The sequence below is a fragment of the Streptomyces sp. NPDC054883 genome (genome assembly GCF_053610645.1).
The window spans coordinates 171,174-221,387 of sequence record NZ_JBSGYT010000005.1 but is presented as its reverse complement, the minus strand read 5'-3'; the positions used below and the strand labels follow the sequence as shown (position 1 = coordinate 221,387).

General features: G+C 69.8%; 44 protein-coding genes, 2 tRNA genes and 2 pseudogenes (1 of these 48 cut by a window edge). 13 read left to right on the top strand and 35 right to left on the bottom strand.

Features of this window, described 5'->3' with window-relative positions; translation table 11 throughout:
- From ACWGH1_RS06655 to ACWGH1_RS06645, 3 genes and pseudogenes are all read right to left on the bottom strand, one after another.
- Positions 1 to 704, bottom strand: a pseudogene (locus ACWGH1_RS06655) (ribonuclease E/G); the annotation flags it as partial.
- Positions 705 to 936: 232 nt separating this feature from the next.
- Complete coding sequence (locus tag ACWGH1_RS06650) at positions 937 to 1,716, bottom strand: TIGR03936 family radical SAM-associated protein (RefSeq protein ID WP_453354829.1); 780 nt, start codon at positions 1,714 to 1,716, stop codon at positions 937 to 939.
- A 120-nt stretch (positions 1,717 to 1,836) separates the two neighbouring features.
- Entirely contained in the window at positions 1,837 to 2,589 is a 753-nt protein-coding gene (locus tag ACWGH1_RS06645; RefSeq protein WP_453354828.1) for a hypothetical protein, read from the bottom strand.
- Between the two features lie 139 nt (positions 2,590 to 2,728).
- Between ACWGH1_RS06645 and ACWGH1_RS06640 the strand changes: the two genes are divergently transcribed.
- A complete protein-coding gene (locus ACWGH1_RS06640; RefSeq protein WP_453354827.1) occupies positions 2,729 to 4,303 on the top strand; it encodes a recombinase family protein in 1,575 nt (524 codons plus the stop codon).
- A gap of 401 nt (positions 4,304 to 4,704) precedes the next feature.
- Here the strand turns inward: ACWGH1_RS06640 and ACWGH1_RS06635 are convergent, their stop codons facing one another.
- The 10 genes from ACWGH1_RS06635 to folC all read right to left on the bottom strand — a co-directional run bounded on the left by ACWGH1_RS06635 (position 4,705) and on the right by folC (position 17,309).
- A complete protein-coding gene (locus tag ACWGH1_RS06635; RefSeq protein ID WP_453354826.1) occupies positions 4,705 to 6,630 on the bottom strand; it encodes a TIGR03960 family B12-binding radical SAM protein in 1,926 nt (641 codons plus the stop codon).
- Positions 6,631 to 6,703: 73 nt separating this feature from the next.
- Positions 6,704 to 8,224 carry a CYTH and CHAD domain-containing protein gene (locus ACWGH1_RS06630; RefSeq protein WP_453408479.1) on the bottom strand — a complete coding sequence of 507 codons (1,521 nt, stop codon included), beginning with the start codon at positions 8,222 to 8,224 and terminating at the stop codon, positions 6,704 to 6,706.
- A gap of 98 nt (positions 8,225 to 8,322) precedes the next feature.
- The gene (gene rodA, locus ACWGH1_RS06625) at positions 8,323 to 9,525 is read right to left on the bottom strand and encodes a rod shape-determining protein RodA (RefSeq protein WP_453352537.1); all 1,203 of its coding nucleotides are present in this window, start codon (positions 9,523 to 9,525) and stop codon (positions 8,323 to 8,325) included.
- 6 nt (positions 9,526 to 9,531) lie between these two features.
- Positions 9,532 to 11,706: a penicillin-binding protein 2 gene (mrdA, locus tag ACWGH1_RS06620; RefSeq protein ID WP_453352538.1), complete on the bottom strand. Its 2,175-nt coding sequence runs from the start codon at positions 11,704 to 11,706 to the stop codon at positions 9,532 to 9,534.
- Positions 11,707 to 11,719: 13 nt separating this feature from the next.
- Positions 11,720 to 12,424, bottom strand: coding sequence for a rod shape-determining protein MreD (mreD, locus tag ACWGH1_RS06615; protein WP_453352539.1), 705 nt, complete (start codon positions 12,422 to 12,424; stop codon positions 11,720 to 11,722).
- Between the two features lie 13 nt (positions 12,425 to 12,437).
- A complete protein-coding gene (gene mreC / locus ACWGH1_RS06610; protein WP_453352540.1) occupies positions 12,438 to 13,382 on the bottom strand; it encodes a rod shape-determining protein MreC in 945 nt (314 codons plus the stop codon).
- A gap of 168 nt (positions 13,383 to 13,550) precedes the next feature.
- Complete coding sequence (locus ACWGH1_RS06605; RefSeq protein WP_069923827.1) at positions 13,551 to 14,570, bottom strand: rod shape-determining protein; 1,020 nt, start codon at positions 14,568 to 14,570, stop codon at positions 13,551 to 13,553.
- Between the two features lie 373 nt (positions 14,571 to 14,943).
- A complete protein-coding gene (gene ndk, locus ACWGH1_RS06600; RefSeq protein WP_453352541.1) occupies positions 14,944 to 15,354 on the bottom strand; it encodes a nucleoside-diphosphate kinase in 411 nt (136 codons plus the stop codon).
- Positions 15,355 to 15,416: 62 nt separating this feature from the next.
- The gene (locus tag ACWGH1_RS06595) at positions 15,417 to 15,767 is read right to left on the bottom strand and encodes a DUF4233 domain-containing protein (RefSeq protein WP_453352542.1); all 351 of its coding nucleotides are present in this window, start codon (positions 15,765 to 15,767) and stop codon (positions 15,417 to 15,419) included.
- A 3-nt stretch (positions 15,768 to 15,770) separates the two neighbouring features.
- A complete protein-coding gene (gene folC / locus ACWGH1_RS06590; RefSeq protein WP_453352543.1) occupies positions 15,771 to 17,309 on the bottom strand; it encodes a bifunctional tetrahydrofolate synthase/dihydrofolate synthase in 1,539 nt (512 codons plus the stop codon).
- Positions 17,310 to 17,426: 117 nt separating this feature from the next.
- Here folC and ACWGH1_RS06585 point away from each other — a divergent pair, with 117 nt between their 5' ends.
- Positions 17,427 to 18,476 carry a rod shape-determining protein gene (locus ACWGH1_RS06585; RefSeq protein ID WP_453352548.1) on the top strand — a complete coding sequence of 350 codons (1,050 nt, stop codon included), beginning with the start codon at positions 17,427 to 17,429 and terminating at the stop codon, positions 18,474 to 18,476.
- A 10-nt stretch (positions 18,477 to 18,486) separates the two neighbouring features.
- On the opposite strand, the gene ACWGH1_RS06580 is transcribed toward ACWGH1_RS06585, so the two are convergent.
- Both ACWGH1_RS06580 and ACWGH1_RS06575 read right to left on the bottom strand, forming a co-directional pair.
- Complete coding sequence (locus tag ACWGH1_RS06580) at positions 18,487 to 19,635, bottom strand: sensor histidine kinase (RefSeq protein ID WP_453352544.1); 1,149 nt, start codon at positions 19,633 to 19,635, stop codon at positions 18,487 to 18,489.
- 143 nt (positions 19,636 to 19,778) lie between these two features.
- On the bottom strand, positions 19,779 to 22,400 hold the full coding sequence (locus ACWGH1_RS06575; protein ID WP_453352545.1) for a valine--tRNA ligase: 2,622 nt from the start codon (positions 22,398 to 22,400) through the stop codon (positions 19,779 to 19,781).
- Positions 22,401 to 22,497: 97 nt separating this feature from the next.
- Here ACWGH1_RS06575 and ACWGH1_RS06570 point away from each other — a divergent pair, with 97 nt between their 5' ends.
- Both ACWGH1_RS06570 and ACWGH1_RS06565 read left to right on the top strand, forming a co-directional pair.
- On the top strand, positions 22,498 to 23,139 hold the full coding sequence (locus ACWGH1_RS06570; RefSeq protein WP_453352546.1) for a hypothetical protein: 642 nt from the start codon (positions 22,498 to 22,500) through the stop codon (positions 23,137 to 23,139).
- A gap of 93 nt (positions 23,140 to 23,232) precedes the next feature.
- On the top strand, positions 23,233 to 24,168 hold the full coding sequence (locus ACWGH1_RS06565) for a hypothetical protein (RefSeq protein ID WP_453352547.1): 936 nt from the start codon (positions 23,233 to 23,235) through the stop codon (positions 24,166 to 24,168).
- A 50-nt stretch (positions 24,169 to 24,218) separates the two neighbouring features.
- Here the strand turns inward: ACWGH1_RS06565 and ACWGH1_RS06560 are convergent, their stop codons facing one another.
- The 6 genes from ACWGH1_RS06560 to ACWGH1_RS06535 form a co-directional block, all read right to left on the bottom strand.
- A complete protein-coding gene (locus ACWGH1_RS06560) occupies positions 24,219 to 24,494 on the bottom strand; it encodes a hypothetical protein (RefSeq protein WP_453408478.1) in 276 nt (91 codons plus the stop codon).
- Between the two features lie 168 nt (positions 24,495 to 24,662).
- Positions 24,663 to 25,949: an ATP-dependent Clp protease ATP-binding subunit ClpX gene (gene clpX, locus ACWGH1_RS06555; protein WP_361310959.1), complete on the bottom strand. Its 1,287-nt coding sequence runs from the start codon at positions 25,947 to 25,949 to the stop codon at positions 24,663 to 24,665.
- A gap of 154 nt (positions 25,950 to 26,103) precedes the next feature.
- Positions 26,104 to 26,778 (bottom strand): ATP-dependent Clp protease proteolytic subunit, encoded by a 675-nt coding sequence (locus ACWGH1_RS06550; RefSeq protein ID WP_361310962.1) that lies wholly within the window; start codon positions 26,776 to 26,778, stop codon positions 26,104 to 26,106.
- A 48-nt stretch (positions 26,779 to 26,826) separates the two neighbouring features.
- On the bottom strand, positions 26,827 to 27,444 hold the full coding sequence (locus ACWGH1_RS06545) for an ATP-dependent Clp protease proteolytic subunit (protein ID WP_136216948.1): 618 nt from the start codon (positions 27,442 to 27,444) through the stop codon (positions 26,827 to 26,829).
- A gap of 287 nt (positions 27,445 to 27,731) precedes the next feature.
- Positions 27,732 to 29,126 carry a trigger factor gene (tig, locus tag ACWGH1_RS06540; protein WP_453353763.1) on the bottom strand — a complete coding sequence of 465 codons (1,395 nt, stop codon included), beginning with the start codon at positions 29,124 to 29,126 and terminating at the stop codon, positions 27,732 to 27,734.
- 220 nt (positions 29,127 to 29,346) lie between these two features.
- Positions 29,347 to 29,423: transfer RNA gene (locus tag ACWGH1_RS06535), tRNA-Pro, on the bottom strand.
- 178 nt (positions 29,424 to 29,601) lie between these two features.
- Between ACWGH1_RS06535 and ACWGH1_RS06530 the strand changes: the two genes are divergently transcribed.
- Positions 29,602 to 29,672 (top strand) — tRNA-Gly (locus ACWGH1_RS06530).
- 70 nt (positions 29,673 to 29,742) lie between these two features.
- Here the strand turns inward: ACWGH1_RS06530 and ACWGH1_RS06525 are convergent.
- Positions 29,743 to 30,357 carry a site-specific integrase gene (locus tag ACWGH1_RS06525; RefSeq protein ID WP_453353764.1) on the bottom strand — a complete coding sequence of 205 codons (615 nt, stop codon included), beginning with the start codon at positions 30,355 to 30,357 and terminating at the stop codon, positions 29,743 to 29,745.
- Between the two features lie 218 nt (positions 30,358 to 30,575).
- Between ACWGH1_RS06525 and ACWGH1_RS06520 the strand changes: the two are divergent.
- Positions 30,576 to 30,929: pseudogene (locus ACWGH1_RS06520) on the top strand (NUDIX hydrolase).
- Entirely contained in the window at positions 30,926 to 31,135 is a 210-nt protein-coding gene (locus tag ACWGH1_RS06515; protein ID WP_453353765.1) for an e9imm peptide, read from the top strand. Before ACWGH1_RS06520 ends, ACWGH1_RS06515 begins: the two are co-directional and overlap by 4 nt.
- Before the next feature lie 647 nt (positions 31,136 to 31,782).
- On the opposite strand, the gene ACWGH1_RS06510 is transcribed toward ACWGH1_RS06515, so the two are convergent.
- The 5 genes from ACWGH1_RS06510 to ACWGH1_RS06490 all read right to left on the bottom strand — a co-directional run bounded on the left by ACWGH1_RS06510 (position 31,783) and on the right by ACWGH1_RS06490 (position 36,560).
- Positions 31,783 to 33,234: an SIR2 family protein gene (locus ACWGH1_RS06510; RefSeq protein WP_453353766.1), complete on the bottom strand. Its 1,452-nt coding sequence runs from the start codon at positions 33,232 to 33,234 to the stop codon at positions 31,783 to 31,785.
- Positions 33,235 to 34,581: 1,347 nt separating this feature from the next.
- Positions 34,582 to 34,920, bottom strand: a complete 339-nt coding sequence (locus tag ACWGH1_RS06505) for a hypothetical protein (RefSeq protein ID WP_453353767.1) — start codon at positions 34,918 to 34,920, stop codon at positions 34,582 to 34,584.
- Positions 34,917 to 35,648: a GntR family transcriptional regulator gene (locus ACWGH1_RS06500; protein ID WP_453353771.1), complete on the bottom strand. Its 732-nt coding sequence runs from the start codon at positions 35,646 to 35,648 to the stop codon at positions 34,917 to 34,919. The genes ACWGH1_RS06505 and ACWGH1_RS06500 overlap by 4 nt, the downstream gene beginning before the upstream one ends.
- A gap of 8 nt (positions 35,649 to 35,656) precedes the next feature.
- Positions 35,657 to 35,881, bottom strand: coding sequence for a hypothetical protein (locus ACWGH1_RS06495; RefSeq protein ID WP_453353768.1), 225 nt, complete (start codon positions 35,879 to 35,881; stop codon positions 35,657 to 35,659).
- A 400-nt stretch (positions 35,882 to 36,281) separates the two neighbouring features.
- Positions 36,282 to 36,560 (bottom strand): hypothetical protein, encoded by a 279-nt coding sequence (locus tag ACWGH1_RS06490; RefSeq protein WP_329195238.1) that lies wholly within the window; start codon positions 36,558 to 36,560, stop codon positions 36,282 to 36,284.
- Between the two features lie 78 nt (positions 36,561 to 36,638).
- Between ACWGH1_RS06490 and ACWGH1_RS06485 the strand changes: the two genes are divergently transcribed.
- Positions 36,639 to 37,394, top strand: a complete 756-nt coding sequence (locus tag ACWGH1_RS06485) for a GntR family transcriptional regulator (RefSeq protein ID WP_453408477.1) — start codon at positions 36,639 to 36,641, stop codon at positions 37,392 to 37,394.
- Between the two features lie 72 nt (positions 37,395 to 37,466).
- On the top strand, positions 37,467 to 38,189 hold the full coding sequence (locus ACWGH1_RS06480; protein WP_453353770.1) for a hypothetical protein: 723 nt from the start codon (positions 37,467 to 37,469) through the stop codon (positions 38,187 to 38,189).
- Between the two features lie 272 nt (positions 38,190 to 38,461).
- Here ACWGH1_RS06480 and ACWGH1_RS06475 read toward each other — a convergent pair whose 3' ends face one another.
- The 4 genes from ACWGH1_RS06475 to ACWGH1_RS06460 all read right to left on the bottom strand — a co-directional run bounded on the left by ACWGH1_RS06475 (position 38,462) and on the right by ACWGH1_RS06460 (position 41,991).
- Complete coding sequence (locus ACWGH1_RS06475; RefSeq protein ID WP_136216973.1) at positions 38,462 to 38,656, bottom strand: hypothetical protein; 195 nt, start codon at positions 38,654 to 38,656, stop codon at positions 38,462 to 38,464.
- Between the two features lie 136 nt (positions 38,657 to 38,792).
- Positions 38,793 to 39,248 (bottom strand): HD domain-containing protein, encoded by a 456-nt coding sequence (locus ACWGH1_RS06470; protein ID WP_453357462.1) that lies wholly within the window; start codon positions 39,246 to 39,248, stop codon positions 38,793 to 38,795.
- Positions 39,245 to 40,594, bottom strand: a complete 1,350-nt coding sequence (locus ACWGH1_RS06465) for a pyridoxal phosphate-dependent decarboxylase family protein (RefSeq protein WP_453408476.1) — start codon at positions 40,592 to 40,594, stop codon at positions 39,245 to 39,247. Before ACWGH1_RS06465 ends, ACWGH1_RS06470 begins: the two co-directional genes overlap by 4 nt.
- A gap of 254 nt (positions 40,595 to 40,848) precedes the next feature.
- Positions 40,849 to 41,991, bottom strand: coding sequence for a PP2C family protein-serine/threonine phosphatase (locus tag ACWGH1_RS06460; RefSeq protein WP_453408475.1), 1,143 nt, complete (start codon positions 41,989 to 41,991; stop codon positions 40,849 to 40,851).
- Positions 41,992 to 42,108: 117 nt separating this feature from the next.
- Between ACWGH1_RS06460 and ACWGH1_RS06455 the strand changes: the two genes are divergently transcribed.
- A complete protein-coding gene (locus ACWGH1_RS06455) occupies positions 42,109 to 43,344 on the top strand; it encodes a GNAT family N-acetyltransferase (RefSeq protein WP_453357026.1) in 1,236 nt (411 codons plus the stop codon).
- A 7-nt stretch (positions 43,345 to 43,351) separates the two neighbouring features.
- Here the strand turns inward: ACWGH1_RS06455 and ACWGH1_RS06450 are convergent, their stop codons facing one another.
- Both ACWGH1_RS06450 and ACWGH1_RS06445 read right to left on the bottom strand, forming a co-directional pair.
- Positions 43,352 to 44,158 carry an Fpg/Nei family DNA glycosylase gene (locus ACWGH1_RS06450; protein ID WP_453357028.1) on the bottom strand — a complete coding sequence of 269 codons (807 nt, stop codon included), beginning with the start codon at positions 44,156 to 44,158 and terminating at the stop codon, positions 43,352 to 43,354.
- Positions 44,159 to 44,275: 117 nt separating this feature from the next.
- Positions 44,276 to 44,761: a ribose-5-phosphate isomerase gene (locus tag ACWGH1_RS06445; RefSeq protein WP_361311040.1), complete on the bottom strand. Its 486-nt coding sequence runs from the start codon at positions 44,759 to 44,761 to the stop codon at positions 44,276 to 44,278.
- Positions 44,762 to 44,991: 230 nt separating this feature from the next.
- On the opposite strand from ACWGH1_RS06445, the gene ACWGH1_RS06440 reads away from it, so the two are divergent.
- Complete coding sequence (locus tag ACWGH1_RS06440) at positions 44,992 to 46,425, top strand: amino acid permease (protein ID WP_453357457.1); 1,434 nt, start codon at positions 44,992 to 44,994, stop codon at positions 46,423 to 46,425.
- 88 nt (positions 46,426 to 46,513) lie between these two features.
- On the opposite strand, the gene ACWGH1_RS06435 is transcribed toward ACWGH1_RS06440, so the two are convergent.
- A complete protein-coding gene (locus ACWGH1_RS06435; RefSeq protein WP_453356112.1) occupies positions 46,514 to 47,095 on the bottom strand; it encodes a biotin transporter BioY in 582 nt (193 codons plus the stop codon).
- Between the two features lie 287 nt (positions 47,096 to 47,382).
- Here ACWGH1_RS06435 and ACWGH1_RS06430 point away from each other — a divergent pair, with 287 nt between their 5' ends.
- Positions 47,383 to 48,780: an amino acid permease gene (locus tag ACWGH1_RS06430; RefSeq protein WP_453356113.1), complete on the top strand. Its 1,398-nt coding sequence runs from the start codon at positions 47,383 to 47,385 to the stop codon at positions 48,778 to 48,780.
- A gap of 54 nt (positions 48,781 to 48,834) precedes the next feature.
- Here the strand turns inward: ACWGH1_RS06430 and ACWGH1_RS06425 are convergent, their stop codons facing one another.
- Positions 48,835 to 49,617, bottom strand: a complete 783-nt coding sequence (locus ACWGH1_RS06425; RefSeq protein WP_453356114.1) for an SDR family NAD(P)-dependent oxidoreductase — start codon at positions 49,615 to 49,617, stop codon at positions 48,835 to 48,837.
- Positions 49,618 to 49,789: 172 nt separating this feature from the next.
- On the opposite strand from ACWGH1_RS06425, the gene ACWGH1_RS06420 reads away from it, so the two are divergent.
- A protein-coding gene (locus tag ACWGH1_RS06420; RefSeq protein WP_453356115.1) for an amino acid permease crosses the window boundary here: on the top strand, positions 49,790 to 50,214 show its 5' end (the start). The gene runs 985 nt beyond the window's last position; only the first 425 of its 1,410 coding nucleotides appear in the window; it begins with the start codon at positions 49,790 to 49,792; the stop codon falls past the right edge of the window.

Sequence of the window (50,214 nt, the reverse complement as noted above, 5' to 3'; positions counted from 1 at the left end):
GCCACGGGCTGCGCGGGCGCCGCCGGCGCGGTGGAGCGGGTCGCGCGGCGGCGGCCGCCGCGCTTAGGGGAGTCGACGGCGTCGGCGACGGTGACGGTGGCCTTGGCGGCGACCGGCTCCTCGACGGCGGGCGCGGCCGCGGCGCCCTCAGCGGCCTCGGCGGCCGGGGCCTCCGGGGCGGACACGGCGCGGGTGGCACGGCGCCGGGCGCGGGCCGGGGCGGCGGACTCCGTCACGGCGGGAGCGGCCTCGGCGGGCTCCGCCACGGGCTCCTCCACCACGGGCACGGCCTCGGCGGCCGGGGCCTCGGAAGCCGTCACGGCGCGGGTGGCACGGCGCCGGGCCCGCGGCGCGGGAGCGGCGGGCTCCGCCACCGCGGGAGCGGCCTCGGCGGCCGGAGCGGCGGTCACGGCCGGTGCCTCCACCACCACCTCGGCGACGGTCTCGGCGGCCGGAGCGGCCACGGCGCGGGTCGCGCGGCGGCGGGTCCGGGCCGGGGCGGCGGCCGGAGCGGCCTCCTCCGCGGGGGCTTCGACGGGCGCGGCGGCGGCCGGAGCGGCCTCGGCGGCAGTGGCACCGGGCGGCCCGGCGGGCCGGGACGCGGCGCGACGGCGCCTGCGCGGCGGCAGGCTGTCGCTCGGGGTCCCGCTGTCGGCGTTGCCAGCGGCGGTGGGGTTGGTGTTCTCGGTTTCGTTGTCGAGCATGCGGGCGGTTCTCCCGTCACGCTCCCGGGCGCCGCGGCTGACATCCGGTCCGGCACGGCTTCGCGCTGGGCGCGGAGCCGGCCTCCGGGGCGCGTTCGCCACACGGGAGCTCAGTTCGTGGCCGCCGGTTCCGTACGCGTTGATCGGTACGGCCTGGCGGAAGTCTTCAGGTCTGTGCGCTGCCCGACCCGGTTGGCTCCCGGGTGCCAGGGCGGCGCGACGACGGCGATCCTTACGCGGCGGGACCTTCCAGAGCCTTCGCGTCGGCTGCTACGGCGGCCGTGGGTGGGGCGGCCGTGACAGCCTCGCGGTCGGGCGCGAGCGGGTCGGTCACCGTGCCGGACTCCTCGTCGAAGAGCCCCTGCGCCAGCCTGGTCACCGCTGCGGGGACCGGCGGCGCCAGGTCGGCCACAGCTCGGAGACCGGACAGGACGTCGTCGGGTCGCACGGCAGGTGTCAGATGCCGAACAACCAGCCGCAGTATCGCACAGGCATTGTCCAGTGGCCTATCAGCCGGAGCGGGATCCGCTTCGAGGCTGACGACCGCACTTCGGGTGTCGAAGGTCCGCATGCCGTTCTTGGTACGGCGCTGGACCTCGACGGTTTCGGCGGCGAGGAAGGCGGTCACGGCCCGTTCGGCGTCCGCGGGGTCCACGCCGTCCAGGCGCAGCTCCCACACGGAGGCCGTGAGCCGCTCGGCCAGCCCGGAGGTCCGGGCCTCGACGGCGTCGACGATGTCGAGCCCGACCGGCATCGACTCGTCCAGCAGCTCGCGGAGCGTCGCGGGGTCGCGGGGCTCGGCGAGGGCGATCTCCAGGTACTCCGCCTCACTGCCGGTGCCGGTGGGCGCGGCGTTCGCGTACGAGACCCGGGGGTGCGGGGTGAAGCCGGCCGAGTACGCCATGGGTACCTCGGAGCGGCGCAGGGCCCGCTCGAAGGCACGCTGGAAGTCCCGGTGGCTGGTGAACCGGAGGCGTCCGCGCTTGGTGTAGCGCAGTCGGATGCGCTGCACCACCGGTGCCGGAGGCGGGCCTTCGGGCTGTCGCTTGCCCAGTGGTTCTTCTCCTTGTGCGGGGCTCCGCGGCTCGCGCGTCGCCCTGAGGTCCGTCGACCCGCCGCGGCCCACCCCCGCTCATCGCGGCGGGGAGGACTCGGCGGCGGTCGCCGCGTCGGCGGCTGTCGTACTACTCAGAGTACGCGCCCGTGACCTCGCCGGTTCCCGGGGAGGAGTACCGAACAGCATCCGCCGCACTTCGGCCCGTGCCTCGCGCACCGCGGCGCGGGCCGTGCGCCACACCGCGCGCACCGCGTGGCCCACCGGGGTCAGCAGGTACCGGTACACCTGCGAGAGCGGCCACCCGAGGAGCACCCACCCGGCCCACCGCAACCCGCGCCCGAGGACCCGCAGCACCCGCCCGGCCACCCCCCACGCCCAGCCGAGCACGTCCCCCAGGGGCCGCAGCACGTACCGGTACAACCGCACGCAGACCCAGGCCAGCCCCTGCCCGGCCGGCCACAGCAGGTACGACCACACGGCGAGCGCCAAGGGCCGCAGCAGGTACCGGTACAGCACCCGCGCGACGGGCGCGATCAGGTAGTCGTACAGCGCGCGCACCAGCGGCCCCAGCAGGTAGCGCCACAATGCGACCCAGGGCCAGACGAACACCAGCCTCAGCAGGAACGAAACCGCCTGCCCCAGCGCGCGCAGCACCGGCCCGAGGACGTACGTGTACAGGGGCCCCAGCACGTAACGCCGGACGGCACGGGCGGCCCCGGCCACCACGTCCCACACCACCCGTACGGGCAGTACGACGAGTACCGCCACGATCTTCACGGGCACCACCAGGCACCCGCCCCCGCCACCCTGCCGCACTTCACGTTCCATACCACCGGGGACGCCCAAACCCCCCGCCCCGTTGCACACGGCGGCCACTCAGGACGGTTCATGACGGCCCCGCCCGGATGTGTGTTTGCGTGCGGGAAACAACGGGGCAACCCACATCCGATCTGTACTCTCCGCAACCATGAAGACGGACGGCATCGAGAGCCAGTGGACCGCCTCGGACCTCGCGCTCCTGGAGGACCTGAAACGGGCGGAGGCCCTGCTCCCCGAGGACGCTCCGCGCGCACTCCTTTCCGTCCGCCTGTCTGTTCTGACGGAAAACACCACCTCACCGGTGCGACAGGAACTCGACCTGCGTCTCCTGGCCAGAGAGAAGGGGTACCGGGTCGTCGGTGTCGCTTCCGATCTCAACGTCTCGGCAACGAAGGTCCCGCCGTGGGAGCGGAAGGAGCTCGGCGAGTGGCTCAACAACAGGGCCCCGGAGTTCGATGCTCTGCTCTTCTGGAAGCTCGACCGCCTCATCCGTCGCACGACGGACCTGTCCACGATGATTGAGTGGTGCGAGCGGTACGGGAAGAACCTCGTATCGAAGAACGACGCGATCGACCTCAGCACGACCATGGGCCGGATCATGGTCACGCTCATCGGCGGCATCGCGGAGATCGAGGCGGCGAACACGTCGACCCGCGTCAAGTCGCTGTGGGACTACGCACGCACGCAGGACACATGGCTCGTCGGCAAGCCGACGTACGGCTACGTCACGACCAAGGTGGACGGCAAGCCGGCGCTCGCCATCGAGCCGAGCGCACACAGGGCACTGCACTGGGCCCGGCGCATGGCACTCAGGGGCGTCTCCGCCCGCCGGATGGCCCTCTGTCTCATGCGCTCCGGACACATGTCGGCAGGACTCACCACGTCGACGCTCATCCGCCGCCTCCGTAACCCCGCACTCATGGGGTTCCGGGTCGCGGAGGACAAGCAGGGCGGCAAGCGGCGGAGCAGGCTCGTGCTCGGCAACGACGGCAAGGCGATGCGGGTCGGCCCCCCGATCTTCACCGAGGAGGAATTCGAGACCCTTCAAGCGGCACTCGATCGCCGGGGCAAGAATCAGCCCAACCGGCAGGCGGGCGGAGCGACACAGTTCCCGGGAGTACTGATCTGCGCCGACTGCGCGACCACCATGACCGTGCAAAAGAACATCAGGAACGGCCGGAGCTACACCTACCTGCGCTGCGGCAAGTGCAAAGGCGGCGGGCTCGGCGCACCAAGCCCGCAGGATGTCTACGACGTCCTCGTCGGTGACGTGCTCCGCGTCCTCGGTGAGTTCCCCGTCCAGGTCCGGGAGTACGCGAAGGGAGCCGAGGCGCACGCCGAGGCGAAGAGGCTCGAAGCCGCCATCTCCTACTACAGGGCGGAGCTCGAACCTGAAGGCCGCTTCTCGAAGACGCGGTTCGCCCGCGAGCGAGCAGAGAAGACTCTGGACCAGCTCACGGAAGAGCTGAACGCCATCGCCCCTGAGACCACCCGGGACCGGTGGGTCCTCACCCACAGCGGCAAGACCTTCCGGGAGACATGGGAAGCGGGCGGCATGGAAGCCATGACCGAGGATCTGCGCCGCGGGGGCGTCACTTGCGAGGTGACCCGTACGAAAGTCAAGGGGGTGCGCGCCCCGTCCGTACATCTGCGGCTCAAGGTCCCCCGCGACGTACGCGAACGCCTGGTCATCAAGGGCGATGACTTCGCAGCAAGGCTCTGACGAGCCAGGCATGACGCTCTCCTCCGGGCAGCTTGCCCGACCGGCCCCAGAGGCCAGGTGACCGCTCGGGGCCGCGCGGGCGTCGGGGCCGACGTATGAGCGGGGCCGCTTGTCGGCGATGCGGAAACGGACCGGGCGCGTCGTCGCAAAGCAGGACCCCAGAGCGCCGAGAGGCGCCCGGACAGCATCGTCCGAACGCCTCTCTACGACCTACACCCAATCCCCGCCGAGAACGATGCCCGGGTCCCGCCGAGGGGCGGGGAGGGGCGTTCGCCGCGCGGGACGGGAAGTCTGCTCCCGCTCCTCCGCTCCGAGCCCTCGGAGGGCTCCGATGCGGTCCGCCTCGGGTACGCCGGCAAGCGCCTCAGCCATCCTGTGGACGGCATCGCCGCTGATCACGGCTACTTCTTGACCGTCAACGGAAGGAGCTTCTTGCCGGTCGGGCCGATCTGGATGTCGACTCCGAGCTGAGGACACACGCCGCAGTCGAAGCACGGGGTCCAGCGGCAGTCGTCGACCTCCGTCTCGTCGAGGGCGTCCTGCCAGTCCTCCCAGAGCCAGTCCTTGTCCAGGCCGGAGTCGAGGTGGTCCCAGGGGAGCACCTCCTCGTACGTGCGCTCGCGGGTGGTGTACCAGGCCACGTCCACGCCGTGGGCGGGCAGCGTCTGCTCCGCCGCGCGCATCCAGCGGTCGTACGAGAAGTGCTCGCGCCAGCCGTCGAAGCGGCCGCCGGACTCGTAGACCGCGCGGATGACGTCGCCGATGCGGCGGTCGCCGCGGGAGAGGAGGCCTTCCACGATGCCGGGCTTGCCGTCGTGGTAGCGGAAGCCGATCGAGCGGCCGTACTTCTTGTCGGCGCGGATCTTGTCGCGGAGCTTGCCCAGGCGGGCGTCCGTCTCCTCCGCCGACAGCTGCGGGGCCCACTGGAAGGGGGTGTGCGGCTTCGGCACGAAGCCGCCGATCGACACCGTGCAGCGGATGTCGTTCTGGCCCGAGACCTCGCGGCCCTTGGCGATGACGTTGACCGCCATGTCGCCGATCTGGAGGACGTCCTCGTCGGTCTCCGTCGGCAGGCCGCACATGAAGTACAGCTTCACCTGGCGCCAGCCGTTGCCGTACGCGGTGGCGACGGTGCGGATGAGGTCCTCTTCCGAGACCATCTTGTTGATGACCTTGCGCATCCGCTCGGAGCCGCCCTCGGGGGCGAAGGTCAGACCGGACCGGCGCCCGTTGCGGGTCAGCTCGTTGGCCAGGTCCACGTTGAACGCGTCCACGCGGGTCGACGGCAGGGACAGGCCCACCTTGTCGTCGGAGTAGCGGTCGGCCAGGCCCTTGGCGATGTCCGCGATCTCGGTGTGGTCCGCGGAGGACAGCGACAGGAGGCCGACCTCCTCGAAGCCGGTGGCCTTGAGACCCTTCTCGACCATCTCGCCGATGCCGGTGATGCTTCGCTCCCGCACGGGGCGCGTGATCATGCCGGCCTGGCAGAAACGGCAGCCTCGGGTGCAGCCGCGGAAGATCTCGACGGACATCCGCTCGTGGACGGTCTCGGCGAGCGGGACCAGCGGCTGCTTGGGGTACGGCCACTCGTCGAGGTCCATGACCGTGTGCTTGGAGACCCGGTACGGGACGCCCGACCGGTTCGGGGCGACGCGCGCGATGCGGCCGTCCGGCAGGTAGTCGACGTCGTAGAACCCGGGGACGTAGACCTGGCCGGTCCTGGCCAGCCGCAGCAGGACTTCCTCGCGCCCGCCCGGGCGGCCCTCGGCCTTCCAGGTCCGGATGATCTCGGTCATGTCGAGGACGGCCTGCTCGCCGTCGCCGATGACCGCGCAGTCGATGAACTCGGCGATCGGCTCGGGGTTGAAGGCCGCGTGGCCGCCGGCGAGCACGATGGGGTGCTCGACCGTACGGTTGCGGGCCTCCAGCGGGATGCCCGCGAGGTCCAGGGCCGTCAGCATGTTGGTGTAGCCGAGCTCGGTGGAGAAGGAGAGCCCGAAGACGTCGAAGTCACCGACGGGGCGGTGGGAGTCGACGGTGAACTGCGGGACCTTGTGCTCGCGCATCAGCTCTTCGAGGTCCGGCCACACGCTGTACGTGCGCTCGGCGAGCACGCCCTCCCGCTCGTTCAGCACCTCGTAGAGGATCATGACGCCCTGGTTGGGCAGACCGACCTCGTACGCGTCCGGGTACATCAGCGCCCAGCGGACGTCGCACTCGTCCCAGACCTTGACGGTGGAGTTGAGTTCACCACCGACGTACTGGATGGGCTTCTGCACGTGCGGGAGCAGCGCTTCGAGCTGTGGGAAGACCGACTCGGACATCACGCGACTTTCGTGAAGCGGGCAGGGGGCGACTCTCAAGCGTACCGCGCGCCCCGGCCGCCCCCTGCCCGAGTGATCACCGGCCGCGGGCGAAGGCCGCGCCCCGGTCGGAGGCCTTCGCCCACACCCGCGGCAGCTCCCGTTCGTACCGCTCGGCGAGGGCTTCCTCGCGGCCGTGGAGCAGGCCCCAGGTGAAGGCGGACTCGCCGGCGCCGGCCGCCTGGGCGGCCAGGCCGCGCAGGGCCTCGCGGGCGACGACGCTGTCCTGGTGGTCGCCGAGCAGGCTCTGCACCTTCTTGGTGGCCTTGCCGAGGCGCTCGGCGCGCTTGCCGAGCGCGGGGGCCGCGGCGTCCGCGGCGTAACGGGCCCGCTTGGCGGCCTTGCGGGCCTCGTGCAGGGCCAGGTCGCGCTCGTGGCCGGCCTCCAGGGCCAGGGCGCGTGCGATCTTGCGGGCGAGTCGGTCGTGGTCGCGCCGGACCGCCTTGGCCAGGACCTTCGCGGCCGGGCGGGCGGCCGCCTTGCGCAGTGGCGGGTCGGCGAGCAGGGCGTCGAGGGAGTCGAGGAGGCTCAGGTACCGCTCGCTGTCGAGCGCGGCGAGGGCGCGGAGGCGGGATTCGGTGCGCCGGACGGTGTCCCAGACGCGCAGGCGGGCGCGGACGGGGCCGAAGAGCAGGGTGACGTCGAGTTCGCCGAGCCGGGTGCGCAGGCGTTCCTGGAGGACTTCCTGGTCGCGGTCGACGCCGAGTTCGGCGGCCAGCCAGCGCAGTTCGGCGCGCAGCGGGTCGGTGGCGGTGCGGTCGAGGACCGTGCGGTAGGTGGCGAGGGCGCTGCGCAGCCGGCGGGTGGCGACGCGCATCTGGTGGACGGAGTCGGGCAGGTCCCGGCGTACGGCGGGATCGTAGGAGATCAGGGCCTCGCGCTGTTCGCGCAGGTACGCGAGGACCCGCTCGCCCGCGGTGTCGTCGGTGGGGCCGGGTGCGGGCCGGTCGGGCGGGGTGGCGCCGGTTTCGGCGAGGGCCCGGGCCAGTTTGGAGGGGGCGTCGCTGACTGCGAGGCCGGCCTTGCGGAAGGTCTTCTCGACGGCGTCGAGGAGCGTCGGGTCGGCGCCGTCGGCGAGTTCCACCTCGACCTCGGTCCAGGTGGTGGTGGCCGGGCCGCGTTCGGCGGTGACGGTGTCGGTGCTGAGTTCGGCCAGCAGGGTTCCGTCGGCGTCGAGGAGGTGCTTGACCTTGCGCTTGGAGCGGAGCCGGACCTGGGGCACCAGGTCGGCTTCGCGGGTGCGGGAGCGCAGCAGGGAGGCGAGGGGGCGGGGGACGGTGTCACCACCGAGCGGGGCCGCGATCTCGTCGCGGACGCCCGGGGCGACGGGCAGCTTGAGGTGCCAGCCTTCGTCGGCGCCGCCGGTCCGGCGGCGCAGGGTCAGGCCGTCGGCGGCGAGCCGCAGGTCGGGGGTGTCGTAGTAGACGGCGTCGAGCCGGACGGTGCCCTGCCGGCGCACGGCCGTGATCCCGGCCGTGCCCGTCAGGTCCGGCAGCCGCTCGGCCGCAGCCGCGGTGAACTCGAATTTCCGTTCGATCTCTCGTTTCGTGTCCGCCATGCTTCGAACGTAGCTCTGAACGGATCACGACGTGAACGGAAACGGAAGGTCGCCCGCCGATCGGCCGGATCGGTCCGGTGGCGGTCGCCGCATCCGGCTCAGGCCGACAGCGGCCGCTGCACCTTGATCGACTGCAACAGCCCCACCGCCACCCACACGGCGAACATCGACGATCCTCCGTAGGAGACGAACGGCAGCGGCAGGCCCGCCACCGGCATGATGCCCAGGGTCATCCCGATGTTCTCGAAGGCCTGGAAGGCGAACCAGGCGATGATCCCGGCCGCGACGATCGTCCCGTACAGCTCGGTGGTCTCCCGGGCGATCATGCAGGCGCGCCACAGCACCACGCCGAGCAGGACCAGTATCAGCCCGGCCCCGATGAATCCCAGCTCCTCCCCCGCCACCGTGAAGACGAAGTCGGTCTGCTGCTCGGGCACGAACTGCCCGGTGGTCTGGGAGCCCTTGAAGAGCCCGGAGCCGGTCAGTCCGCCGGAGCCGATCGCGATGCGCGCCTGATTGGTGTTGTACCCGACGCCCGCCGGATCGAGTTCGGGGTTGGCGAAGGCCGCGAAGCGGTTGATCTGGTACTCGTCCAGGATGCCGAGCTGCCAGATCAGGACGGCGCCGGCCGCGCCCGCGCCCATCAGCCCCAGCACCCAGCGGTTGGAGGCGCCGGAGGCGAGCAGCACGCCGAGCACGATGACGACCATGACCATGACCGAGCCGAGGTCGGGCATCAGCATGACGATGCCCATCGGGGCGGCGGCCAGGCACAGCGCCTTCACCACCGTGCGGTGGTCGGGGTGTTCGAGATCGCCGGCGTCCACCCGGGCCGCGAGCAGCATCGCCATGCCCAGGATGATCGTGATCTTCACGAACTCGGAGGGCTGGAGGGAGAACCCGCCGCCGATCACGATCCAGGCGTGGGCGCCGTTGATGGTCGCGCCGAGCGGGGTGAGGACGGCCAGGACCAGCACGAGCGAGAGTCCGTACAGGATCGGCACCGCGCCCCGCAGGGTGCGGTGGCCGAGCCAGACGGTGCCGATCATCAGGACCAGGCCGATCCCGGTGTTCAGGGCGTGCCGCTCCAGGAAGTAGTACGGGTCGCCCTGGTTGAGGTTGGTCCGGTTGCGGGTCGCCGACCACACCAGCAGCGAGCCGATGAAGGACAGCGCGATCGCGGAGAGCAGTATCGGCCAGTCGAGCCGGCGCAGCACCGAGTCGCGCGCGGTGAGCCTGTTCAGCGCCCCGCGCTGCTGGGGCCTGTACCGGGAGACGGAGAACTTGTTGGCGGTCTGCATCGGTCCTCAGTCCTGCTTCGCGGCGGGTGGGGCCGGCGGTGCCGCGAGGGGCGGCGGCGCGTCCTCCGGGGACGGGGGGACGTACGGCTTGATCTCGGGGGCGTCGATGGAGCCGTCCGGCTGGATGGCCGGCAACTGCGCCTGCGGCTTGGGGAGCAGGGCCTTCGACAGGTCCTGCTTGCCGGCCATGTCGAGACCGTAGATGGCGTTGTAGACGTTGCGCACGGCGGGGCCGGAGGCGCCGGAGCCGGTGCCGCCCTGGGAGATCGTCATCACGATCGTGTAGTCGTCGGTGTACGTCGCGAACCAGGAGGTCGTCTGCTTGCCGTAGACCTCGGCGGTACCGGTCTTGGCGTGCATCGGGATCTGCTTCTGCGGCCAGCCGCCGAAGCGCCAGGCGGCGGTGCCGCGGGTGGCGACGCCCTCCAGCGCTTCTCCTATCTGCTGCCGGGTCTTCTCGTCCATGGGCAGCTTGCCGTGCGCCTTGGGCTGGATCTCCTGGACGCTCTTGCCGTCGGCGCTGACGACGGCCTTGCCGATGGTCGGGTTCCACATGGTGCCGCCGTTGGAGATGGCCGCGTAGATGGTGGCCATCTGGATCGGGGTGACGAGGGTGTCGCCCTGTCCGATGGAGTAGTTGACGGCGTCACCGGCGCGCAGGAGGTTGCCTTCGAGGCAGTTCTCGTAGTTGAGCAGCTCGACGTAGGTGCCGCCCTTCTTGCCGGTCTTGCACCACTGGTCCTTGTTGGCCGCCCAGAACCGCTGCTTCCACTGGCGGTCGGGGACGCGGCCCGTCTCCTCGCCCGGCAGGTCCACGCCGGTCTCGGCACCGAGGCCGAACTGGTGGGCGGTCTTGAAGAAGATGTCGCCGGGCTGCTTGACGGGCTTGAGGCCGCCGTCCTTGAGCCACTGCTGGTGGGCGAGGCCGTAGAAGACGGTGTCGCAGGAGACTTCGAGGGCCTGGCCGAGGGTGATCGAGCCGTGGCCCTGGGACTCGAAGTTCTTGAAGACCTGGCCGCCGATGGAGTACGAGCTGGGGCAGGGGTAGCTGCCGTCGAACTTGTACCCGGCGTTGACCGCGGCCGTGGTCGGGATGACCTTGAAGATGGAGCCGGGGGCGGCCTGGCCCTGGATCGCCCGGTTCATCAGCGGGACGTTGGACTCCTTGGCGGTGAGCTTGGCGTAGTCCTTGCCGGAGATCCCGCCGACCCAGACGTTGGGGTCGTAGGTGGGGTTGGAGGCCATGGCCACGACGCGGCCCGTCTTGGACTCCAGGACGACGATGGCGCCGGCGTCGGCCTTGTAGGGGACTCCGGTGTTGCGGTCGATCTGCTTGCGCGCCTCGACCATCGCGGCGTTCAGCTCGTATTCGGCGACCGCCTGGACCCGGGCGTCGATGCTGGTGATGACGTGGGCCCCGGGGACGGCCGGGTCGTTCTTGGCCTCGCCGATGACCCGGCCGAGGTTGTCGACCTCGTAGCGGGTGACGCCGGACTTGCCGCGCAGCTCCTTGTCGTACGTGCGTTCCAGGCCGAAGCGGCCGACCTGGTCGGAGCGCAGGAACGGGGAGTTGGTGTTCTTGGCCTTCTGGATCTCGTCGTCGGTGACCGGGGAGAGGTAGCCGAGCACCTGGCCGGTGTTGGCGCCGCCGGGAGCCGGGTAGCGGCGTACGGCGGTGGGTTCGGCGGTGATCCCGGGGAAGTCCTCGGGGCGTTCGCGGATCTGGAGGGCCTGCTGGGTGGTGGCCTCCAGGGTGACCGGGATCGGCTGGTACGGGGAACCGTTCCAGCAGGGCTGCGGGGTCTTGGAGTCGCAGAGCCGGACCTTGTCCATGACGTCCTGCGGCTTCATGTCCAGTACGCCGGCGAGCCGGGTGAGGACGCCTTTGCCCTTGTCCTTTATCTTCATCAGCTCGGTGCGGCTGGCGGACACGACCAGGCGCGTCTCGTTGTCGGCGAGCGGCACCCCGCGGTCGTCCAGGATCGAGCCTCGCACGGCGGGCTGGACTACCTGCTGGACGTGGTTGTTCTTGGCCTCGTCGGCGTACTCGGCGCCGTTGCGGATCTGGAGGTACCACAGGCGTCCGCCGAGTGTGAGCAGCAGCGAGAAGACGAGTACCTGGATGATGACGAGCCGGATCTGCACCCGGGGGGTGCGGCCGGTCTCCGGAATGTTGGTCACGCCTGGTCCCCCGTCACAGCTTCCTGACGCTCTTCACGCCTTTGACACCCTTGACGCCCTTTATGCGGCCGGCCCGGTTCGCGCGGCCGCGCGCCGTTTTCAGCCGCAGGCCGCCGCGCTGGCTGCCGATCCGCAGCCCGGTGCCGCCGGCCAGCCAGCCGGAGGACAGGTTCTTGCCCTGCGGCGGTCCGCCGCCCGCGTCGACGGCCATCGGGTCGTTCTCGGCGCGGCGGGCGAGGGCCATCACGAGCGGCACGGTGAAGGGCGCGAGGAGCAGGTCGTAGAGCATGGCGGTGAAGAGCAGTTCGGTGAGGCCCACGTGCCGGGCGGCGGTGTCGCCGACGAGGGCGCCGACGCTCGCGTACAGCAGGGTGGAGCCGATCGCGGCGGCGACGACGGTCGTCATCGGCCCCCACGCGGAGCGGAACCTCCCGTTGTCGGGGCGGGCCAGGCCGACGAGGTAGCCGATGACGCAGAGGACCAGGGCGTACCGTCCGGCGGCGTGGTCGGCGGGCGGCGCGAGGTCGGCGAGCAGGCCCGCGCCGAAGCCGACCAGGGCGCCGCTGAGGTGTCCGTAGACCAGGGCCAGGGCGACGACGGTGAGCAGGAGCAGATCGGGCACGGCGCCGGGGAGTTGGAGCCGGCCGAGGACGGTGACCTGGAGGACGAGGGCGACCACGATCAGCGTGGCCGAGAGCAGGATCCGGTTGAAGCGCATGGGCGGACAGCTCCTACTCGTCGGCCGGCTTGGCGGGGGCACTGGCGGACGCCGACGGGGTCACGGTGACGGTGACGGTCGGGGTGGGCTTCACTTCTGGCTTGGGCGGCAGCACGGCGTCGCGCGGGTCCTCGCGCGGCGGCATCACGACGACGCCGACGATGTCCAGGCGCGAGAAGCCGACGAACGGACGCACCCACACGGTGCGGGTCAGGTCGCCCCGCGAGGGGTCGACCTTGACCACCTCGCCGAGCGGGACGCCCGGTACGAAGGGCTTGTTGCCGCGCGAGCCGAAGGTGACGAGCCGGTCGCCGGGGGCGATCTTGGCCTTGCCGTTCAGCATCTGGACCGACAGGGCGCGGTCGCCCTGGCCGGTGGCGAAGCCGAGTTCCCCGGTCTTCTCCAGGCGGGTGCCCACGGTGAAGTCGGGGTCGTTGGCGAGGACCACGGTGGCGGTGTCGGGGCCGACGGTCGCGACGCGGCCGACGAGGCCTTCGCCGTTGAGGACGGTCATGTCGCGTTCGATGCCGTCCTTGCTGCCGGCGTCGATGGTGACGGTCCAGGAGAAGCCCTGGGCCGCTCCTATCCCGATGACTTCGGCGCCCTTGATGCCGTACTGACCGGCGCCCGCCCGCTTGAGCATCTCGTCGAGCTCGTGGATCCGGCTGCGGGTCTGGTCGTCGCTGCCCAGCTTCGCCTTGAGCGCGGTGTTCTCGCGTTCGAGCGTCTTGATCCGGTTGTGGCGCTCGTCGGAGTCCCGTACGGCGCCTATGGCGTGGGCGACGGGGTCGACCGCGGTCGCCACGCCCTTCTCCACGGGGCCGAAGACCGCCGCGGCGGCCTGCCGGGCACCGTCGACGGGTGACTCCTCGCCCGCCCTGATGTCCACCGTGATCAAAGCGAACGCGATGGCGATCAGCAGCACCAGGAGCAGCCGGCTCTCTCGTGTGTCCCTCACGTGCGGCGGCGTGCCTTCCTCGTAGGTATTCGCGGTGCCGGAGCCGCTCCGGACGGAGCCGGGGCTCGCACCGGACTGTGTCTGTATATCAACGATCCGCCGCACAGGCGCGGTAGCACCCGTACGGCGGATCCTTGTGTTCCACATGCCCCGTTACGGGGATTTCGATCAACGCCGGGGCTGGGCGTCCAGGACCTGCTGGAGTGCTTCGAACTCCTCGACGCACTTGCCCGAGCCGAGGGCCACGGAGTCGAGGGGGTCCTCGGCGATGTGGATCGGCATGCCCGTCTCACGGCGCAGCCGCTCGTCGAGTCCGCGCAGCAGGGCGCCGCCGCCGGTGAGGACGATGCCGCGGTCCATGATGTCGCCGGAGAGTTCCGGCGGGCACTTGTCGAGGGTGGTCTTCACCGCGTCCACGATGGCGTTGACCGGTTCCTCGATGGCCTTGCGGACCTCGGCGGCCGAGATGACGACCGTCTTCGGCAGGCCGGAGACGAGGTCGCGGCCCCGGATCTCGGTGTGTTCGTCCTTGTCGAGGTCGTACGCCGACCCGATGGTGATCTTGATTTGCTCGGCGGTGCGTTCGCCGAGGAGGAGCGAGTACTCCTTCTTGATGTGCTGGATGATCGCGTTGTCCAGCTCGTCGCCGGCCACCCGGATGGACTGTGCCGTGACGATTCCGCCGAGGGAGATGACGGCGACCTCGGTGGTGCCGCCGCCGATGTCCACGACCATGTTGCCGGTGGCCTCGTGGACGGGCAGGCCCGCGCCGATGGCGGCGGCCATCGGCTCTTCGATGATGTGTACCTGACGGGCGCCGGCCTGGGTGGACGCCTCGATCACGGCGCGGCGCTCCACTCCGGTGATGCCGGAGGGGACGCAGACCACGACGCGCGGGCGAGCCAGGTAGCGGCGCTTGTGGATCTTGAGGATGAAGTACCGGAGCATGCGCTCGGTGATCTCGAAGTCGGCGATCACGCCGTCCTTGAGGGGGCGTACGGCGACGATGTTGCCGGGCGTCCGGCCGATCATCTTCTTCGCCTCGGAGCCGACCGCCAGGATTCCGCCGGTGTTCGTGTTGATGGCGACCACGGACGGCTCGTTCAGGACGATCCCCCGGCCCCTCACGTACACCAGCGTGTTGGCGGTCCCGAGGTCGATCGCCATGTCACGGCCGATGAACGACATGTTGTTCCCCTTGTTCCCCATGAGGAGCGTCTGGCCTTCCAGTTGATAGCGGCTGCTGTCAGGTCGGCGAGGTGGGTGTGTGGGTGGAGGCCCCATCGTAGTGCCGCAGGTACGGACATCGCGCGACGGGACTCCGGCAATCCCGCCGGAACGGATACCCGCCCCCTAAGTGGTGACGTCGTGTCTTGCACATGCGTTCCCGCTCGCCGCCCGTCATACCGAAGGGCGACCGAAATTACTTCGGTCGCCCCAGGTCATGAGCGCTGTTTGGCTGATCTCGCGGCGGGGCGACCGGCGCGTCGGCGACGCGGCGCGGGTTCCGGATCGGCGTGGCGCGGGTTCCGGATCAGCTCGCCGCGGGTTCCGGATCGGCTCAGAGAGCGGGGAAGAAGAGCTTCAGCTCGCGCTCCGCCGACGCCTCGGAATCCGAGGCGTGGATGAGGTTCTCCCGGGTGATGGTGCCGAAGTCACCCCGGATGGAGCCGGGCGCGGCCGCGATCGGGTCGGTGGGGCCCGCCAGCTGGCGGACACCCTCGATCACGCGCTCGCCCTCGACGACGAGGACGACGACCGGGCCGCTCGCCATGAAGCCCATGAGGGGCTCGTAGAAGGGCTTGCCCTTGTGCTCGCCGTAGTGCGTCTGCAGGGTGTCCTGGTCCAGCGTGCGCAGCTCCAGCGCCGGAACGGTCCAGCCGGCCTTCCGCTCGATGCGGCCGATGATCTCGCCGATCAGGCCACGACGGACGGCGTCGGGCTTGAGGATCACGAGCGTGCGCTGGGTCATGTGGTAACTCCTTGCGGCATACGGGTGCGGTCCGACGAGGCTACAGGGGGGCCCGGGGCGGCTTACGCCTCGGCCTGCGCCTCGCTCTGCGCCGCCCAGCGGGCCTTTGCGGCGTCGACCTTGCGGCCGTAGTGCACCGAGCACCACCACAGGCCGGCGAAGACCGCTCCCAGGAAGAACATCGTCTGAACGACGAACCCGCTCAGGATCAGCCCGATCTGCAGCGCCCAGCCCAGCCCCACGGCTCCGGGGCGCGAGAGCATCCCGCACAGCAGCACGGAGAGCAGCATCGCGATCCCGCACACCGTCCACACCGTCGCCTGGGTGAGGTCCGGGTCCTTCATGGCCACCAGGCCCGCGAAACCGATCACGAAGAACTCGCCGATCAGCGTCGAAGCACACAGCGTGCGCATTCCTCAGCCCCTCTTCAGCAGCAGGCGGGCCTCGCCCACCGTGATCACGGAGCCGGTCACCAGGACCCCGGCCCCACCGTATTCGGCCTCTTCCTCGGCCAGGGTGATGGCCGCCTCCAGCGCGTCGTCCAGCCGGGGTTCCACCTGCACCCGGTCCGGACCGAAGACCTCGACCGCGATGGCCGCCAGGTCGTCGGCCGACATCGCCCGGTGGCTGGTGTTCTCCGTGACGACGACCTCCGCGAAGATCGGCTCGAAGGCCTCGAAGACCCCCTTCACGTCCTTGCCGTCGCTCGCGCCCACGACGCCGATCAGCCGGCTGAACCCGAACGCCTCGGTGACCGCCTCCGCGGTGACCTGCGCCCCCGCCGGGTTGTGGGCGGCGTCCAGGACCACGGTCGGGCTGCGCCGGACGACCTCCATGCGGCCCGGCGAGGTGACCGAGGCGAAGGCCCTGCGGACGGTGTCCGCGTCCAGTTCCCGGGCGTGCTCGCCGCCGACGCCGAAGAACGCCTCGACCGCGGCCAGCGCCACCGCCGCGTTGTGCGCCATGTGGGCGCCGTACAGGGGCAGGAAGATGCCGTCGTACTCGCCGCCCACGCCGCGCAGGGTCAGCATCTGCCCGCCGACCGCCACCTCGCGGGAGACGACGCCGAACTCCATGCCCTCGCGGGCGACGGTCGCGTCGACCTCGACGGCCTTCTTGAGCAGCACCTGCGCCGCGTCCACCGGCTGCTGCGCCAGGATCACGGTGGCGCCCTGCTTGATGACGCCGCCCTTCTCCTGGGCGATCTCGCCCGGCGTGGAGCCGAGCCGGTCCGTGTGGTCCAGGCTGATCGGGGTGATCACGGCGACCGCGCCGTCGATCACGTTGGTCGCGTCCCAGGATCCGCCCATGCCGACCTCGACCACCGCCGCGTCGACGGGCGCGTCCGCGAAGGCCGCGTACGCCATCCCGGTGAGCACCTCGAAGAAGGACAGCCGGTACTCCTCGGCGGCGTCGACCATCTCCACGTACGGCTTGATGTCGTGGTAGGTCTCGACGAACCGCTCGGCGCTGATCGGCGCCCCGTCCAGGCTGATCCGCTCGGTGACCGACTGCACGTGCGGGCTGGTGTAGCGGCCGGTGCGCAGGTCGAAGGCGTTCAGCAGGGCCTCGACCATGCGGGCGGTGCTGGTCTTGCCGTTGGTGCCGGTGATGTGGATGGAGGGGTAGGCGCGCTGCGGCTCACCCAGGACGTCCATCAGCGCGGCGATGCGCGAGACGGACGGCTCCAGTTTGGTCTCGCCCCAACGGGTGGACAGCTCCTGCTCCACCTCCTGCAGCGCCTTCGCCACCTCCGGGTCGGCGGGCGCGGCGGGCACGTGCTCGCCCTGCGGCGCTCCGCCGTGTGCGCGCAGGGTGCGGCTGCCGGCCTCGATCACCGCCAGGTCGGGGTCGCGGTCGGACTCTTCCGCGACGATCCGGTCGAACTCGTCGCTCGCGTCGAAGGGCCGGCCGAGGTCGTCGGGGCCGTGGCTGTCGGGCTGCTGCTCACTCACGGGGACCAGTCTACGGACGAGGGCCCGGGGGACCTTCGGCCCGGCCGTTCCGGGACCTTCGGCTGCCGTCGCGACCGTTTCGTCATGCAAGCCTTGCGGCAGCAGATAGGGGAACAAATGCCGCAGGCCAGCACGGACAAGACGGCTTCCAGCCGTGACATAGGCATCGACCTGGGAACCGCGAACACCCTCGTCTACGCCCGGGGGCACGGGATCGTCCTCAATGAGCCGTCCGTGGTCGCGGTCAGGGCCGGTACGACGACGGCTCTGGCGGTGGGGACGGAAGCCAAGGAGACCATAGGCCGCACGCCGGGCTCCATCACCGCGGTCCGCCCGCTGCGGGACGGCGTGATCTGCGACTTCGAGGCCGCCGAGGAGATGATCCGGCACTTCGTGCGCAAGGCGGTCCCCGGCCGCCGGCCGCGCACCCGGATGGTGATCTGCGTACCGTCGGGCGTCACCCAGGTCGAACGGCGGGCCATCGTCCGGGCCTCCACCCGGGCCGGGGCCAAGTCCGTACACCTGATCGAGGAGCCGATGGCGGCGGCGATCGGCGCGGGACTGCCGGTCTCCGAGGCGCGCGGCTCGATGGTGGTGGACATCGGCGGGGGCACCTCGGAGGTCGCCGTCATCTCGCTCGGCGGCATCGTCACCTCGCGGTCGCTGCGCGTCGGCGGCGACCGGATGGACACCGCGATCACCGACCACGTGCGCAAGGAGCACGCGCTGCTCATCGGCGAGCGCACCGCCGAGGACGTCAAGGTCGCCATCGGCTCGGCCTGGCCGGTCCCGGGCCTGCCCGAGCTGGAGGGCCGCACCCACACCGTGCGCGGGCGCGAGAAGGTCGGCGGCATGCCGAAGACGCTGGAGCTGACGGCGCTCGACGTGCGGGCCGCCCTCGACGAGCCGGTCGAGGCGATCATCGCGGCCGTGCGCGCCACTTTGGAGGAGTGTCCGCCCGAGCTGTCCGGTGACGTGATGGAGCGCGGCATCGTCCTGACGGGCGGCGGAGCCCTGCTGCCGGGCCTGGACCTGCGCATCGCCTCCGCGACCGGCATCCCGGTGTTCGTGGCGGACGCGCCGCTGGACTGCGTGGCGCTCGGGTCGGGCCGGTGCGTGGAGGACATGGACACCCTCGCCGGCCTGCTGGCCCCCGCGAAGGCGTAGGACCCGCCACTCAGCCGTGCGGCAGGGTCGCTTCGACGACGTACGCGTCCTCGGTACGGGTCGCCGTGAGGGTTCCGCCCAGGCTGTGGACGCGCTCGGCCATGCTCGCCGTACCGGATCCGGCCGAGACGGGGGCGCGGGCCGGGTTCCGGTCGGCGAGGCCGTTGGTGACGCGTATGCGCAGGCACCGGGCGCCGGCCGTGACCGACACCTCGATGGTCTCGCCGCGGGCGTGCTTGGCGGCGTTGGTCAGGCACTCCTGCACCACCCGGTAGACCGCCGCCTGACGCAGCGGCGACAGCTCCCGCGCCTGAGGGTCCATCACCAGCCGTACGGGCGAGCCCGCACGCCCGCTCTCCCGCGCGAGCGCTTCGAGCCCGTCCACGCCCGGGGTCGCGGCCCGCTCCCCGCGCTGCACGATGATGTCGTTCAGCACCAGGTGCGCGCGGCGGGCCGTGTCGGCGAGCTCCTCGAAGTCCTTCGCGTAGGCGCTCTCGCGGGCCCGCACCGACAGCACCTCCGAGCGCACCGTCAGCATGGTCAGCTCCCGCCCGACGAAGTCGTGGACGTCGCGGGCCACGGAGGTCCGCTCGTCCTGGACGGCCTGGAGGACGGCGGACTCGGCGCGGCGGGTGTCGAGTTCCCGCACGAGGTCGTGCCGGTAGGCGGCGATGCCGACCGCGGAGGCGAGCACCCCGATCGGCACGACCAGGCTCAGGAAGGCGCTGAGGGTCTCCGCCCTCGGCTCGGGCCAGCCCGGCAGGCTGAACACCGCGAGTGAGAAGACCACGTACCCGGCGGTGGCGAGGATCCCGGCCCGGCGGCCCCGGTAGCGGCCGACGGAGTACAGGGCGAACTGGATCAGCGTCAGCTCGTGCAGCCAGCCGATGAACAGCAGCGCGGTGACGTACGCGGCCCAGGGCAGCCGCCGCCGGACCAGCAGGCTCGCGCACCCGACGGTGAGGACGGCGGCCGCCGCCGGGCCGTTCAGGGAGTTGTCGGCGGCGGCGAGGCCCGGCAGGTCCAGCGCCATCAGGCCGAGGCAGCTCAGCGCGGTCAGTACGTCCAGCGCCCGTGGCGACCCGGCCCAGCCCTCGGTGACCCGGCGGCCGGCGGCCACGACCCGGTGGAGCGCCGAGGCGACGGGCTTGACGTGCATGCCCTCCATCATGCGTGGTCGACGCCGGCGATCGGATCGGGGCTGCGGGGCACGGCGGGTGATGTCCCGCACTCCGCACCGGGCGGGCGCACGGCGAAGGCCCCCGCACCGACGGACGGTACGGGGGCCTTCGCGGACATCCCCTAGGCGGCCGGGAGCCCGTCCAGCTGGGCCTGGATGCGGGCGATGTCCGCCTCCGCCTTGGCGAGACGGCCCTTGATCTTGTCCACGACGTTGTCGGGCGCCTTGGCCAGGAAGGCCTCGTTGCCCAGCTTCGCCTCGGCCTGCTGCTTCTCCTTCTCGGCGGCGCCGAGGTCCTTGGAGAGCCGCTTGCGCTCGGCCGCCACGTCGATGGTGCCCGACAGGTCCAGCGCGACCGTGGCGCCGGCGACCGGGAGGGTCGCGGTGGCGCTGAAGTCGTCGCCCTCCGGCTGGAGGCGCAGCAGCTGGCGGATGGCGCCCTCGTGCGATGCCAGCGCGGTACCGGCGAGGTCCAGGCGCGCCGGGACCTTCTGGCCCGGCTGGAGCCCCTGGTCGGCGCGGAAGCGGCGGACCTCGGTGACGACGGCCTGGAGGTTCTCGATCTCGGCCTCGGCGGCCTCGTCGCGGAACCCGCTGTCCGCCGGCCACTCGGCGATCACCAGGGACTCGCGGCCGGTGAGGGTGGTCCACAGCGTCTCGGTGACGAAGGGGACCACCGGGTGCAGCAGGCGCAGGGTGACGTCCAGGACCTCGCCCAGGACCCGGCCGGAGACCCGGGCGCCCTCGCCGCCCGCGAAGAACGTCGTCTTCGACAGCTCGACGTACCAGTCGAAGACCTCGTCCCAGGCGAAGTGGTAGAGGGAGTCCGACAGCTTCGAGAACTGGTAGTCCTCGTAGTACGCGTCGACCTCGGCCACGGTCTTGTTGAGCCGCGACAGGATCCAGCGGTCGGTCGCCGACATCTGCTCGGGGGCCGGCAGCTCGCCCTCGATCGTGGCGCCGTTCATCAGCGCGAAGCGGGTGGCGTTCCAGATCTTGTTGGCGAAGTTGCGGGAGGCCTGGACCCAGTCCTCGCCGATCGGGACGTCGACGCCCGGGTTGGCGCCGCGCGCCAGGGTGAAGCGGACCGCGTCGGAACCGTACTTGTCCATCCAGTCCAGCGGGTTGACCGCGTTGCCGAAGGACTTCGACATCTTCTTGCCGCGCTCGTCACGGACCATGCCGTGCAGGGCGATGGTGTGGAAGGGCGGGGTGCCGTCCATCGCGTAGAGGCCGAACATCATCATCCGGGCGACCCAGAAGAAGAGGATGTCGTAGCCGGTGACCAGGACGGAGTTCGGGTAGAACTTCGCGAGGCTCTCCGTCTGCTGCGGCCAGCCGAGGGTGGAGAAGGGCCACAGACCCGAGGAGAACCAGGTGTCCAGGACGTCCGTGTCCTGGGTCCAGCCCTCGCCGCTCGGCGGCTGCTCGTCCGGTCCGACGCAGACGATCTCGCCGTTCGGGCCGTACCAGACGGGGATGCGGTGGCCCCACCACAGCTGGCGCGAGATGCACCAGTCGTGGAGGTTGTCGACCCAGTCGAAGTACCGCTTCTCCATCTCCTGCGGGTGGATCTTGACCTTGCCGTCGCGGACGGCGTCACCGGCCGCCTTGGCGAGCGGGCCGACCTTGACCCACCACTGCATCGACAGCCGCGGCTCGACGGTGGTCTTGCAGCGCGAGCAGTGCCCGACCGAGTGGGTGTACGGGCGCTTCTCGGCGACGATCCGGCCGTCGGCGCGCAGCGCGGCGACGATGGCGGAGCGGGCCTCCAGCCGGTCCAGGCCCTGGAAGGGGCCGTGGGCGGTGATGATGGCGTGCTCGTCCATGACCGCGAGATTGGGCAGCCCGTGGCGCTGGCCGATCTCGAAGTCGTTCGGGTCGTGCGCCGGGGTCACCTTGACGGCGCCGGTGCCGAACTCGGGATCGACGTGCGCGTCGGCGACGATCGGGATGCGGCGGCCGGTGAGCGGCAGCTCGATCTCGGTTCCGACGAGGTGCGCGTAGCGCTCGTCCTCGGGGTGGACGGCAACGGCCGTGTCACCCAGCATCGTCTCGGCGCGGGTCGTCGCGACGACGATGGACGCGTCCCCCTCGCCGTACCGGATGGAGACGAGCTCGCCCTCGTCGTCCTGGTACTCCACCTCGATGTCGGAGATCGCGGTGAGGCAGCGCGGGCACCAGTTGATGATGCGCTCGGCGCGGTAGATCAGCTCGTCGTCATAGAGCTTCTTGAAGATCGTCTGGACGGCCTCGGACAGGCCCTCGTCCATGGTGAACCGCTCGCGCGACCAGTCGACGCCGTCGCCCAGCCGGCGCATCTGGCCGGAGATCTGCCCGCCGGACTCGGCCTTCCACTGCCAGACGCGCTCGACGAAGGCCTCACGGCCGAGGTCGTGGCGGGACTTGCCCTCCTTGGCGAGCTCGCGCTCGACCACGTTCTGGGTGGCGATGCCCGCGTGGTCCATACCGGGCTGCCACAGGGTCTCGTAGCCCTGCATGCGCTTGCGGCGGGTGAGGGCGTCGATCAGCGTGTGCTCGAAGGCGTGCCCCAGGTGGAGGCTTCCCGTGACGTTCGGCGGCGGGATGACGATGGCGTACGGGGGCTTCTCGCTCTTCTCGTCCGCCTCGAAGTACCCACGCTCTACCCAGCGCTCGTAGAGCTTCCCCTCTACCTCGGCCGGCGCGTACTGGGTCGGCAGTTCGGAGTTGGGGCTGCTGGGTGTCTGCGTGTTCTCGGTCACGCACCACAGGATACGGGCGGGCCCGCCCGCGTTACGAATCCGTTCCACCGTCCGGCTCGCCTTGACGGGGTCATGACTGATCGGCGTGACTGGGCGCATGAACGAGATCACCGGGCAGCCCGCGGCGGCCCCTTCGGTACACCCCTACGCGTCCGTCCCGAACGTCCCGCCGAAGAAACGCTTGCTCGTGAAGGTCGGGGTGGCGCTGGGTGCCATCGTGGGTGTGGTGGCCGGCAAGGCGGCCGTGACCGCGGTGCTCGACGGCGGCCCGTCCGACGCCGGACGGTACCGGCTGACGCCGCCCGGCTCCTTCCAGGGCCTGACGCTCCAGGACTCCGGTCCGCGCGTCGACGCGATCAGGCTGGGCCAGGGCCCGCAGAAGCCGGGCACCAAGCAGGTCTCCGTGGTCTACGCCGACCGGGCGGGCACCGCGCGGCTGGTGGTCAGCGGGGCGGCCGGCCGGTTCGACGACGGGGACCCGGGCGCGGTGCTGACCCGCGGGCTCCACGAGATGGGGACAGTGAACGCGGTCACGGAGCCGGCCGGAACGCCGGAGGGCGCCGCCATGCGGTGCGGCACGGTCCACGTCGACGCCGGCACGCTTCCGGTGTGCATGTGGGCGGACCACAGCTCACTGGTGACGGTGACCGTCCCGGTGGAGAATGAGCCCGTGACGCTCGCCGCGCTCGCGGAACAGGCCCGGGCGCTGCGGGGCGTCATGGAGGTCCGGGCGTCGTAGTTCGGTAACGCCTGGGGCCCCGAAGCCTGGGCCTGTGGGGACTTCGGCCAAGATATGACCAACATAAGAAGTTCCTAAAGGGGGACGCGGGTCATGAGTTACAACCAGCCGGGACCGTACGGTCAGCAACCGCAGCAGCCGGGGCCGTACGGTCAGCAGCCGGGCCCCTACGGGGGCCAGCCGGCCCCGCAGCCCGGCTACGGCTACCCGCAGCAGCCCCCGCCGGGCTACCCCCAGCAGCCGGGATACCCCCAGCAGCCCCCGCAGCAGCCGTACGGCGGCTACCAGCAGCCGGGCGTGCCCCCGCAGGCCCCGTACGGCGGGATGCCCCCGCAGCAGCCGCCGAAGAAGTCGAAGGCGGGCGCGGTGATCGCGGTGATCGTCGTACTCGGTGTGCTCGCGGGCGCCGGCTGGTACTTCACCAAGGGCGGCGGCGCCTCGGGCACGGTGGCGGCGGACACGAAGGGCTACAAGCTGGTCGCACCGCAGTCGGTGGACGACTTCCAGCAGGACCCGAAGTACCAGCAGAAGCCCTTCAGCGACGAGGACAAGAAGCAGGCCGAAGCGGCGGGCATCAAGAATGCCGCCCAGGTCGGCATGGACTACCTGTCGGGCGACCCGAAGAATCCGCTGTCACTCAAGGGCCTCAACTTCCAGGGTGTCTACGGCCAGATCGGCGACCCGGAGAAGGCCGTGGACGGGTACTTCGCAATGGCCAAGCTGAAGGCCAGCAAGAACGGCAAGGACTCGACGGCAGAGTTGATCGGAAGCCCCAAGGCGATCACCCCGGCCGGATTCAAGGGGGCAGTGCTGAAGTGCCAGGAGGTCAAGATCACCTCCAAGGACACGACATCCAAGGGCCCCAAGGAGATGACCCTCCCGATCTGCATCTGGGGCGACTACAGCACGTTGAGCATCGTCACCGCCTCGGACGTGGCCTCCATCCTCGCGGGCAGGCCGGGCTACACCATGGAGCAGACCGCGGACCTCACCGCGAAGCTCTACAAGACCGCCCGGGTGAAGGTCTGATCAGAGCGCCGGTCGGCGCAGGACACACCCTGCGCCGACCGCCCGCAGCCTCACGCCAACTGGTAGCACGCGGTGTAAGCGTCGTTCTGCTTCACTCCGAGTTGCACCAGCTTCCAGTTGCAAGCGATGCGGTTAAGACCCCCCAAATCCCACGTAGCACCGACATTGCACGCCGCCTGGACCTGCGGACCCACGACGTAGCCCAACTGACGCAGATAGTTCTGACAGTCAGGCGAATCGGCCGACGCTGGTGAAGCTGCCACCATAGGCAGCGCAGCTGCAACGATCGTGGCCGCCAGAACGCCGAACGTGCGCTTCTTCTTCATTCCTCACTCCTCCGTGCATCGAGTCCTACCGAGACGAAGTTGATCAAGGAAGACGTCTTCCCGTCAGGCGTTTCGCAACTCTTGTCCGATTATCGTGCAATGTAGTCCTGAACACGCGAAGGGGCGCCCCGGTCGTCCGGGGCGCCCCTTCGCGTATGTCCGTTGCGGCTAGGCCGACTTCTCGTGCGGGCCCTGGTCCTTCGGGACGATGCGGGGGACCAGCGTCGGGTTGACGTTGGAGCGGACCACATCGGCGGTGATGACCACGCGGGCCACGTCCTTGCGGGACGGGACCTCGTACATCACCGACATCAGGACCTCTTCCATGATGGCGCGCAGGCCGCGCGCGCCGGTCTGGCGGAGGATCGCCTGGTCCGCGATGGCCTCCAGCGCCTCGCGCTCGAAGTCCAGCTCGACACCGTCGAGTTCGAACAACCGCTGGTACTGCTTCACCAGCGCGTTGCGCGGCTCGATCAGGATCTGGAGCAGGGCCTCGCGGTCCAGGTTGTGGACCGAGGTGATGACGGGGAGACGGCCGATGAACTCGGGGATCATCCCGAACTTCACCAGGTCCTCCGGCATGACCTCCTGGAACTGGTTGCTCGCCTCGATCTCCCGCTTCGAGCGGATGGTCGCCGCGAAGCCGATGCCCTTGGCGCCCGCACGCGACTCGATGATCTTCTCCAGGCCGGCGAAGGCGCCGCCCACGATGAAGAGCACGTTCGTCGTGTCGATCTGGATGAACTCCTGGTGCGGGTGCTTGCGGCCGCCCTGCGGCGGGACGGAGGCCGTCGTGCCTTCCAGGATCTTCAGGAGCGCCTGCTGGACGCCCTCGCCGCTCACGTCGCGCGTGATCGACGGGTTCTCGCTCTTGCGGGCGACCTTGTCGATCTCGTCGATGTAGATGATCCCCGTCTCGGCCTTCTTGACGTCGTAGTCGGCCGCCTGGATCAGCTTGAGCAGGATGTTCTCGACGTCCTCGCCGACGTACCCGGCCTCCGTCAGCGCCGTCGCGTCGGCGATGGCGAACGGGACGTTCAGCATCCGGGCCAGCGTCTGGGCCAGCAGGGTCTTGCCGGAGCCGGTGGGGCCGAGCAGCAGGATGTTGGACTTCGCGAGCTCGATCGCGTCGTCCCGGCCCTGCGCGCCGCCGTTCTCTCCGGCCTGGACCCGCTTGTAGTGGTTGTAGACCGCTACGGAGAGCGCCTTCTTCGCCGGCTCCTGGCCGACGACGTAGCTCTCCAGGAACTCGTAGATCTCACGGGGCTTGGGAAGTTCCTCCCACCGGACCTCGGAGGTCTCCGCGAGTTCCTCTTCGATGATCTCGTTGCAGAGGTCGATGCACTCGTCGCAGATGTACACACCGGGTCCTGCGATGAGCTTCTTCACCTGCTTCTGGCTCTTTCCGCAGAACGAGCACTTGAGCAGATCGCCGCCGTCACCGATGCGTGCCACGAGGTGCTTCCCCTTCGCCTGGGAGACGCCTGGTTCAGCGGCTCCTGGTGCCTCATATCCGACGGTACCTTGCCGGGGGCCCCGAACGGGGCCCCCTTGACGTGGTTCACATCGCCGAATGCGACAGCGTGACCACGCCAACTCGCGGCAAGGATCAGACCGCGGTGCTCTTGCGGGTGGAGACGACCTGGTCGATCAGGCCGTATGCCAGTGCGTCCTCGGCAGTGAGGATCTTGTCGCGCTCGATGTCGTCACGGATCTTCTCGATCGGCGTGGTCGAGTGCTTGGCCAGCATGGTCTCCAGCTGGTCGCGCATGCGCAGGATCTCCTTGGCCGCGATCTCCAGGTCGGAGAGCTGCTCGCGGCCGGTGCCGCCGGACGGCTGGTGGATCAGGACACGGGCGTTCGGCAGGGCCAGCCGCTTGCCGGGGGTGCCGGCGGCGAGCAGGACCGCGGCGGCGGAGGCCGCCTGGCCCATGCAGACCGTGGAGATGTCCGGCTTCACGAACTGCATCGTGTCGTAGATCGCCGTCAGCGCGGTGAAGGAGCCGCCGGGGCTGTTGATGTAGATGGAGATGTCGCGGTCCGGGTCCATCGACTCCAGGCACAGCAGCTGCGCCATGACGTCGTTGGCGGACGCGTCGTCAATCTGCACGCCGAGGAAGATGATGCGCTCCTCGAAGAGCTTCGCGTACGGGTCGTACTCGCGCACACCCTGCGAGGTGCGCTCGACGAAGCGCGGGATCACGTACCGGTTGTCCACCTGAGGGCCGGTGTAGAGGCCGCTCGCGGGAGAGAGGTTGTTCATGTGCATCTGGGTGTTCACCATCCTGGTGGCGTTCTGCGGGCGGGAGCTTGCCTGGTGCGGGGCCGGGGATCAGGCCCCGGTGCCGCCACCGCCGGGGACCAGGGACGCGGCGGAGATGATCTCGTCGATGAGGCCGTACTCCTTGGCCTCCTCCGCCGTGAACCAGCGGTCGCGGTCGCCGTCGCGGATGATGGCCTCCACGGTCTGGCCGGAGTGGTGAGCGGTGATCTCGGCCATCCGCTGCTTGGTGCGCAGCAGGTACTGGGCCTGGATCTTGATGTCCGAAGCGGTGCCGCCGATGCCGGCGGAGCCCTGGTGCATCAGGATGTCGGTGTTCGGGAGCGCGAAGCGCTTGCCGGCCGTACCGCCGGTGAGCAGGAACTGGCCCATCGAGGCCGCCATGCCCATGCCGATGGTGACGATGTCGTTCTTGATGTACTGCATGGTGTCGTAGACCGCCATGCCGGCCGTCACCGAGCCGCCGGGGCTGTTGATGTACAGGTAGATGTCCTTCTCCGGCTCGGCGGCCAGGAGCAGGAGCTGCGCGGTGATCTTGTTGGCGATGTCGTCGTCGACCTGCTGGCCGAGGAAGATGATGCGCTCGCTGAGCAGCCGGTTGTAGACATGGTCGCCGAGGCCACCACCGATGGACGGCTCACCCGCGGCGTAAGGCTTCAGATTCGTCACGTATCCACCTGCTCGTCTCCGACGGCCACATGCCGTCTCAGCGTCTCGTTCTGGGGCGCGGACCAGCCGGTGCGAACGATGTCCGCCGGCGTCGGGTACTCCCGTGCCCTCGTATTCATGGACCCTAACGCGCAGGTCGGACAACGCCATCCCGCTTCCCGAACTGTTCGCTCGGAGCGCAAGGTCCCGGGCCCTTCGGGCGGTACGGCGGAGGGCCCGGACGCGACTGCGTCCGGGCCCTCCGGGGCACTGCCGGGCGGACGGGCCTGAGGGCCCGCCCGGGGGTGTTACTTGGCCTCGTCGCCCTCGGTCTCGGCGTCGGCCTCGACGGCCGCCTCGACCGTCTCGGCGGCCGTCTCGACCTCGTCCTCGTCGTCGGAGAGGTCGACGACCTCACCGTTGGTGTCGAGGACCTTGGCGGCCTCGACGACGACCGCGAGGGCCTTGCCGCGGGCGACCTCGCCGACCAGCATCGGGACCTGGCCGCCCTCGACGACCGCCTGGGCGAACTGGTCGGGGGACATGCCGGAGGACTGCGCGCGGCGCATGAGGTGCTCGGTGAGCTCCTCCTGGTTGACGCCCAGCTTCTCCTTGTTGACCAGGGCGTCCAGCAGGAACTGGGTCTTGATGCCCTTGACGGCCTGCTCGGCGGTCTCGGCGTCGAACTCCTCGGCCGTCTTGCCCTGGATCTCGAGGAACTTCTCGAGGTTCAGACCCATCTGGCCGAGCTGGTGGTGCTCCAGGTTGTGCTTGCGGGTCTGGACCTCGTCCGCGAGCAGCTTCTCGGGGACCGGGATCTCCGCGAGCTCCAGGAACTTCTCCAGGACGCGCTCCTGGGCCTGGGTGGCCTGGTCGTACTGCTTCATGTCCTCGAGGCGCTTGCGGCTGTCCGCCTTGAGCTCTTCGAGGGTGTCGAACTCGCTCGCCATCTGCGCGAACTCGTCGTCCAGCTCCGGCAGCTCACGGGCGGAGACCTTGGTGACCTTGACGGTGACCTCGGCGTCCTTGCCCTCGGCGGAGCCGCCCTTCAGCTGGGAGGTGAAGGTGGCCTCGCCACCGGCCTCCAGGCCCTTGACGGCCTCGTCGATGCCGTCGAGGAGCTCGCCCGAGCCGATGGTGTAGGAGACGTCCTGGGCGACACCGTCCTCCAGCACCTCGCCCTCGACCTTGGCCTCGAGGTCGATCGTGACGACGTCGCCGTCCTGGGCGGCGCGCTCGACGTCCTTCGTGGACGCGAAACGGCCGCGCAGCTGCTCGACCGACTTCTCGACGTCCTCGTCGGTGACCTCGACGGCGTCCACGGTGACCTCAATGCCGGAGTAGTCCGGGATCTCGATCTCGGGGCGGACGTCCACCTCGGCGGTGAAGGCCAGCAGCTCGCCGTCCTTCAGCTCCGTGATGTCGACCTCGGGCTGGCCCAGCGGGTTCAGGTCGGCCTCGTTGACGGCCTCGGTGTAGAACTTCGGAAGGGCGTCGTTGACGGCCTCCTCCAGCACCGCACCGCGGCCGAAGCGCTGGTCGATGACGCGGGCCGGGATCTTGCCCTTGCGGAAGCCCTTCACCGTGACCTGCTGGTTGATCTTCTTGTAGGCCGCGTCGAGGCTGTCCTTGAGCTCCTCGAAGGGCACCTCAACAGTGAGCCGAACCCGAGTCGGGTTCAGGGTCTCCACGGCGCTCTTCACGGTTCGGTCTCCTTGTGGCTGACTGCTGGGGGTTCTGCCGTCACGCTGCGATTCAGCGGTTCAGCGGATTCGGCCCGGCATCAGACACACGGGCACGCAGCTTGCATAGTAACCGCAAGCGGCAATCAGCCCACAACGCGATCACCGGGGCGATCTTCGGTGGGCGGGCCCGGGAGGGCGCCCGGGACGGCGCCCGGGACGTGCGTGGAGAAGGTGCTACTGGTCGGGGTGGCCGGATTCGAACCGACGACCTTCCGCTCCCAAAGCGGACGCGCTACCAAGCTGCGCCACACCCCGTCGGTGCGACACGTAGGGTACATGCCCGAAGACGGTCCGACACGCGCGTTTCCCGGGGATCCGGCCGCGCCCACGGCCCCGGCCCGGGCGGCGGACCGAAATGCGGTGTGCGATCCCCCTGCACGACCCGCTAGGATGCTCTCCGTGCCCCGGTCCCCGGACCTATGGCGCGCGCGTTGCGGGTGTAGCTCAATGGTAGAGCCCTAGTCTTCCAAACTAGCTACGCGGGTTCGATTCCCGTCACCCGCTCTCTACAGTTCAGGGCCAGGTCAGAGGACATTTCCTCCGCCTGGCCCTGAGTCGTTCCCGGGGGCTGTGATCAGCCGTCCGTGTCCCCCGCGTGCCCCTTGCGCTCGTCCGTGTCTTTCCTGCCCCTCTCCACGAGCCCGCTCAGTGCGTCGGCGATCAGCCGGTCCCGGTCCGCACTGGCGTGCTGGTAGATCAGCGCGGCGCGGGCGGTGCTGTGGCCCATCCGCGCCATCAGCTCCCGCGTGCTGGCTCCCGTGGACGCGGCCAGGGTGTTGCCCGTGTGCCGAAGATCATGGAAATGAAGCCCCTTGATCCCTGCCTCGCGACATGCCTTGTGCCACAGCCGGTTGAAGTGGTTCCGGCGCGGCGTGGCCTTCTTGGCCCCGATGAAGACACGCCCGTCAGCGCCCGGTTCGGCGTACAGGTTCAGGTGGACGCGGATGTCCTGGATGATCACGCCGGGGATGGAGACCGTCCGCTTGCCCGCGGCGCTCTTGGGGGCCTTGATCTCCCGTTGCCCGTTCCCCAGCTCGGCGACGGACCGCCGGACGCGCACGGTGCCGCGCTCCAGGTCGATGTCCCGCCGGTGCAGGCCGATCAGCTCGCCCCAGCGCAAGCCGAGGAACCCGGCCATGAGCACGAGGGTGCGGTAGCGCGGCTGGATCACGTCGGCCAGCGCGTACACCTCCTGCACGGTGGCGGTCGGCCGCTCCGGCGTGTGGACGGTGCTGGCTCCCTTGACCTGGCAGGGGTTCCGCCGGATCAGTGCCGGCGGCGAGCTTGTCGGCGCGCCAGCGCCGCACGAGGGGCGGCGAGATCTCCGCCAGGTTGACGGAGCCGAGGGCCGGCTCCAGGTGGTGCTTGAGGAGGGACCGATAGAGCTCCACCACCCGGCCTTCCTCCGTGACGGCGTCGCGGAATTGGGAACTGCCGGGCGGCGTACTCGAACTCACCGAGTCCCCGGAGGCCGGCGTCCGCCGCGAGGTCCTGGAAGAGACGGGTGTCGAGGTCGAGGTAGACGAGCTCACCGGGATCTACAAGGACACGACCCGAGGCATCGTCGCCCTGGTCTTCCGCTGCAAGCCGTCCGGCGGGACCGAGCGCACCTCGGAGGAATCGACCGCGGTCGCTTGACTCACTCCGGATGAGGTCACAGCCCAGATGTCCGAGGTCTACGCGATCCGCCTCTTGGACGCCTTGGACGACGCAGGCCCCCACGTCCGCAGCCACGACGGCCGCCAGTTGCTCACGGCGTGACCCGCGACGAAGCGGTAGGACTCGTTGCACGGCTCATGGACGGCAGCATCACCGGTGAGGCCGAAGCCGACGCGACCGTTGACGCCCTGAGGGTGACACTGCGATGCCCGCACATCAGCGACTACATCTACTGGGACTTCGATCCCAACCTGAGCGCCGAGAAGGTAGTGGACCGAGCCATGGCATATGAGCCCTTCGCCCTCTGAGCCGGGCGGCGCGGTAAGAGTTTCCCTACTTCATCAAGGCACCCGCCGCGCACAGCGCGGCGCGCGCGGCCCGTCGCCCATGCCTGCGCTCCTGTCTCCGCCCCGCTCCAGCCCGGCCGCCGGCCGCACGCCTACGGCTCGGGTTCGATGGGGGAAGCCCCGATGCGGCTGGCGATAGTCGCCGCGGCTGAAGCGCCTTCCCGGCCTGGCTCCGCCTCGAGTGGGTCTCGGTCTCGCACCGACTCCTCTGGAGGACGACCTCTGCCTGCCTGTCTCTCGAAACGGTCGGCGGGCACCTCGGGACGCCGCACCTGGCACCGAGGTTTGTCGCCTTCAACGGGTCAGAGCCTTTGCCTCCGGCGGGGGCGCTCCGGCTCCGGGGATGACGGGGGCCAGTCGTGCGGGTGCAGCCGGTTTTGTGGTGGAGGTGGGGAGCTGTCATCCCGCCTGCCGTCGACCCAGGCAAGCCATAGCAGACCAGGCTTCTGGGGCCCAGGTCGTTCGTCCAGCAGGGCGCTCCACCTGGGCCATCGAGCGACTTGCCGTCTCGACGAATGGACCCAGGACCGGTGGTCAGATCAGCGTACCCGCGACCGGGTTCGGCTCAATCCGCTCGCTTAGACCACCCCGCGCATCTCCGGCCGGCTTCACATCCACCGTCTTTTCAGAGCTTCAAGGTCCGCGTGGACCTTCTCGGCACGCGCTCGGTCCCCTGAAAGCCGCAAAGCATCTATCGCATCGTTAAGCGATGGGATCAAATGACTCAACTCTGAATACCCCGACTCTAGTAGCGTGAACAGACGCGTCACATCATTTGCCAGGAACGCTCCCGTCCTTCGTTTGTCAGCCATGTGTCTCTCGATGGCATCGGCTTGCACGTTTATGCGGCGATCATAATAATCATGGACTCTTTCACAGTCTGCATTCCTCCAGGAGTGGGAATCTATTGCAGCCCGCAGGTATTCTCTATGAGGATCGGGTTCACCTTTCAGGAAAAGAGCCGCAGAAAGGGGCTCAATTACCCCGACCTGATCAGTGTCACCATCCCTAATGGCTCCGCCGACCAACTGAGCCAGGTTGCGGCTGACCCTAGGTGTCGGATCCCAGAATTCTGGCATCTTGGATAGGATGGTTGCGAGTATCCCACTGCTCGGGCTCCGCGGGTTATCCATCAGCAGTTCAGCAACGCTCTCCAACATGCCTACCCTCTGTGGGCTTCGGGACAACCTTCGGCAAGCAGTGTCCAATGTGTGCCAGTCGTACGTCTGAGTGCTGATGATCCCATACAGATCGTCTGTTGTTTGGGGTTCGCTCAGTCGATATAGCGCTGAGGTTGGATCGAAATCACTGGCCACCTCATTCAGAAATTCGGGGAATTTGCTATGATCGGCATAGCGGAGGATCTCGGCGCCCCTTGGGGTCGCTTTCCCCGAGTTCACTTTATCCAAGACGTATACAATTCGAAAGACGTTGCCTGCCTGATTAATGGCGCGGTTGAATGCGTTTAGAATGTGCCGATCAGGGAAGCCGTATCCGATTACGAGCATGACATGAAAAGACATCAAGTTCGCCAGTAGGGGCTTATTCTTGGAAAGGGTATTCGCTGCGATTTCACAATCACTCGACGTCGCGACTATGTTCCCGCTCTCTATGTCGCCATGCAGATGTAGTATAAATTTTTTGTGCGTTCGGAGGCAATCGAGAAGGCTGCGAATGCCCTCTGGCCACGTACACCTTTGCGCTCGGGGGATCACTGTCTCCAAAAGAGTGTCCCAGTTGGTGGTGATGACCCCTTCGGGATTTATCTTCCGGAAGATTTGGCCCCATCTCGTCAAGTTGGGGTTTGTTGTCATTAGCTCCTGCTGTGAATTTCTCACGATCTCGCATAGCTGACGCTTGAGTTCTGTAACTGTAATGCAGGATGCCAGCGCATCGGCGGCTTCGTATTCTTTTGATTCGGAAAGCAGGGAGCGAATCTCTCTGCGTCGACTTTCAGGGATAGGATTCTGATCGGCCACGCTCGATAGCAAATCGATCCATGAGCCGACACCTTCCATGGCTCTAGAAGTTCCCGAGCCGGCGAAGACGAGCACTCTCATTCTTGGAGCGTCCGGTACGTGAATCGACACGATGCTCACCCATTCTCAACCAGTAGTGGGAGAAGTGGGGCAACTGCTCTCTTCTATCGTCTCACGCGTCTATCGTCTCACGCGCTTGATCCAGCGTATTGGCTGGCCAGGGTGGTGCGTGACGCGATCTTTCAACGTGTTTTGTACCGCAGCGTGATGCCGCAACCAAGCGATCGTTGGGCCACCTACTTTGCCGCTGGCGCAAGTTAGGTGATGCAATCACTGATACATATCCGTCCTGGTGGTGACCGGCTCCTGACATCCATGGATGACATCAACACGGGTGGACGGCGACACTTCCAAGCAGTCGAGTAGGAGCAGTGCGTCCTGGGCTCGACCGGTGAGGACCGGGTGCTGGACGAGCTTACAAAGCAGATGTCGGCGGTTCGAAACAGCCCCCGCCCACAAGAACGAAGCCCCCGCCGATCCCGGCGGGGGCTTCTGCATCTAAATCTGACATCAACGGGAGCGGCTATCCCGCCCTGCACGGAGCCGGAGCCGCAAAGGTGCTCTCCCCGTTGAAGACGCGGCGCGCAGCTGTGGTCATTCTCCCGACCGCCTCCAGTCGGGCACTCCCAGCTTGCTCAACAGCTTCCCAAGATCCCTGAGCCTGACGATGCGCCAAGATAACAGCCAACTCGTGGTCGAGGCATCGGCGCGCTTGAGCAGCCGAAATAGCCACGCCCTTCGGCCCTTCGACGCTCACGATCGCCTCATGCTCGATGAGCTCATTCAGAGCTTGTTGCGCACACTCACGGCGATCTCGGTACTCATCCTCGGTGATGCCCGCCTCGCTCACGCGGACAACCATCCCCGCCGTGCGCACAGCAGCGGAAATGAACTTCGCGTACGCCTCCCGCCTCGCTGCACGGGCCTCAGACTCTCGTTGCGCGGCTTGGGTGCCTGCTGCTAGCGCGTGCTGGGTGCTCGCCTGATGGCGTACCCCTCGCACGGCCAACCAGGCGGCAAGGCCGGCAGCCGCAAATGACGAAGCCGAGGGGATGATGGTCTCTACTACTCCACTCACCCTCAGATCACATCAAACCTTGGCCCACCGGTGCAGCCGAACATCAGAATCGGGACTCCCCCGGCCGCCGCGGGGCCGTCGGGGCACAGACGGACGGCCGATACTCTGCCCGCCAGCTCTGCGGTCTATTCGTGGACTGGCGAGGCAGCGGATGTCGCCTCCAGGCCCTTGGCCTCGCGATACGCATGGCGCACACGGGGCCTCCGGAGCCGTGTGTCGGCCTCTATTGAAGCGAAGCAGCCGTGCTCCAGACGAGGTCGGGGCACGGCTGTCGTAAATGTGGCGTGGTGTTAGGCCGGCGGTGGGGGGTCGGTGTTGTCGTGTTCCTCGTGCGACGAGGGGGTTGGTGTCGGTAGGCGGTGGCCGCGGCTGGTTGCTACGCGGACCGCATCTCGTAGGGCTCGGGTCAGGTCCGTCGCCAGGGTGCGCAGTTCGTCTGGCTCCGCGTCTTCTTCGGCGAGCACTTCGAGGGCGTGTTCCAGGAGCTCGGTCGCCAGGTCGAGCTGAGCTGTTTCTGAGATGTCAGCCAACCGCGACAGGTAGCCGTCGTTGGTGCCGGCGCTCAGGAAGCAGGGCTTGCCGTCTGGGCCCGACCAGGGGAGGAGTCGCAGTTCGTTGTGCGGCGTCATGTGTTCGAGCCCCTCTCTTCCGTCGGGTGGCGCGTGGTGAAGTGGGCGTCGGCTCGGTCGCCGGGGAGTAGCAGAAGGGCTGCTTCGACCACGCGACCGGTGATGTCGGTCGCCACGCGCCTGATCGAGAGGACAGCCAGGGATGTGCTGATCCGAAGGGCCGCTGCGTCTTCCGGGGTGGGAAGGCCGGCACTGACTGTCTCCTGGACCTCGGCCAGGGGTGGACGAAGCGCTACCAGCTTCGCCGCTATGTCTTCGGAGTCAGACGACGCAGCGGAGAGGTCGGCCGGCGCCAGGTCGCGAGGGACGTAGATGCGGGTCAGGCTGTGCGCCGACTTCCCCTCGTGGCTGAGGCAGAGGAATTCCGTCAGAGGGCTTCCAGGCGAGACGTTGAGCAGGGCAGTCAGATGTGCTCGCGCTCGGAGCTGGGTGGCGCGAACGCTGACGCGCAGCGTCCAATCAGTCGTGAGCTGTACGGCTGAGGCACCACTCCCACCCATGTAGGTGATTCTGAGGCGGGGACGCCGGACGAAGTTCCCGCTGCCGTGGAACTTCTCCACCAGCCCTTCGCCCTGGAGCAGCGCGAGGGCGCTCCGCAGCGTTGGCGTGCTGACCGCGTAGCGGGCGGCGAGTTGCGCCTCGGAAGGGAGACGTGCGCCGGCCTCGATGCGGCCCGAAAGGATCTGGTTTCGCAGGTCATCGGCGATGACGTGACGACGAGAGGACATGAGCCGGCTCACCACTTCCTCTGCATCCGAAGGGCGATGAGGCGGGTCCGGGCGTGCACGGTCAGCAGTTCACCCGATTCGAAGCAAAGCCTCTTTGCTCCGGCTGGCAGCTGGATGAGGTCGGCGACGCGACATGGCTGACCGCCGATCTGGATGACGTCGCCGCGCTGGACGGTGGCCGAGGTGATCTCGACGTTCGCGGCGAGGGCACCGCTCGGTGTCCATCCCCTCACTGGGTCACCCGCCGCGGATCGGATCGCTCGTCCGCCGGATGGCAGGAGCAGACGCATGCCTCGTAGATCACGGGTACACCGACCGGTGCCGTGGCGGGAGACGACTGCGCGCACTCTCGATGAGTGCCGATCGCACACGAGCTCGACAGATACGGGATGGCTTCCGCAAAAGTCGCTGAGCGCTGCTGAGGACGCATCAGACGGCCTCCGCCTGTGTGTGGAGGGTCTGGGTGGGGAGAGGGCGGGGGGGTGGTGCTAGAGGCCCCTTCTGGGCGCTCTTTGCCGCCAAGCAGGTTGGGTGCAGTTCCGTTAAGGCAAGGCGGCGCCAGCCCTCAGATGGGTAGCGCCCACTGGTGTGGGTGGCGGCGGGGCCCATACGGTTGGGCATGCTGATCAGCTCCTATCGCTGATGGCCAGGTCCCCGGACGTCGCCCGTCGCGGGGACCTCTTTGTGTACGGCGGCCCAGAGGGTGCGGCCGGTCAAGCTGCTGGCGAGGAGTCCGAATCGATCGGCCTCCGCCATCACTGCCAGGACGTCCCGCCACGCATCGGCGGGCAGCGCCTCCGGCACCTCCGCTTCGATGGAGGCGTAACGGGCGTGTTCCTCCACGCGAGTGGTCAGTCCGAGGTCGGACAACCGAGCTGCGATGCCTTCGGCCCTTCCTTCCGAAGCGGGCACAGGGGCCTCCGGTCGCAATGCGGTTACGTGGAGTGAAGCTAGTTAACTAGGTTAGAGCTAGTGGACTAGATTTTCTACATGCCTGAGCAGCCGCCTTATCTCCGCATCGCCGATGTACTGCGGCAGCGGGTCGCGGATCACGAGTGGACACCTGGCGACCGGCTCCCTTCACGAGCCCAGATCGCCCAGGAGTGCGGTGTCGGCGAGAACGTGGTCCGCCGGGCGCAGGAACTGCTGATTTCGCAAGGTGTGCTGGAAGGCCGCGCGGGCTCGGGTACGTACATCGCGGAGCCCCGTCAGCGCGTCCGGGTGGTGCGCTCCTCTGCCCGCGAGCAGCTCAGCAGCTCCCCGTTCCGCGCGGACATGCAGGCCCTGGGCAAGCAGGGGAACTGGGAGAGCCGGACGGAGGCGAAGGTGCCCGCGCCGGCCGAGATCGCGGCGCGGCTCGGGATCGTCGAGGGCGAGCTGTGCGTGCGCACGGTGTACGAGTTCCTCGCGGACGGCAGGCCGGTGCAGTTGTCGACGAGTTGGGAGCCGTACGGGCTCACCGCCGGCACACTCGTGGTCCTGCCCGAGGGTGGGCCGCATGCCGGTGCTGGCGTCGTGAACCGGATGGCCGTCATTGGGATCACGGTCAGCCACGCCGTGGAGCAGCCGGAGCCGCGGCAGGCGACCGCCGAAGAGGCGTCGCTTCTCGGGATCCAGAAGGCTGCCCTGGTGACCCACATTCGACGGACCTACTACAGCGACCAGGGGCAACCCGTGGAGACGGCCGACATCGTCGTTCCCGTCGCACTGTGCGAGGTCGTGTACGAGATTCCGATCAGGAGCTAAGTGCTGTCACGTGGAGGGTCGACGGCCGGGTCCGGCCCCGGGGAGTCAGACCCTGACGGCATGATGTCCTCCGTGACGAACAGCGCAGACCTGCATCCTGACCGGATACCGGGGTACGACGGCGGCCCCCTCACGCACGAGGACGGGTTCCTGGACGAGCCGTTGTTCTGGCTTGGACACCTCTGCTCGTGTGTCCATTCCGAGGGAGCCGCGGAACTGCTCTTCGGCGCTGACTACGACGCGGCAGGCGAGTTCCAACGGCGGTTGTGGGAACAGGCCAAGTGGCCGACGTTCACCATCCCCCTTGCCGGCCATCACCGTTTCCACGTCGTCTATCGCACCCTCACGGGCGAGGCCGGCACCGACTACCTCCTCCACCATCCCGACTGGGAGGAGGCCGAGCTCCTCGCCCAGGACGACGGGCACTTCATGGGGCCGGGCCTGTCTTGGCCCGAGCTGGTGGCGGCTGCGGACAACGCACTGGCCGGCGGGAGTACCACCGACCCCCACGCCCGGCTGCTGCTCCTGCTTCCCGCGTTGGGCGACGACGATCTACCCGACGATGCCGTGGACCGCCTGGCGGCCGCGCTGCGCGCTTGTACGAGCGTGGACGACCCCGAGGCCCTCGGAACTGCCCTCCTGGACGCTCAGGGGGCACCAGGCCCCGCTCGGTGGACAACAAACGACCGCGGTTCCTCCGTCAACGACGGCGCGTACTCCTTCCGCAACCCAGCCAACCACTTTGCGCTGCCAGCCGATCGGTTGTCCCGCGTGGCCGCCGCGCTGGCCCCTTGACCCGCGTCGCCCCCTCAACTCGGTGTCCGGCGCGTGTCCCCCGCGTGCCCGACCGGAGGGGGCCGCTAAGGGCATAGCGGGGAACAGCAGCGAGAGGGCAGGAAACCGGCAGGTCAGCGTCTTGGCTCGTCAGGGGCGATGCGGGTACGCGATCTTCCAAACTAGCTACGCGGGTTCGATTCCCGTCACCCGCTCTTCCTGGCCGAGGGCCGGGTCGGAGGTTCGTTCCTCCGGCCCGGCCCTCGGTCGTTCCCCGGCCCGTCGGGCCGGGGTCAGAGCTTGATGCCCGCGATGGTGTCCGCCAGGGAGTTCAGGAAGCGGTTGACGTCCGGGGCGATGGAACTGGACGCCAGGAAGAAGCCGAAGAGGACCGCGACGATCGCCGGGCCGGCCTTGATGTGGCTGCCACGGATCAGCACCACCAAAATGATCGCCAACAGAACCACCACTGACAGCGAAATGGCCACTACTGATCACACCTTCTGTCGTCCCCTGGTCGGCCTGGGGCGCATGCCCCCACAAGGACCATCCTCCCACCAACCGGGCCCCGCTATCCGTCTCGTGACGAATCGCCATGGCGGGTTTTCGCGCGCGGCGCGGGGGTCAAGGGGTGGGCAGCCCGAGGAGGGAGCGGACATACGCATACTTCGCGGACAGCCGGTCGCGGGTGGGGCCGTCCAGGACCGCGAGGCGGGCGGGGTCGGCGTTGTGCGCCAGGTCCGCCTCCTTGACCAGCAGGGCGCCCGGAGTGGCGCGGATGCGGGCCGTGTACTCCTCGACCGGCTCGCCCGGGATCTTGGTCAGCGCGATGACCATCGACTTGACCCCGGCGGGGAGGGCGGCCGATTCGAGCCAGGCGGGGGTGAGGGCGTGGTCCTCGATCGCGTCGTGGAGCCAGGCGGCGGCCTGCTGCTCGGGCGTGCCGCCGCGCAGGCGGACGCCTTCGGCCACGGCGGCGAGGTGCTCGGCGTAGGGGCGGCCGGCCTTGTCGGTCTGGCCCTCGTGCGCCGCGCGGGCGAGGGCCTCGACTTCGAGGAGGGTCAGGGCCCGGTCCGTCATGTGAGCTCCCTTGCTGCCGTCCGGAGGGCCTGGGCGGCCCGGCGCACATCCGCCTCGGTGGTGCGCCAGTTGGAGAACGCGGCGCGCAGGGCGGGGGTTCCCTCGTACGTGGTGGGGGTGACGAACACCTCCTGCCGGACGGACTCCCGCAGGGCGGTGAGCCGGGCGGGGGTGGGGCCGTCGGCGAGGGTGAAGCAGACGACGTTGAGGCGGACCGGGGCGAGGACGGTGAAGGCGGGGTCCGCGGAGAGCTCGGCGCCGAGGGCGCGGGCGCAGGCGGTGTCGCGCTCGACGATCTCCCGGTGGCCCTGGCGGCCGTACGCGCGGAGCGTGAACCAGGCGGCGAGGGCGCGCAGCCGGTGGGAGTTCTCCGGGGTCAGGTGGACCAGGTCGGGGTGGTCGCCGAGGGGCCCGAGGTAGGCGGCGGCGTTCTGGAAGACGCGCGCCTGGAGGTCACGGCGGCGGGTGAACTGGACGGCGCTGTCGTAGGGGACGTTGAGCCACTTGTGCAGGTCGACGCAGACGGAGTCGGAGGCGTCGAGGCCGGCGGTGAGGTGGGCGTGCTCCGGGGAGAGCGCGGCGAAGGCGCCGAAGGCCGCGTCGGTGTGGAGCCAGAAGTCGTGCCGCGCCTTGAGGGCGGCCACGGCCCGGAGGTCGTCGAAGTCGACGGTGTTGACGGTGCCGGCGTTCGCGACGACGACGGCGGGGCCGGGGGTGTCGGCCAGGGCGCGGTCGAGGGCGGCGGGGTCGACGGCCTCCCGGCCGGGGAGGGTGGGGACGGCGACCAGGGCGTTCCGGCCGAGGCCCAGGAGGGACAGGGCCTTGGCGATGGAGGAGTGCGGGGCGCCGGAGAGGACGCGGACGGGGCCGAGGGCTGCCGCCCCGTCGTCGGAGGGCGAGACGCCGGCCCTTTCGCCGAGCCATTCGCGGGCGATGGCGAGGCCGGCGGTGTTGGACATGGTGGCGCCGCTGACGAAGGTGCCGGTGTGGGCGGGGGTGAGGCCGAAGAGGTCGCGGAGCCAGCCGACGGTTTCGCGTTCGAGGTCCTGGCCGGCGCCGTCGAGGGCGGAGTTGCTGTTCTGGTCGTGGGCGGCGGTCAGCCAGTCGCCGACGAGGGCGGCGGGGGTGGCGCCGCCGGAGAGGCGGGGGGCCCAGCGGTGCTGGAAGGCGGCGAGGGTGGCCCCGGCACCGGAGCCGTGCTCGGGGAGGGGTTCGGGGGTGAGGGGGGCCGTCGTCGGGAGTACGGGGCGGGCGTCGAGGGTGGTGAGGGCCTCGGTGGCGGCGAGGCGGGTGGCGTCGAGGAGGGCGGGGAGCCGGGCGAGGTCGGCGGCGAGGGTGGGGTGCATGGGGGCACGGTAGGGGGCGGCGGGGTGGTGGGGGCGGGCCAATCCGGGGGCGGTGGCCGGGGGCGGGGGCGCGGCGCGAGCGACCGCGGGCTGCGCCCGGGACTCCCGGGGCTCCGCCCCGGACCCCGCGCCTCAAACGCCGGCGAGGCTGGATTTAGCGCGCCGCGAACCGCGGCGGGGCTTGGGTTTGGCGCCGCGAATCCCGGGGACGCTGGATTCGGCGCCGCGAACCGCGGCGGGGCTGAACGGGTGGGTCACGGGGAGCGGCGGATGAGGAGGAGGGCGCGGTCGTCGTTGACGTCCTTGGCGACCTTCTCGATGAGGTGCCAGGCCGCGCCGTCCCAGCCGGCGGCGACGTAGCGGTCGGCTTCGCCCGTCAGCCGGTCGATGCCCTCGCTGATGTCGCGGTCCGCCGTTTCGACCAGGCCGTCCGTGAAGAGCATCAGGACGTCGCCGCGGCGGAGGCTCCCGCGCGCCGGGGTGAATTCGACGCCGTCGTAGACCCCGAGCAGCGGCCCCTCGCCGGAGACCTCCCGCCAGCGGCCGGTGCCCGCCGAGAGCTGGAGGGCGGGCAGGTGGCCCGCGGAGAGGAGTTCGTAGTCCCCGGTCTCCAGGTCCAGGACGAGGTGGATGGAGGTGGCGAAGCCCTCCTCCCAGTCCTGGCGCAGCAGGTAGCCGTTGGCGGCGGGCAGGAACCCGTGCGGGGGCAGCGCGCCGAGCAGGCCCCCGAAGGCCCCGGAGAGCAGCAGGGCCCGGGAGCCCGCTTCCATGCCCTTGCCGGAGACGTCGGTCAGCACGATCTCCAGGGTGCGCCCGCCGTTCGTCCGCGCGGCGACGACGAAGTCCCCGGAGAAGGACTGGCCGCCGGCCGGCCGCAGGGCCATCTCGCGGTGCCAGCCGGTCGGCAGGGCCGGCAGCTTGCTCTGCACCCGGATGCGTTCGCGCAGGTCGAACAGCATGGTGCCGCCGCGCCGCCACGGTACGCCGACCCGGCTGCGGAACTGGGCGATGACCAGCCCGAAGAACCCGCAGGCCGCGACCACCAGCACCGTGCCGGGCGTGACCCGGGCCGGCCCCTCCGTGTACGGGCCGAGTACGAGGGCCTCCACGATCAGGGCGACGGCGGAAGCGGCGTACAGGGCGAGCAGGCTGGCCGGCCGCAGCAGCAGGCCCCCCGCCACGATGGGCAGGACGAGCGCCGACGGCGAGAACCAGACGGGCACCATCAGTGTGCCGAAGGCGATGGCGGGCACGGTGAGGAGCAGGCCCCCGAAGGCCAGCCAGTCGGAGGCGTCGCCGCGGAAGTAGTCGACGGCGGATTTGCGCACGCCGGTGCGGGCCCGGTGCGACAGCATGCGCGTCCGGGCCATGAGCGTCTCCACACGTGCTCCGGCCATTGCTTCGGGACCCTATCCATCCTGGCTGTGCGCGCGCAGGGGTACCCCCGGACCTGCGGCCCGCCGAAGGTCGAAATCACTTCGACTGGACGGGATTGCCCTGGTAAGGATGCCCATATGGCTCTTGAGACGCGGGTATTGCAGGCTGATGAGTGGGATGTCTGGTACGACCACCTTGAACTGGCGTTCGGCGGTGTGCCCGAGTCCGCCGAGGAGCGCGAACTGTACGAGTCCCTCACGGAGTTGGATCGCTCGCTGGGCGTCTGGGACGGCGAGGACTGTGTGGGTTCGGCGGGTGCGTTCAGCTTCCGGATCTCGGTGCCGGGCGGGGTTCTGGTGCCCGCCGCGGGGGTCACGATGGTGGGTGTCGCGCCGACCCATCGCCGGCGCGGGGTGCTGACCTCGCTGATGCGCCGCCAATTGGACGACGTCCGGGCGGGTGGTGAACCGCTCGCCGTGCTGACGGCCTCGGAGCCGGAGATCTACGGGCGGTTCGGCTACGGCGCCGCCACCTACGCGCTGGCCCTGGAGATCGACACCAGCCGGGTACGGCTCGGCGTGCCGCCGGGGACGGACGCGGTCCGGCTCCGCCTCGTGGACCCGGACAAGGCCCTGGCCGACTGCGAGCGGGTCTACGCCGCCCTGGTGCCGCGGCGGCCCGGGATGCCCACCCGGCAGCCGGGCTGGGAGCGGCAGGCGCTGCTGGACCCGGAGTCCGGGCGCGCGGGCGCCTCGCCGCTCAAGTGCGTGGTCGCCGAGGCGCCGGACGGTCAGGTGGCCGGGTACGCCCGCTACCGGGTGAAGGTGGACTGGGAGGCCACCGGCGCGGCCGGGACGGTGGAGGTGGCGGATCTGGACGCGCTGGACCCGGCGGCGTACGCGGCGCTGTGGCGCTACCTCTGCGAGATCGACCTGACCTGGACCGTACGGGCCTCGGGGCGCCCGGCGGACGATCCGGTGCTGCACCTGGCCAACGACGTACGGCGGTGCCGGCCGAACCCGCGCGACGCGCTGTACGTGCGGCTGGTGGACCTCGGGGCGGCCCTGGAGGCGCGGCGGTACGCGACGCCGCTGGACGTGGTCCTGGAGGTGGAGGACGCGTTCTGCCCGTGGAACGAGGGCCGCTGGCGGCTGCGCGCCGGGCCGGAGGGGACGGCGTCCTGCGTGCGCAGCGCGGATCCGGTGGACCTGGAGCTGTCGGTGCGGGACCTGGGTTCGGCGTACCTGGGCGGGATCACGCTGACCTCGCTGGCCGGGGCGGGCCGCGTCCGCGAGCTGCGCCCGGGCGCGCTGGCCCGGGCCTCGCGGGCGTTCGCGGGGGACGTCGCCCCCTGGCTCCCGCACGGCTTCTAGCGCGCGGCTAGCGGGTCTGGCAGGCCGGGCACCAGAAGAGGTTGCGGGCGGCGAGACCGGCGGTGCGGATCTCGCCCCCGCAGATGTGGCAGGGCAGGTTCGCCCTCCGGTAGACGTACACCTCGCCGCCGTGGTCGTCGACCCTGGGCGGGCGGCCCATGGCCTCGGGGAGGTGCTCGTCACGGACGGTGTCGATCCGGTTGTTCCGTACGCCCTCGCGCATGAGGTCCACCAGATCGGCCCAGATCGCGTCCCATTCGGCCCGCGTCAGGTCCTTGCCGAGCCGGTACGGGTCGATGCCGTGCCGGAAGAGGACCTCGGCGCGGTAGACGTTGCCGACGCCCGCGATCACCTTCTGGTCCATGAGCAGCGCGGCGACGGTCGTACGGGAGCGGGAGATCCGCCGCCAGGCCCGCTCGGGGTCGTCGGCCGGGCGCAGCGGGTCGGGACCGAGCCGCTCGTGTATCGCCTTCTTCTCCCCCTCGCCGAGCAGTGCGCAGGCGGTCGGCCCGCGCAGGTCGGCCCAGTGGTCCGGGTTGGCCAGGCGCAGCCGGACGGTGCCGGTGGCGGGCGGGGCCGGGGCGGGGCCGAAGCCGAGCTTGCCGAAGAGGCCGAGGTGGATGTGGACCCAGGCGTCGCCGAGCTCCAGGAAGAGGTGCTTGCCGTGGGCCTCGGCGCTCTCCAGGGTGCGCCCGTCGAGCAGGGCGGCGCTGTCGGCGAACCGGCCCTGCGGGCTGCTCACCCGTACCGGGCGGCCGGCGAAGCGCTCGGTGTGGTCCTGGGCGAGGCGGTGGATCGTATGCCCCTCGGGCACGGCGAGGCTCCTGACGGCGACGAGCGGTGAGGCGACGAGCGGGGGACGAGCCGGAAACGGCGAAGGAGGCAGCCGTGCCGCCGGGGGCCGGCGGCACGGCCCGGCTGGTCGGGCGGGTCAGCCCTGCGGGTGGTGGGCCGGGATCGGGGGGAGCTCGCCGGTGGTCTCGTAGGCGGTGAGCATGTCGATGCGGCGGGTGTGGCGCTCCTCGCCGGAGTACGGGGTCGCCAGGAAGGCCTCGATGAAGCTGACGGCCTCGTCCTGGGTGTGCATGCGGCCGCCGACGGAGATCACGTTGGCGTTGTTGTGCTCACGGCCGAGCTTCGCGGTCTCGACGCTCCAGGCCAGGATGGCGCGGACGCCCTTGACCTTGTTCGCGGCGATCTGCTCGCCGTTGCCGGAACCGCCGATGACGATGCCGAGGCCGTCGGCGTCCGCGGCGGTCTTCTCTGCGGCGCGCAGGCAGAACGGCGGGTAGTCGTCGACGGCGTCGTAGATGTGGGGCCCGCAGTCGACGGGCTCGTGGCCGTTGTTCTTGAGCCAGTCCACGAGGTGGTTCTTCAGCTCAAAGCCGGCATGGTCAGATCCGAGGTACACGCGCATGGTCCGAGTGTGGCACGGCCGCCCTGGACTGCTGCTGGAGGGTGCCGGGCGGAGTGTGGCATGGGTCACTCGGCAAGCTCAATTTATCCCCAACAACCCAGACGGGACGGGGTGGGACGAAGGTCCCGGACTTTAGCCCCGGGCAACCTTCCGGAACCAGGTCTTCCGTCTGACGTTCATCTCAGGTTTCAATGCCGGGACTCGCAACCCGAGAACCTAAGGAATCGTCCATGAGCTCCACGACGACCCTTCAGAAGGCAGGCGACCCCTCCGGCACCCCCGGCGACGCCAAGCCCTCCGATGGTCTGAAGGCCGGTCTCAAGAACCGCCACCTGTCCATGATCGCCATCGGCGGTGTCATCGGAGCAGGACTCTTCGTCGGCTCCGGCGGCGGCATCGCCAAGACCGGTCCCGCCATCCTCGTGTCATACGCACTCGTCGGCGCGATGGTCGTCTTCGTGATGCGCATGCTCGGCGAGATGGCCGCCGCGAGCCCGAACTCGGGCTCCTTCTCCGCTTACGCCGACCGTGCGCTCGGCCGCTGGGCCGGCTTCTCCATCGGCTGGCTGTACTGGTTCTTCTGGGTCGTCGTCCTGGCCGTGGAGGCCACCGCCGGCGCGAAGATCCTCGAAGGCTGGATCCCGGCCGTCCCGCAGTGGGGCTGGGCCCTGATCGTGATGGCGGTGCTGACCGTCACCAACCTCGGCTCGGTCGCCTCCTACGGCGAGTTCGAGTTCTGGTTCGCGGGCATCAAGGTCGTCGCCATCGGCGCTTTCGTGATCGTCGGCATGCTCGCCGTCTTCGGTGTGCTGCCGGGCTCGGACAACCCGGGCGCGGGCTTCGCGCACCTCACGGACGCCGGCGGGTTCATGCCCAACGGCTGGGGCTCGATCCTCACCGGTGTGCTGATGGTCGTCTTCTCGTTCATGGGCAGTGAGATCGTCACCCTGGCGGCCGGCGAGTCCGAGGACCCGCGCCGTGCGGTCACCAAGGCCACCAACTCGGTGATCTGGCGCATCGGCGTCTTCTACCTGGGCTCGATCTTCATCGTCCTGACGCTGCTGCCGTGGAACGACGCGTCGATCGTCAAGAAGGGCTCGTACGTCGCCGCCCTCGACTCGATCGGCATCGCGCACGCCGGCCAGATCATGAACGTGATCGTCCTGACGGCCGTGCTGTCCTGCCTGAACTCGGGCCTGTACACCGCTTCGCGCATGGCGTTCTCGCTGGGCGAGCGCGGTGACGCACCGAAGGCGTTCGCCAAGGTGAGCAAGAACGGCGTGCCGACCGCCGCGATCCTCGGGTCCGTGGTCTTCGGCTTCCTCGCCGTGTACTTCAACTACGCGTTCCCGGACACGATCTTCGACTTCCTGCTGAACTCCTCGGGTGCGATCGCGCTCTTCGTGTGGCTGGTCATCTGCCTCACCCAGCTGCGGATGCGCCGGATCCTGGAGCGCGAGGCGCCGGAGAAGCTCACCGTCAAGATGTGGCTCTTCCCGGGCCTCACCTGGGCCACCGCCGCGATGATCACCTTCGTGCTGGCCTACATGGTCTACGACAAGGACAACCGCGAGACGGTGTTGCTGTCGCTGCTCGTCGCGGCGGTCGTCATCGTGATCGGCGCGGTCCGCGACTGGCGCCGCAAGGCCGCCACGGCCGCGTAGTCCTGGGAGTCCTCCCCCGCGTGAAGCAGCCCCGGACCACCGCTCGTGGTCCGGGGCTGCTGCGTACGCGCGTCCGTGCGCGGGCCGGTCAGCCGCGGTCGAGGAGCTTCCACGTGGTGGGCAGCAGGCCCATCGCCAGGGCCGCCTTGACGGCGTCGCCGATCAGGAACGGCGTCATGCCGCCCGCGACGGCCGCGCCGAAGGACATCCCCGTGGCCAGCGCCAGGTACGGGACGCCCACCGCGTAGACGATGGCGGAGCCCAGCACCATCGTGGCAGCCGTACGCGGGACGGAGCGGTCGGCGCCGCGCCGGGCGAGGGCGCCGACGACGGTGGAGGCGAGCAGCATGCCGAGGACGTAGCCGAAGGTGGCGCCGCCCGCGCCCGAGGCGCCGTGCGCGAACCACGGCACGCCGGCCATGCCGACGAGGGTGTACAGCGCCATGGACAGGAAGGAGCGGCCGGGGCCGAGCGCGGCGCCGATCAGCAGCGCGGCGAAGGTCTGTCCGGTGATCGGCACGATCAGCCCCGGCACCTTGACCGCGACCTGGGCGGCGGCGCCCATCAGTGCGGCCGCGCCGACGACGAGCGCGACGTCGCGGACGCGGCTCGCGGGCAGCAGGTCGGCGAGGACGGCGCCGGGCCGGGAGGTGACGGAAGCAGTGCTCATCAGGGGACTCCGCGTGGGGGTGAACGGGTGACGGGACGATCATCGACGTTAGTCCGGGGCCGGTCGCCGCCCCACCGCTGCCAGGGACAAGCCGTACCGTCCGGTTTGGTGGGGAGTAGACAAAAACCCCTCACCACACCAGAGTTGCAGTGATCCCCATCACGACCCAGTAGAGACTTCACGTCCGTTTTGCGCAGACAGACGCCCTCCGGCGAGACTGTAGGGTCCCTCCAACCTGCGCGAATACCCATCGCCACCAGGCCGAACGAGAGTACGAGCCCACCCTCATGCGCGACCGCCTGACCGACTTGCCCGCCCCCGCGGACGGGCTTTCCCCCGAACCCCTGAGCCACAGCCTCAAGCAGCGCCACCTGACCATGCTCGGTCTCGGCGGAGTGATCGGCGCCGGGCTCTTCGTCGGCTCCGGCGCCGGCATCTCCATCGCCGGACCGGCGATCATCTGCTCGTACCTGCTCGCCGGTGTCCTCGCGATGCTGGTGATGCGGATGCTCGGCGAGATGTCCGCCGCGATGCCCGCCTCCGGCTCGTTCTCCGTCTACGCGGAGAAGGCGCTGGGGCGCTGGGCGGGCTTCTCGGCGGGGTGGCTGTACTGGTTCCTGCTGGTCGTGGTGCTCGCCGTGGAGGCGACCGGCGCCGCGAAGATCGCGAACGGCTGGATGCCGTCGGTCGACCAGTGGGTCTGGGTGCTGGTCCTCATGGTGGTGTTCACCGTCACCAACCTGACCGCGGTGAAGAACTTCGGCGAGTTCGAGTTCTGGTTCGCGGCCCTCAAGGTCGGGGCCATCGTGCTGTTCCTGATCCTGGGGACGCTGGCCGTCTTCGGCCTGCTGCCCGACACCGACCCCGTCGGCGTGCAGAACCTGAGGGGCCACGGCGGGTTCTTCCCCAAGGGGTTCGGCGGGGTGGTCGCCGGCCTGCTCGCGGTCGTCTTCGCCTTCGGCGGCCTGGAGGTCGTCACCATCGCGGCCGCCGAGTCCGACGACCCGGCCCGGTCCGTCGCCCGCGCGGTTCGCAGCGCGGTGTGGCGCATCCTCTTCTTCTACGTCGGCTCGATGGTGGTGATCGTGACCCTGCTGCCGTGGGACTCGCTGGAGCCGGGGCAGAGCCCGTACGTGGCCGTGCTCGACTCCATCGGCATCCCGTCGGCCGGTCAGATCATGGAGATCGTGGTGTTCGTGGCGCTGCTGTCCGCGCTGAACGCCAACCTGTACGGCTCCTCGCGCATGGTCTTCTCGCTGGCCGAGCGGGGCGACGCGCCCCAGGGACTGCTCAAGGTGTCGAAGGGCGGGGTGCCGCGCCGTGCGGTGTTCGCCTCGGTGGCGTTCGGGTTCGTGTCGGTGGTGCTGAACCTGCTGTGGCCGGACACGGTGTTCCTCTACATGCTCAACGCGGTCGGCGCGGTGCTGCTGTTCGTGTGGGCGCTGATCGCGGTCTCGCAGCTGCGGTTGCGCGGGCGGATCGAGCGGGAGATGCCGGAGCGCTTGACGCTGCCGATGTGGTGTTTCCCGTACCTCACCTGGGTGGCGCTGCTCGGCATGGCGGCCGTGCTGGTGCTGATGCTGTTCGATGATTCGGCGCGGCCGCAGCTGCTGTGGTCCTCCGGTGCCGCGGCGGTGGTGCTGGTGATCGCGGGCGTACGGGAGCTGCGCGCCCGCCGGAGCTGAACCTCCCCTTCCGTGAAGGCCCCCCGTGCACGCGCCGCGGGGGGCCTTCGCGCGTCAGGTGCGCAGGTAGGAGGCGCCGTTGACGTCGAGGACCGCGCCCGAGCTCCAGCGTGCGGCGGGTGAGGCCAGGTGGAGCACGGCGGCGGCCACCTCCTCGGGTGTGCCGACCCGTCCGAAGGGGCTCTGCGCCCGGATCCGCTCGCCCTCTTCGCCGTCGAGCCGGCCGGCGACCCGCTCGGTGGCCACGAAGCCGGGTGCCACGGAGGCCACAGCGATGCCGTGCGGCGCCAGGGAGACGGCGAGCGACTGGCCGAGTGCGTGCAGGGCCGCCTTGGTGGCACCGTAGGCGGGGTGGTCGGGCTCGCCCCGGAAGGCCCCGCGCGAGCCGATGTTGACGATGCGGCCCTCCCGCCGGCCGTCGATCATGCGGCGGGCGACGCAGTAGGAGAGGTCGGCGGGACCGAACAGGTTCACGGCGGCCGTGTGCCGCCATGCGTGCTGCCACTCCTCGTACGAGGTCGCGGGCAGCGGGTGGGCGACCATCACCGCGGCGTTGTTCACCAGCACGTCCACCGCGCCGAGCGCCTCCTCCGCCGCGGCCGCGAGCTCCTCCGCCCGGGCCGGGTCGCCGAGGTCGCTGGTGACGAGGACGTGGCCGTCGCCCGGCAGGTCCGCGAGGGTCCGCTCGGCGTCCGCGTGCCGGGCCGTGCAGTGCACCGCGACCCGGTCGCCCTGTTCGGCGAAGGCCGCGGCGATGGCCCGCCCGATGCCCCGGGAGGCTCCGGTGACGAGCACGCCCCGGCCCGTCGCGGCCAATTCCCTTGTGCCGTGGTCCATTCGGCTCTCCTGCCCCTGCCCTGCCCTGCCCTGCCGTGCCGTCAGCGTACCGAGATGATCACGGCCGGTCATCCGGGTGTCCGGATAGCGGACATCGACCATCCGGAGAGCGGACAGCGGTGAAGCTGGGGCACTTCACCCCGTCCACCCGCACACCGGACAGGCACTCCCCATGAGCCGTACCACCACCACTCCTCCCCGCGCCCCGGGCGCGGACGCCGCCGGGGCACCCCTCGCAGGCGGCCTCAAGCAGCGCCACCTGTCGATGATCGCGCTCGGCGGGGTCATCGGCGCCGGCCTCTTCGTCGGCTCCGGCGCCGGCATAGCGGCCGCGGGCCCCTCCATCGTGCTCGCCTACGCCGTGTCCGGGCTGCTGGTGATGTGCGTGATGCGGATGCTGGGCGAGATGTCCGCGGCGAATCCCGCCTCGGGCTCGTTCTCCGTCCACGCCGAGCGGGCCATCGGCCCCTGGGCGGGGTTCACGGCAGGCTGGATGTTCTGGACGCTGCTGTGCGTCGGCGTGGCCATCGAGGGGATCGGGGCGGCGCACATCATGACGGGCTGGTTCCCGGGCACCCCGTCGTGGATGTGGGTGCT

What these genes read in the sequence shown, in the direction of transcription:
- ACWGH1_RS06645 (WP_453354828.1), bottom strand. Translation starts at nt 2,589, where the DNA reads ATGGAACGTGAAGTGCGGCAGGGTGGCGGGGGCGGGTGCCTGGTGGTG.
- ACWGH1_RS06640 (WP_453354827.1), top strand. Translation starts at nt 2,729, where the DNA reads ATGAAGACGGACGGCATCGAGAGCCAGTGGACCGCCTCGGACCTCGCG.
- ACWGH1_RS06630 (WP_453408479.1), bottom strand. Translation starts at nt 8,224, where the DNA reads ATGGCGGACACGAAACGAGAGATCGAACGGAAATTCGAGTTCACCGCG.
- rodA (WP_453352537.1), bottom strand. Translation starts at nt 9,525, where the DNA reads ATGCAGACCGCCAACAAGTTCTCCGTCTCCCGGTACAGGCCCCAGCAG.
- mreD (WP_453352539.1), bottom strand. Translation starts at nt 12,424, where the DNA reads ATGCGCTTCAACCGGATCCTGCTCTCGGCCACGCTGATCGTGGTCGCC.
- ACWGH1_RS06605 (WP_069923827.1), bottom strand. Translation starts at nt 14,570, where the DNA reads ATGTCGTTCATCGGCCGTGACATGGCGATCGACCTCGGGACCGCCAAC.
- ndk (WP_453352541.1), bottom strand. Translation starts at nt 15,354, where the DNA reads ATGACCCAGCGCACGCTCGTGATCCTCAAGCCCGACGCCGTCCGTCGT.
- ACWGH1_RS06595 (WP_453352542.1), bottom strand. Translation starts at nt 15,767, where the DNA reads ATGCGCACGCTGTGTGCTTCGACGCTGATCGGCGAGTTCTTCGTGATC.
- ACWGH1_RS06585 (WP_453352548.1), top strand. Translation starts at nt 17,427, where the DNA reads ATGCCGCAGGCCAGCACGGACAAGACGGCTTCCAGCCGTGACATAGGC.
- ACWGH1_RS06580 (WP_453352544.1), bottom strand. Translation starts at nt 19,635, where the DNA reads ATGCACGTCAAGCCCGTCGCCTCGGCGCTCCACCGGGTCGTGGCCGCC.
- ACWGH1_RS06570 (WP_453352546.1), top strand. Translation starts at nt 22,498, where the DNA reads ATGAACGAGATCACCGGGCAGCCCGCGGCGGCCCCTTCGGTACACCCC.
- ACWGH1_RS06565 (WP_453352547.1), top strand. Translation starts at nt 23,233, where the DNA reads ATGAGTTACAACCAGCCGGGACCGTACGGTCAGCAACCGCAGCAGCCG.
- ACWGH1_RS06560 (WP_453408478.1), bottom strand. Translation starts at nt 24,494, where the DNA reads ATGAAGAAGAAGCGCACGTTCGGCGTTCTGGCGGCCACGATCGTTGCA.
- ACWGH1_RS06550 (WP_361310962.1), bottom strand. Translation starts at nt 26,778, where the DNA reads ATGGTGAACACCCAGATGCACATGAACAACCTCTCTCCCGCGAGCGGC.
- ACWGH1_RS06510 (WP_453353766.1), bottom strand. Translation starts at nt 33,234, where the DNA reads ATGAGAGTGCTCGTCTTCGCCGGCTCGGGAACTTCTAGAGCCATGGAA.
- ACWGH1_RS06505 (WP_453353767.1), bottom strand. Translation starts at nt 34,920, where the DNA reads ATGACGCCGCACAACGAACTGCGACTCCTCCCCTGGTCGGGCCCAGAC.
- ACWGH1_RS06500 (WP_453353771.1), bottom strand. Translation starts at nt 35,648, where the DNA reads ATGTCCTCTCGTCGTCACGTCATCGCCGATGACCTGCGAAACCAGATC.
- ACWGH1_RS06485 (WP_453408477.1), top strand. Translation starts at nt 36,639, where the DNA reads ATGCCTGAGCAGCCGCCTTATCTCCGCATCGCCGATGTACTGCGGCAG.
- ACWGH1_RS06470 (WP_453357462.1), bottom strand. Translation starts at nt 39,248, where the DNA reads ATGACGGACCGGGCCCTGACCCTCCTCGAAGTCGAGGCCCTCGCCCGC.
- ACWGH1_RS06465 (WP_453408476.1), bottom strand. Translation starts at nt 40,594, where the DNA reads ATGCACCCCACCCTCGCCGCCGACCTCGCCCGGCTCCCCGCCCTCCTC.
- ACWGH1_RS06460 (WP_453408475.1), bottom strand. Translation starts at nt 41,991, where the DNA reads ATGGCCGGAGCACGTGTGGAGACGCTCATGGCCCGGACGCGCATGCTG.
- ACWGH1_RS06455 (WP_453357026.1), top strand. Translation starts at nt 42,109, where the DNA reads ATGGCTCTTGAGACGCGGGTATTGCAGGCTGATGAGTGGGATGTCTGG.
- ACWGH1_RS06445 (WP_361311040.1), bottom strand. Translation starts at nt 44,761, where the DNA reads ATGCGCGTGTACCTCGGATCTGACCATGCCGGCTTTGAGCTGAAGAAC.
- ACWGH1_RS06440 (WP_453357457.1), top strand. Translation starts at nt 44,992, where the DNA reads ATGAGCTCCACGACGACCCTTCAGAAGGCAGGCGACCCCTCCGGCACC.
- ACWGH1_RS06435 (WP_453356112.1), bottom strand. Translation starts at nt 47,095, where the DNA reads ATGAGCACTGCTTCCGTCACCTCCCGGCCCGGCGCCGTCCTCGCCGAC.
- ACWGH1_RS06430 (WP_453356113.1), top strand. Translation starts at nt 47,383, where the DNA reads ATGCGCGACCGCCTGACCGACTTGCCCGCCCCCGCGGACGGGCTTTCC.
- ACWGH1_RS06425 (WP_453356114.1), bottom strand. Translation starts at nt 49,617, where the DNA reads ATGGACCACGGCACAAGGGAATTGGCCGCGACGGGCCGGGGCGTGCTC.